Here is a 45090-nt window from a genome sequence, read left to right as displayed (position 1 = left end):
AAATCTTAGACTACCGAACTCCAGAGGAGCTTTTTGAAAAGTACCTCGATGAGATCTATGCAGCTTAAAAATTCAAGGGTTCAAATGGAAAAATAAAATTAGTTCAATTTGTTATTGCAATTTATCATTTTTTAATAAGTTTAATCTTTATTACTTTTTTTGAAGAAATTAAAATTGCCAGATAAGGTATATTTATATACCATTGTAATTAAAATAAGGTGTTATATGATTCGGCAATTTGCAATATTTTCTTAGGAAAGGTGTTGTTAGTAGATAATGCAATTAAAATTATTATATTAATAAAAACAAAAGATTAATTAAAATGTAGATGTAAATATAACACAAGTTTTAGTATGTGAAATATCAGATTTTTATTAGCTATGTATAGTATGTTGGAATTGAATATATTAATTTATATGTTTTATATAATAACTAAAAAACTTATATTAAATATTAAATAATGCAAATTGATTTAGTATTCTATCATTATAAATTTATAGAGGCATCTAGGGAGGATTAAATAATATGGGAGTTAAATATAAAATAAGTAATGAAAAAGAACTATATGAAGAATTATTAAAGTGTTATCCTGATCGAATAATATTTGATTTATCAAAAAGTGATTTGTATGGTGATATTATTAGGTTAATAGGAGAAAAAAATATTAAACCAAAGGAATATTTGAAGCGTTTGGGTTTTTCTGTACAAAGTTGTACTAAAACAAGTAATACAGAAGAAGAACTTATAAATGAATTACTTGTTTATTACCCAAATAAAATAATAACTAAATTTAGTTCTAATCTCAATATATATCGTGATATATACAAATTTTCAAAAAAAGCAAACCTCAAACCAATTGAATATATTGAAAAAATTGGATTTAAATATAAAGAAAGTAATATATATAATGAAGATGAACTTAAACAAGAGTCACAAAAAATGTTTCCTAAAGGAGAATATGAAAGTTTAAAACAAATTAATGATTTAAACAATAATTTATATAAAAGTTTAGATATAATTGCAAAAAATTACAAAATAAATATTATGGAATATTTAGAAAGTATAGGCTTTGAAAGAGTTGGTAAAAAAACAAATAGTTTAAAAGGAACTTTTGATGCTTATACGTTGTCCAATCTTATAAATAATTATGATGCTACAGGAGTAGAGCTTGCAAATTTATTGAACTGTACTAGAGAAAATATATCTAGGCAAGTTAGAACAAAAAAGATAAGTACATTAAATAAGAAGGGATGGGAGTTACCATTTAATCATAATGAAATTAATGAAGTTATTGATTTAATAAATAGTAAAAAATATAAGAAAATAGGCAATAATACTGCTATAGAAATATTTTCAGGCAAAAATTCAAATGATTTTTCTAAAAAAGCTATTTTATATAAAAAAGATAATTATATTAAATGTATGTTTGACATTACATATGAAATTAAAAAAGCCTTAGAACAAAATCTTTTTGATATATTAAATCAAAAAGAATTTGATCAATTAAATTTTTTAAACAAAATGTGGATAGAGCAAGGTAGAGACATAGAAAATAAAAATAAGGTTGTAAAAGTTGATGGAAAATTACGAACTGAATTAAGAAATACTAGCAAAAGTAAAAACATGGATTTAGATCAATATCTAGATTTATTAGATTATCAGTTGGTTGATAAAAGAAAATCAATAACTGATGAATCTATTTTAGAGGTTTTAAAAAAATATATAGTTCATGATAATGTAATTAAAATCAAATCAAAAGATGAAGATTATCAATATTTAAATTCACTTGGAAACAGGAGAAATTGTGGAGGAATTAAGGGACTTGTAAATCATTTTGGGTATGTATATGATAAAGAAAAAGATACATCCGCAATAGTAGAAAGACATATTAAAACAATAAAAGAAAGATATATTGTAAAAGATAATATTATTTATATTAGTTCTTATGACCATTTTTATAATGTATTGAGTTCACTTGCACGTCAACGTCACTTAACACTAGATGAACTTATACAACAATGGGGTTTTGAAAGAATTAATAATAAACAAGATCTACCTGAAGGATATATCCCTTATGATTATAGAAGAGACTTACAAGAACGTTTGGATTTAAAGTGGAATGATGAAAATATAAAATTAATATTAGAACAGTTATCTGAAAATAAGTCAGTTTATTTGGATATTAATTCATATTTTTATTATGTACTATATTTAAAATCAAAAGCTGAGTTAACTGATATAAATAGTATTATAAAATCGCTGGGATTTGAAAGAAGTTATATACCAACTGAATCAAGCAAAGAAAACAATAAAAATGTTGAAGATTTATTAAAAGATAATAAAAGGAAGTTTATTAAAGAAAAAGTTAAAGAATTAGAAAATATAGAAATAGAGTATAAAAATAAAAATGTAAAAAAAGTGATTATTGAGAGAAACAAAAAGCTGGTACAAACTTTAAAAACTTTATATCAAGGTAAGTGCCAAATTTGTGGTGGAGAGGAACCTACTATTCCTGTTATACAATTATCTAATGGAAATATTTATTCGGAAGTTCATCATATCAATGCTTTTAGTAATGCTAAGTATGGACAAGATGATTTAGAAGAAATAGATAGCTATAAGAATACTATCGTTCTTTGCCCATATCATCATGCATATGTTCATTATAGTAATGGAGGATATGATAAGTTAGTTTTTGATGAAAATAATATCCCTTATTTACAAAATAAAGATGGATTAAGAGTTAAAATTAATACTAATTATCATTTGAAAAACTGTGAATGTAAATAAGATTATATTTAGCTAAGAAAACCGCTATCAAAATAATATTTAAAGATGTACAAGCGACTTGTGTATTTGCGATAGGCTTGTCTGCTCCTTGACCTGTTGATAGTTCAATATTTATTCCTTCTTCCTTGAAGAACCCTTCATTTATAGCAACATACATTGGAGCGTAGAAAACAGATCTTGTTACTTCATTTAATCTTACTGTCTTTAGGGAGTCTTCTTTTTTATTACATGCAGTGAAGCCTAAACATAAAACAGCAGACAAGCAGAAAGCCAGAGATGTTTTAATTTTTTTAAATAACATAATTACCTCCTTTAAATGTGAAAAGTCAATTAATATCTTAGTTTATAGTATGAGTAAAATATCTAATTGTTAAATTAATAAATAAAGGATTTTTATATAAAAACTAATTTATAAAAAATCATAATGCAAAAGCAATACTATTAGAATCTTACGGTTAAAAAGAAAAAAATGTAGTGTATAATATAAGGTATACTTTTTTAGGGAGGAGAACTTAAAAATGAAAGAGAATATTGCTGTTATTTTTCCAGGTATAGCATATACATGCCAAGAAAGACTTCTTATAGAATGTGCCAATAAATATAAAACAATTGGCTATGATGTAGTTAATATTAATTTTTCAAGTGTTGAGTTTGATATGAATAAAACACTGCAGTACAATTTTAACCTTACTAAGGATATAATATTGAATCAGATAAAAGATATAGATTTTGATAAGTATGAGGATGTTGTATTCTTATCAAAGAGTATAGGGACTTCATGCGCTGCATGGCTTGAGGATTATTTAAATATTAATGTAAGACAATTTTTTTTAACACCAATTCCATTATGCTTAGAATATCTAAAAAACACAGAAAATGTTATGGCCATGGTAATTGGGACTAAAGATAAGTTTATTGATTTTAAGGAAGTAGAGTCATTCTGCCAAAGAAATAATATAAAGTGTCTTATATTTAAAGATGTGGGACATAGCTTGAAGTATAAGGTTGATGATGGAGAAACAGAAAAGTTAAACGAGAGGGTTGTTGAAACTGTGACAAGAAGATATGAAGTATAGGGAATATATTTATAAATAAGGTAAAACTGATATAATAAAGAAGAAATCTGATAAATATAAGGGGGTATTCAGTGGAATATATGGATTACATAAAAATAGGCCTTGAAGGAGAAGAACCTTTAAAGTTAATACTTAGGGGGAGAGTCGATAAAACTAAAGAAGATAAAGTTGGAGTAGTAGAAGTGGTTTTTGCTACACTTTATAAGAAAAAAACAGAAGAAAAAATAAATAATTTAATCAATAATAATGATGATTCAGAGTCATATTACATGGTGTACAGTGTGCCTTTTGATACTGATTTAACAAAGTTTGCTCATTATCCATCAATAGAAATAGGCAAAGAAGATTTGTTATAAAATGTGTGGTGTTTTGATATTGAAATATCAAAACACTAAAATACTAAAAACGAATATTTGTAATCTTCAGAAGAATAGTATATAAAAAAAGCGCATATTACAGATATGAGCTCTTTTATTTTACCTTTTTACTGCTATTGTTAAATAATATTAGAAATACAGCCAGTAAATTTACAAGACCAATAATTTTATTATCTCTATTTGAAAAGCCATGAGATAATTTCATCATATAAACGATTATAGTACAGGCAGGAATGAGTATTAATATAGATTCGAATTTCTGCCTTTTTAGGCTATAAAGTAAATATGTAAAACTCATTATTGATGTAAAAATAATCACAACTAATATTTTCAAAAGAATCTCTCCTTAATAAAATGCTGATAGAAAAAAGTATTTCTATCAGCACATTTTATTTTGTTGATCTAAATCTTAAAAGATACTTTTTTTTCTACGTCTTCTACGTTTATTAGATCCTATTAACTTTATTATTGTCATTATTAAGAATACTATTACTATAACAGCAATAGCTGCACCTGCATAAAGGCCTAAGTTGGCTTTGATAAGCATTCCTTTTGTAATATCAGCAGTAGCTGCATAAGTTTTTGAGTAAGTTCTTTCTGATACTTTTACTTTTAATGAATCTGAATTCTTAGCAAGATCCCATGCATTTGTGCTTGTGTCTGATAAAGAGAAAGTAGTCTCTTTATTGTTAACGTAGTTTGCATAGTATTCAACATTTTCATTAAGTTTAATTGGAACATCAATAGTCTTAGTAGGTCCAAAGAATTTTAGAGGTTTGTATGTTGCTTTAACAGTTTCAATTATTTGTCCTTTTTCAGCATATACTGATCTCTGTTGAGCAAAACTCCAGTCAATTATTTTATTCATGTCTTTGAATACTTGAGTATCATCTGCACCGTATTCAGATTTTAAAACTACACCAATAATCTTTCTGCCATTTTTTTCATATATAGCAGTAAGACATCTGCCTGCAGGAGTAGTTAAACCAGTTTTTCCTCCTATGCAGCCATCCTTACCTAAGTTCTTGTTTCTATTAGTCATTGGTAATGGAAATTTTCCAGCTAATGTTACTGTAGCATCTTTAGTACCCATTGTTTCTCTTACCCAATCATTATGGAAAGCAGCCTTGCTTAATATTGATAAATCATAAGCTGTAGTATAATGATTGTTATCGTGAAGTCCGTTTGGTGTTACAAAGTGAGTAGACTTTAAGCCTAGTTCTTTAGCTTTTTTATTCATAAGCTCACTAAACTTAGCGCTACTTCCAGCAACGCTGTCAGCCATCATTGTTGCAGCATCATTTGCAGAGAATAATAAAAGTGTTTTCATAACATCATCTGCATTCATAGTTTCGCCAACTTTTATTTTTCCTGGATAGTTTTTGGCTAATGATTCTTCAGGCTGCTTTAAACAATCTTCAGTGTAAGGTATTTCATCATTTTTTTGTTTATGTTCAGCAAATACAAGTCCTGTAATCAGTTTAGTTATTGAAGCAGGATATCTCTTTGTATCAATATCTTTCGCATAGATTATTTCTCCTGTTTCAAAATCAACTGTAATAGCTGACTTTCCAACTATTTCAGGTTGTTTAGCACTTATATCAGTAGTTTTTTTAGGCGCTATAGTTTTAGGATTTGTTGAATTAGCATTAACCATCTTAGCACTAGGTGATAAAACTGTTAAACAACATGCTAAAAGTAGTGAACTAATTATTCTTTTACGTCTCAATTTTTCATCTCTCCCAACAATTTATTTAAGCAATTTTAAGTATATCATCATTATTTGGCATGTACAATATAATCATAGTTTTGTAATAATTTTTTAATCTAATTCACAAAAAAGTGATTTTTATTAATATGGAATATATAAAACAAAGCTGCTGATGAATATTAATTATAATTCAACAGCAGTTATAATATTAATTGTTTTTTAATCTTTCTATCATTATTTCTTTTGCCTTGATTTCAAGAGTATCATCAAGCTTGCTTAATGAAAAATTATCGTACTTTTTTGAAAGGGCTGTATAAAGCAGTCTGTCAGCAAGTTCTGGGTTTTTTGAAAGCAGTGATCCATGGAAGTAAGTACCATATGTGTTTTTATAAATACATCCTTCATAACCGTCTGTACCATTATTGCCATAACCATGTATTACTTTTCCTAAAGGTTTTAAATCATTGATATATGTTCTTCCACCATGATTCTCAAATCCTACGTATGTTTCATTATATTCCTCGTTGTAGATTACTGTATTACCTATAAATCTGTTGTCGCCAGCTTCTGTACTTATATTTAATATATTAAGCCCATCAAGCTTTTCGCCATCAGCTGCTATATAATATTTGCCTAAAAGCTGATATCCACCACAAATAGCAAGAAATACTTTGCCACTTTCAATATAATCTTTAATGTCATCACGTTTTGTTTTGAATATATCAGATGAAACTATTGACTGTTCATAATCCTGTCCACCACCAAAGAATGTGATATCGTATAAGTCTTTATCGAATTTATCATTCAATGATAAATTGTATATATTAACTTTAACTCCTCTTAATTCAGCTCTGTGTTTTAGAATAAGTATATTTCCGATGTCTCCATATACATTCAACAGGTCTGGATATAGATGGCATATGTTCAATTCCATTTAATCACCTCGTTACCATAATTTCTTTATATAGCCATTGCTATACAGATATTTTCTATAATTAATCATTGCTGTATATGTAGCTAAAATATACACACGATCTTCACAGCTTTGTGAGATCTTTTCTGTAAGTTTGCCATAATCTTCTTCAATTATAAAAGAATTTGTATTAAGATTAGCAGTCTTAAGTCTAACAGCCATATCATACATTCTTGTACCACTGATGAATATATCCTTAATCTTTGTATCATGTAATTTTTCAAAGTATACATCCCATATCCATGAAACATCTCGACCGTCAGCATAATTATCATTTAACATGAAACAGCATGAGTATGGAAAATCATTCAATGATAAAAGATCTAATGCCTGGTTATAGCCGGCTGGATTTTTTACAAGAATAATCTTTACGCTTTTACCGTTAATGTTAAGTATTTCCTGTCTTCCAAAGCTTGAATCTTGTTTGTCAAAAGATGCTCTGATTACATCATTATTAATTTTAAGTTCTTTAGCAATACTGTAAGCACATAAAGCATTATAAATGTTATAAATACCTGACTGAGTTATTGTGAATTCAGTATCATTAAATTTGATTTTTGAATAGTCAGCTGTTATTTCATCAAATGAAGATAGATAATACTTTAATTCCTCTCTTTTATAACCACAGTTGGGACAATAAAAGTCACCTAAATGATTATAAGTTATGAAGTTATAATGATAAGGTGCTTTGCAGAATTTACAGAACTTTGCATCAGCATTAGTATCTACAGTGGTATCTTTATTTAATGAATCATAAAAGCCATAGTAAACCTTCTTGTTTGGTACATCAAGCTTTCCAAGAAGTGACTCATCACCGTTTAAAAGAAGAGTAGACTCCGGAACTTTAACTATACCTTCAAGAATTTTATTAAGTGTAGTATAAACTTCTCCATATCTATCGAGCTGATCTCTGAACAGATTAGTTATAGCTATGTATTCTGGAGTAATATATTCTGTAATAAATTTTACATTAGCTTCATCTACTTCAAGTACAGCATATTTTTTGTTACTATTCTTAAATTTATAATTCTGAATAAGACATGATACTATACCTGGAAGCATATTTGCCCCAGTTTCATTAGTGATTGTCTCTAAATTATTTTCTTTTAGTAAATTACTTATCATAGAAGTAGTTGTTGTTTTTCCGTTAGTTCCGGTAATTAAGATTACTGAATAGTTTTTTGAAATATCCTTTAATATTGATTTATCTAGTTTTAATGCTATTTTACCTGGAAAATTACTTCCACCTTTCAATATGTGTTTTGATAAAAATAGAGTTATTTTTCCACAGAGAATAGCGCATATAGATTTAAGTTTTATTTTAGACACCACCTTAAATTAAGTATTATATATATTTTTATACAATAAAAAGCATTAATAATCAAATAATTAATTTATTTCGAAGAAAGTAAATGATTCATCAAGTTTTTTTGTTATATTTTCAGCGTTAGCATTAATTTCATTAAGTATTGACATTTTTTTGATCGGGTCGTTTACATATAGCTTTATTCCTAAAGAAACTGGTTTGTTGTTGTCAAATACAATATCTATAAGAGGTGTATAGGAATTGTTATAGTATGAAGAGTTATAAACAACAAGACATTTATTCTCCATATAAAATGTTGATTTGCCACTTCCTTTTGTAAAAATTAAAGAAGCCTTGCTTGCACATAGTTTGCTTATATATCTTTTATTTATTTCTTCTTCTGAATCAATAATTACTATGACGGCGTAATTTTTTTTACTGTATTGTGATATAGTATCATATAAGTTTTTAATATGTGAAATACTAATATCTTTACCGTCTACATATATGTAAGCTAATTTATTGCTTCCTACAAATGTTTCACATATATTATTTTCATCTGTAATTCTGAATTTATCGATATTTTTAAGCTTTTTAAGAATACTTGAATTTGCCGCTAAAACTGTTGGTGTTATTTCATTTATTATTCTGTCAGCAGAATCATTAGATTCTTTTTTTGAAATCATAGCAAGTTTTATATCATAATCTTTAATTTCAGATTTAAAGTTAGTATCTGTTATATATCTAGTAATAGGGACTAATGATATTTCAGAAGTATCACTATGTTTTCCATTAGAAGAATATGAAGTTGTGACTTTTGTTTTGTTAAAAATAAAAAAGACATTATATAATAATACTCCTAATAAAAATGATAAAATAAAAATAACTATATAATGCTGAAATTTTAATTTGAAATTATTTGAATCCATTAAATCACCTTTTTTAACAAGTTAATTTCAGTATATCATAAACTTTAATTGAAATAAAATTAAGTGTATTATAAATATGACGATAAAAATATAGAAAATTTTATTTTGTAAGGAGTATTAGGATGAAAAAGGGAACTATTATGAAAGTAGTGGCTGTAGTAGCTATAGTAGTTGCAGGCTTTATGATTTATATGAATATGAATAAGAATAAAACTTCACCAGGAATAACGGTTAAGGCATGGGACAATATTTATGAAGGAAATCATATTGACTTTTTTTATGATGATGATAGTGATAATAATAAATTAAAGCTTCTCAATAAGAATTATAATATATCAGAAAAGTTTTCAAATTTAGATAATGATGTACAGGTTGCGCTTAGAACAGCTGACTGGATAAGAAGTTCTCTTGATGTTGACAGCATTACAAAGCATACAGGTACTAATGGCTATGATCTTTTAAATGAAGCACAGAGTGATAAAAAAGCTTCAGGTTATGAAATCGCCATAATCGAAAGAGATATATTAAAGTGTATAGGTATTATTTCACGAACAGGACAACTGAGAATTAAGCCTAAAAAGGGATCTGACATCAGTAGTTATAATGTGGTCGAGTTTTACAGCAAGGATGAAAAAAAGTGGATACTGCTTGATGTGATTAATAGAAGAGTTTTTAAAAATAATGGCAAATACTTATCGGCAATAGAATTTTTAGAAACAAAGAAAACTGAAATTGAGACATATAATAACAAAAATTACAAAGAAATAAACAGAATTAGTGATTTTAAATATTCGTATTCCGTAAATCTTGATAATACTGTAAAGAATAAAAACTCAAATTCAATGCTTACATATTGTAGTAAGAATGATCTTCCTACCCTTAATGATAATGTTTCATATTATCAGCCACAGATATTTACTAAGAATAAGGAGTTATTTGATAACGTACCTTACTATAAATCAGAAGATAAGGATAAGAAGGCATATATAGTTATTATGTTTAGTAACCTTGTTGAAAAGGACAAAACTGAATATCCATCTATAATTGTGGGGGCTTTTAAGGACAGTAGGATGCTTAAGCAGTATTATATTAAAGTTGGTGATGGTAAGATGACAGAAGTTGGCAAGTATCAGTCTGTAACTCTCAAGAAAGGTGTTAATACAATAGAAATTTCTGAAGATGGTGTAAATGTAGCTTCATCAATAAAAATAGAATATAATTAGAAATAATTTAATAAAAGAAATATAATCCAGCATAGTTCAACATATTATAAAATGTATTAAAAATAAGGAGTTGAATATGTTGGATTTTATTTTAATATTTAAAGCGGCAGTTATAGCCATTGTAGAGGCATTAACTGAATTTTTGCCCATTTCTTCAACTGGTCATGAAATATTAGTTGGTAGAATTATAAATTTCTATGATACAAAATATTCTACTATGTACATGATAGTTATCCAGCTGGCAGCGATAATGGCTATTGTTGTATTATACTGGGATACACTATGGAATTACATTAAAGATTTTTTTGTATACTTATTTACTTTTGGGAGGCACGGAAAAAAAGGTTTCAAATTTTGGATAAACCTATTAGTTGGAAGTATACCTGCACTTATTGTAGGCGGACTTTTGCATACTATCATAAAGAAAAAGCTATTTAATATCAATACAGTAACTATAGGATTTATAGTAGGTGGATTTTTGCTTGTAATTATAGAAAATATATACCTTAAAAGAAAAAAGTATGTTAAGACTATAAAGAATATAGAAAGTGTAAGTTACAAACAGGCATTCACAGTTGGAGTTTTTCAATGCCTGTCAATGTGGCCTGGAATGTCAAGGAGCGCATCTACAATAATAGGAGGCTGGCTGGCTAACATGGATACTCCCTTAGCAGCTGAGTTTTCTTTCTTTTTAGCAATTCCCGCAATGTTTGGAGCGAGCTTTGTTGGAATCAAGGATGCTGATTTTCTATCAATGACCAGTAGTGAAACAGCAGCACTTATAATTGGATGCATAATCTGCTTTATATGTGCTTACTATGTTGTTGCAAAATTCATTGACTATTTAAGAAAAAAAACTATGAAAATATTTGCATATTACAGGATATCTATGGGTGTTGTATTGTTGGTACTTGTTTTAAAGAAAATTATATAACATAATCATAAAATCTCTTTTAATTAAATATATTTCAAATAATGAAGTTAGTTATGTGTAAAGGGGGATAATAGAATGAAAAATGATATAAAGAGGATTGCTCTGCTTACAGGTGGTGGAGACTGTCCTGGACTTAATGCTGTAATTAGAGCTATAACAAGAACTGCTATATTGCAGTATGGGTATGAGGTATTTGGATATAAATTCGGATACAGAGGATTATATAATAATGATTTAACACCTTTAACGCTGGAATCAGTGTCTGGTATTCTTCACAGAGGCGGGACTATATTATACAGTTCTAATAAAGATAATCTATTTGATTACACTGTTGAGGAGAATGGCATAAAAGTTAAAAGGGATGTTTCTGATGTGGGAGTAGAAAACTTAAAAAAAGCAGAAATCGATGCGCTCGTTGTTATTGGCGGAGATGGGACACTTACATCTGCAAGAGATTTTGCAAGAAAAGGTGTGAATGTTATAGGTGTACCTAAAACAATTGATAATGATTTAGCATGTACTGATGTGACTTTTGGTTTTAATACTGCAATAGATATTGCAACTGAGGGGCTGGATAGGCTGCATACAACAGCTGAATCACATCATAGAATAATGATTCTTGAAGTAATGGGTAGAACAGCAGGATGGATAGCATTGCAATCAGGAATTGCAGGGTCAGCAGATGTTATACTTATACCTGAAATCCCTTATGATATTAATAAAATCGTTGAAAAAGTAAAAGAAAGAGAAAAGAGAGGAAAATTATTCTCAATAATTGTTGTAGCTGAAGGAGCTAAACCTAAAAATGGTGATGTAGTAGTTCAGAAGATAGTTGAAGATAGCCCTGATCCTATAAGGCTTGGCGGCATAGGAAATAAGCTTGCTGCAGATCTTGAAAAACTTATTCCTACTCATGAAGTTAGAAATACTGTACTTGGTCATTTACAGAGAGGTGGTAATACATGCACATATGATAGAATTTTATCAACTCGATATGGTGTGAAGGCAGTACAGCTTATAGCTGAAGGAAAGTTTGGCAATATGGTAGCACTTAAAGGTAATAAGATAACTTATGCAAGTCTTGAAAATGTAATTGGTAAGATTAAAAATGTTAGTGTTGATGATGAGTTGATAGAAGTTGCAAGGAAAATAGGAACATCATTTGGGGATTAATTCACGTTTATCTCGAAATAACTGAACTAAGTTGATTTAAACAAAATAAAGGAAAATATATTGAATAAGTAATAAGCCATTATGGTAAAGTAAAATACTTTTATCATAATGGCTTGTCTTTTTATTTTGAACAGCTTTTTTCTAAAAAAGATATAAAATCTTCTCTATCAGATAATCTTAAATCTTTTAATTCAAATTTTATTCGAAGGTTATCTTTTGTAAAAATACTAAGTTTATTTTTCTCTTCATAGATGCTTTCGATATTATCAATATTTATAGAAGTGCTTTTTATTATTTCAGTGATAATTATTTTTTTATCTGTAATTCTAACGCAGCATCTATAAATAAAAATGAATCGTATTCCTATTACTGCAGAAATAATTGCCATTACAGTATATATTACTGCCCTTTGAGTAGTGAAGGAGCTTGTGAGAACTACCCACAGGAATAAAACTGAAACTAAAATAAAGCCTATAGATGCAATTAAATCCCCTAACGCACCTTTATATTTGATATTCATATGTATATCCCACCTTGCTTAACTATATAACTTTATTTATTATAGTATCATACTAGCTGATTTTATTAAAGTGCATTTTACTTATTTATAAAAGTAAGTATAATATAATATGATTAATAAAGAATAAGGAGATATCGTATGAGATTAAGAAAAAAAGCGTGGGCAAGACCAGAGCTTGAAAGTTCAAAGTTCTTTTTAACTGATCCTGAAACGAGAAAAGATAAGTGGCATGAAGAGTTCAAAAATGATAATCCGATTTATCTTGAACTTGGATGTGGAAAAGGAAATTTCGTTTCAGTAAAAGGTGCTGAAAATAAAGATATTAATTATGTTGCAATTGACATAAAGGATGAAGTATTAGTACTTGCAAAAAGACAAATAGAAAAAGAGTTTGAAAAAGTAAACAGAAAGCCTGAAGAAAATGTAAGACTGATGGCAAAACAGATTGCTTTTATAGAAGAAGTTTTTGGTAAGGATGAAGTTGATAGAATATATATTAACTTCTGCAATCCATGGCCAAAGAAAAAGCATAATAAGAGAAGACTTACACATACAAACTTCTTAAGCAAGTATAAAACATTCTTAAAGCTAAACGGTGAGATTTGGTTTAAAACTGATGATGATGAACTTTTCAGAGATTCTCAGGAATATCTTACTCAAAAAGGTTTTGATATAAAATACATAACTTATGATCTTCATGAAAGTAATTTTACTGGTAATGTTGAGACTGAACACGAAAGAATGTTTACAGAAATGGGGATAAAAATTAAGTGCTTGATTGCACAGTACAATAGATAATGGAGATGTAATAGATGAAAAAGGTAGCAGTTGTTTTTAATGGCGGTACTATAACTATGAAAATTGATGAAAGACTTCAGGCAGCCGTGCCTAGTCTTTCAAGTGATGAAATAATGTCAAAGGTTACTGGTATAGAAGGATTTGCAGAAATTGAAACATATACTTTTTCAAACATGCCTAGTCCACATATGACACCAGATAAAATGCTTGAATTATCAAAATACATAAAGAAGCTTATTGATAGAGAGGACATAGCAGGAGCTGTTGTTACTCATGGTACCGATACTCTTGAAGAGACAGCTTATTTTCTTGATTTGACACTTAATACAGAAAAGCCTGTTGTAGTTACTGGAGCAATGAGAAATGGTTCTGAACTCGGATATGACGGACCTGCTAATTTATCAGCTTCAATATGTACAGTTATTTCTGATGAATCAAGAAACAGAGGGGTTCTTGTATGCATGAATGGTGAACTTAATAGTGCTGCTGAAGTAACTAAGGCAAATTCTATGGCTTTAAATGCTTTTAGAACACCAAACTTTGGACCTATTGGAATGGTTGATGATAATAAGGTTCTATTCTATAGAGAATCACTAGATAAACAGTATCTAGATATTGATAAAGTAGATTCAAAAGTTACGTTGATAAAGTGTACAGCTGGTATGGATTCAACATTAATTGATTACTGTATTGAAAGAAAGGTAGATGGAATAGTAATCGAAGCATTTGGTAGAGGAAATATACCTCCATATATGGTTGAAAGCGTAAAACGTGCTATAGACAGCAATGTAGCTGTAGTAGTAGTATCAAGATGTTTTGAGGGAAGAGTGTGCGATTCATATGGATACCATGGCGGTGGTAAAGAACTTAGAGATTTAGGAGTTATCTTTGGTGATACACTTCCAGGACAGAAAGCCAGAATCAAGCTTATGGTTGCATTAAGTAAGACTAAAGAGTTAAATAAAGTGAAAGACTTTTTCGAAAATGGATTATACAATATTTAACGTATAAACGATAAAATAAATAAAGTTTTATTCGTATATTGACGAATGAAATCACATACACTATAATAAACGTGTGATTCGTGGTTTCGTTCATTTTGTTATCACGAACATATTTGGAATTATATCAATAAATGTTTATGATTCAGGAGGTAATCATGGAAAAGTTTTTGAACCATTTTTGGGGAAAAGAAGTCGATTTTAAGAAAGAGGCAATAGCAGGTGTTACAACATTTCTAGCTATGGCTTATATTATTGCTGTTAACCCATCAATTCTTAGTGTGACTGGTATGGATGCAGGAGCATTAGTTACAGCTACTTGCTTGACAGCAGGTATTATAACAATATTTATGGGTTTATATGCAAATCTTCCTTTTGCTTTAGCATCAGGTATGGGACTTAATGCTTACTTTGCATTCACTGTATGTGGACAAAAGGGTATCTCATGGCAGATTGCTCTTACAGCAGTATTCGTTGAAGGTATAATCTTCATTTTATTATCATTATTTAAAGTTCGTGAAGCTGTAGTTAAGGCTATTCCATTAAATTTAAAATATGCTGTTACAGTTGGTATCGGATTATTTATCGCATTTATAGGATTTGTTGATGCAGGTGTTGTTGCAAAAGACGAAAGTACACTAGTTACAATTGGTAAGTTTGCAACTCCTACAGTAGCAGTTGCATCTATAGGACTTATTTTAATTGTTATACTAGAAAGAAAAAGAGTTAAGGGAGCAATCCTTTGGGGGATATTAGGAGCTACAGCTGTTGCTTGGTTATATGCTGCATTAGATCCAGCAGGAGCTAAGTTCTTTAACATATCTTTACCTAATGGAATTGTAAAGTTTGAATCAATTGCGCCAATTGCTGGCAAGCTTGATTTCTCATATGCTTTCCATCCACAAAATATAGTTAATTTCTTCGTGGTTGTATTTACATTCTTATTTGTAGATTTCTTTGATACACTAGGAACTTTAGTTGGAGTTTCCGCAAAAGCAGGTATGCTTGATAAAGACGGAAATGTTCCTCATGCAGGAAGAGCACTTCTTGTTGATGCTATAGGTACTACTGCAGGAGCAGCACTTGGAGTATCAACAGTTACTACTTATGTTGAAAGTGCTACTGGTGTTGCTGAAGGTGGTAGAACAGGATTCACAGCAATCATAACTGGGTTGTTATTCTTAGCTGCAATGTTCTTTTCACCATTATTTGTTGCAATACCAAAATGTGCAACAGCTCCAGCGCTAATCTATGTTGGATACTTAATGATGGAATCAATAGTTAAGATAAACTTCTCAGATATTACAGAAGCTGTTCCAGCGTTTTTAACTATAATATTAATGCCATTAACATACTCAATAGGTGATGGACTTACAGTTGGAGTATTGAGTTATGTAATTATTAATTTAATTCTTAACTTATTCACTAAAGAAAAAAAGAAAATTTCATTTGTAATGTTTATTCTTGCAGTAGTGTTTATCTTTAAGCTTATAGTAATACCATTCTTATAAAAATTATCAGATTAATAAGCTGTTATGTAGTAGCTAATAAAGCTATTATATAGCAGCTTTATTTTTTGAATACTTTTCTATTTAAACCTTTACAAAGGAATAAATATATTGTAAGATGGAATCAGTTAAACGATTAACATTTATGGAGGTAATATGGTATGTTGGGTAAAATTGTGAATTATATTATTGAGAAAAATGTGGTAAAGATTAATTTTGAAAATGGTAGCACTTATGTAAAAATAATTAATGATGAGATAATTAATTTTTTTATCCCGAATGTAAGTGAAGAACGTAATTCAAAAGCAATTGATAAATTGAATTATAAGGAAACTAAATTTTCAGTACGTTTTATTGGACAGCTATTAACAATAAGCACAAAATCATTAGTTGTGAAAATTTATGCTGGTTTTAACATTGATATTTATGATAAAGATGGTAATGCATTATGTGAAGATTATAGACTTGAAAGAGATCCTTTTATTCGAAGAAAAGGTGATTATGAACTGGCTGAAAGTGAGGGTCATGATCTTAGTAAAAAAAATAAAGATACTATATATATTGCTAAAAAAATGGAAGATGATATGCATTTTTATGGTCTGGGTGAAAAGACTGGTCATCTAGATAAAAAATATTATCACTATAAGAACTGGAATACAGATAATCCAAATCCTCATGGAGAAACTTTTGAACAGTTATATAAGTCAATCCCTTTTTTTGTTAATTTCAGAAAGGATAAGTCATTTGGTATATTCTTTGATAATACTTTTGAAACAAACTTTGATTTCGGCAAAGAAAATTCTAATTACTATTATTTTTCTGCAGCAGGTGGAAACACTGATTACTATTTCATCTATGGACCATCAGTTAAGAATGTAATAGAGGGATATACTTACCTTACTGGAACAACACCTCTTCCACAGTTATGGACATTAGGTTATCAACAGTGCAGATGGTCATATTCTCCTGAACTAAGAGTATGGGAAGTAGCAGAAGAGTTTAGAAAAAGGGATATACCATGCGATACTATTTATCTGGATATTGACTATATGGATGAATACAGAGTATTTACATGGGATAACAATAAATTTCCTCATCCAGAGAAAACTATACGTGAATTAAAAGAAGAAGGGTTTAAAGTTGTAACTATAATTGATCCTGGTGTAAAGGTGGATAATAATTACAGTATTTATAAAGAAGGGATAGAAAATAACTATTTTGCTAAAGATAAAAATGGACAAGTATATGAAAATGTTGTATGGCCTGGAAAAGCAGTATATCCCAATTTCTTAAGCAGTGATGTTCAGAAATGGTGGAGCAGTAATCAAAAGATTTTAACTGATTCAGGTGTTTCTGGTATTTGGAATGATATGAACGAGCCTGCAAGTTTTAATGGACCTCTTCCTGATGACATAGAGTTTAATGAAGATGATAAAGTAGTATATCATAAGGAAGCTCATAATGTTTATGGACAATTGATGTGCAAAGCCACATATAAAGGAATAAAGGATGCGACAAAGAAAAGACCATTTGTGGTAACAAGAGCATGCTATGCTGGTATACAGAAGTATTCAACTTGCTGGACTGGTGATAACCAGAGTACATGGGAGCATTTAAGGATGGCTGTACCTATGCTTATGAACATGGGAATAAGTGGTGTGGCCTTCTGTGGAACTGATGTAGGTGGTTTCGGTTTTGATTGTTCTAAAGAACTACTTAGCAGATGGGTACAGGTTGGTGCATTTACACCTTTATTCAGAAATCATTCTTCCATGGGTACTAGAGATCAAGAACCTTGGGCATTTGACAAGATGACAGAAGATATTAACAGAAAATATATAAAACTTAGATACAGTCTTTTGCCATATCTTTATGACTGCATGAAGATATGTGAAGACACTGGTATTCCTGTGATGAAGCCGCTGATTTTAAATTATGAGGCTGATAAGGCAACTTATGAAATAAATGATGAGTTCTTATTTGGTGATAATATACTTGTTTCACCAGTTCTTGAGCAAGGTAAAGACAAGAAGATGGTTTATCTCCCAAATGGCGATAAGTGGATTGACTTCTGGGATAACAAAGAATACGATGGAGGTCAGTATATTATAAAGGAGGCTCCTATAGATATTTGTCCAATCTTTGTAAAAGCATCATCAGTAATACCTTCTTATGAAGTTCAGAATTATGTGGGAGAAAAAGTTATTGATACATTAAAACTTAATATATATTTAAGTAATGATGATAATAATTTTGAATATACTCATTATGTTGATGACGGCAAGAGTTTTGCATATAAATATGGAGAGTATAGTAAATATAGAATTGTTGTGAAAGGCAGAGATGAAGTTGTTATTGATGTGAATAAAATAGTTGATGGATATTGTGATAAATATGAATATATTGAAATAATCATAAATAAAGACTGTACTAATATTATATGCGATGGTGAGAATGTAAAATTCAAAAAGGTAAGGGATAAAGTTCATTTTACAGTCGCATTAAAAGCAAATCAAAAAATAGTAATAAAATAAAGATGATAGAGACTGGCGTATAATCAAAATTAATTATACGCCAGTCTCTTTTATGTTTATTTTTCGTTGCAATGGAAATCTATATTATAGTACAATGAAAATTAAATACTTGTAACTAGAAAAATGATATATTATGTAATATTAGCAAATTAATAATTTAGGAGGTAGTTTATGAAAAACATTGCAGCATTTTTTGATATAGACGGAACAATATATAGAGAAGGGCTTATAACAGAGGTATTTAAGAAAATTATAAAATATGAACTTGTTGATGAAGCAAAGTGGTACAAAGATGTTAAGCCTGCTTATGTTAATTGGGATAAAAGACAGGGAGACTATGATACATACCTTCTAAAGATGGTTGACATTTATAAGGAAGCTATTATTGGTATCAATAAGAACCATATAGATTATATAGCCAAAAAGGTTATTGAGCAGAAGGGTGACAGAGTATATACATTTTCGCGTGACAGAATAAAGTATCATCAACAGCAGGGACACAAAGTCATTGCTATTTCAGGCTCTCCAATTGAACTTGTAAGGGAGATGTCAAGAAAATATGATATGGATGATTTTAAAGGCACAATATATGAACTTAATGAAAACAACGAGTACAATGGTGATATAATTCCTATGTGGGATTCTGTAAGCAAAAAAAATGCAATATATGACCTTGTTGAAAAATACGATATAGATCTTGATAAGAGCTTTGCTTATGGTGATACATCAGGGGATTTTACTATGTTTCAGCTTGTGGGAACGCCATATGCTATTAATCCTACAAAAGAATTAGTGAATAAAATACTTGCATATAAGGAAATGTCAGAAAAAATAAACATTGTAGTTGAAAGAAAAGATGTCACTTATAAATTAAAGGCTGACTGCTTAAATATTCTTTAAAACCAAGTTATAAATATATCAAAAGTGTAGAAAATAAGATTAAGCTGAGATGATATACAGCTTAATTTTATTTTATATAGGAGAAGATTTGCTATGAAGAATAAAAATTTAAAAAATATTAAAAAGCAGATGCATAAGAGGGGAAAATCAAATGTTCTTATGGAAATTGGAGAAAATATAGCTGAAATAACAGACAATATAAAAAAAGCTATGAAGAAAAAATAAAATCGAAAAATCGGTGCTTTCTAAGAACACCGATTTTTTTAGTACTATTGACAAAACATTTGCATCAACGGTAATATTGAAAATGTAAACTATTTATATTAGGAGGTTTATTATGGCAGTATTAATTACAGGTGGTGCAGGTTACATAGGTAGCCATACTACAATTGAAGTGCTGAATGCTGGTTACGAGGTCGTTATAGTTGATAATCTTTCAAACAGCAGTGAAATAGTTTTAGACAGGGTGGAAGAGATTACAGGCAAGAAAGTTAAGTTCTATAAGCTTGATCTTTTAGATGAAGAAAATGTTGAAAAAGTATTTAAGGAAAACAAAATAGAGGCAGCTATACATTTTGCAGGATTAAAGGCAGTAGGTGAATCTGTAGAAAAGCCGCTTGAATATTATCATAATAATTTAACAAGTACTTTAGTATTGTTAAAGCTTATGAAGAAATATGATGTAAAGAATTTTGTGTTTAGTTCATCAGCTACTGTATATGGTGATTCAAAAGAAGTTCCATTTAAGGAAAGTTCGCCACTTCAACATGCAACAAATCCTTATGGAAACACAAAAGCTATAATAGAAGATATTTTAAGAGATTTATATAAATCAGATAATACTTGGAATATTGCAATCTTACGTTATTTTAATCCTATTGGAGCACACGAAAGTGGAAAGATTGGAGAAAATCCAAAGGGAATTCCAAATAACTTAATGCCTTATATAACTAAGGTTGCAGTTGGAAAGCTGGAAAAGTTAAGAATATTTGGTGATGATTATGATACGCCAGATGGTACAGGAGTAAGAGATTATATCCATGTTGTTGACTTAGCAAAGGGACATGTTAAGGCTTTAGATAAGTTAAATACTAATAGTGGACTTGTAACTTATAACCTTGGAACAGGCAATGGAGTAAGTGTACTTGATATGGTTAAAGCTTTCTCAAAGGCATGTGGAAAAGAAATACCTTATGAAATAGTAGCAAGAAGACCAGGAGATATAGCAACTTGTTATGCTGATGCTACAAAAGCTAATGAAGAACTTGGCTGGAAGGCCGAAAAAAATCTAGATGACATGTGTGCTGATTCTTGGAACTGGCAGAGCCATAATCCAGATGGATATATAAAATAATTAATAAAAAAGAGCATTTTGCATTTTGCAAAATGCTCTTTTACTAATCAAACTTTTTTAAAATCATTATATCATATGGTTTTACAGGTAGTTCATTATTAATATAAATTTTATTGCCGGAAATAAGGTCTTTAAAATTACCTGCTATTTGTAACTTGAATAAATGCTCTTTTTCTTCGATATTAAGAACAGTTATGATTTTCTCATCTTCATAATTTCTTGAAAATGCAAGCTGATTGTTAGTTAGATACTCTTTATTGTAATCTCCGTAGCATAAAGCTGTTGAATGAGTCCTTATATCTGTAAGCAGTGAGATGAATTTTGTGATGTCACTGCTTCTTTGTTCATCTATATTTATTGATGGCCTTAAGTTATAATCACCATTCTCTTTCTTGCCTTCAAGAGCCCATTCGCCACCATAATATATTGCTGGTATTCCTGGCATTGTTAGTAACAGAGCATATGCATGCTTTATGTGCTCTTTATTCGTTAAAATTGAGGCTATTCTTGTAACATCATGATTTTCTACAAATGAATACAGAGGAATATTCTCATAGAGGCCACCTTTTGCAAATTGTCTGTTTAATGAATATTGGATTTCAAACATATTTTTGCTGTTAAGGCTTGAGTAAATTCCTTTATAACATTCATAATTTGTAACTGAATTAAGCATATCTTTATTAGCAATAGTATTATAGTCACCATGAATCATTTCACCTAAAAGGAAGAAATCCTTTTTCATTTTTCTACAGAATGATGAAAGCCGTTTTAAGAAATCTTTATCTAGTGAGTAAGCTACATCTAATCTTAGACCATCAATATCAAAATATGAAATCCAGTATTCTATACATGAAAAAAGATAATTTACAAGGTCATTGTTTGATAGATTTAGCTTAACCAAGTCATAGTGACCTTCCCATCCTTCATAGTAGAAGCCGTCATTATCATTGCTGTTACCATTAAAGTTTATATAAAACCAGTCTTTATATTTTGAATTCTGTCTGTTCTGTTTAACGTCCTTAAATGCCCAGAAGTCTCTTCCTACATGATTGAATACACCTTCAAGTATAATTTTTATACCAGACTTATGGAATGATGTACATAATTCCTTGAAATCAGCATTTGAACCAAGTCTTTCATCAATTAATTTATAATCAATAGTATCATATCCATGACATGATGATTTAAGAACAGGTCCCATATATAGAGCGTTAATTCCAATTTTATTAAAATGAGGAATCCATTTTTCTATTGTCGATATTCTATTAATACTTTTTTTTATATCACTATTATTTTTTTCACAGCCACATAAGCCTAATGGATAAATGTGATAAAAAACAGAATCATTATACCAACTCATAAATCACACCACCTAAAGCATTTATTATTATAATAGCATTATATTAACAAAAAATGCAAACAAATTAACAAAAAATAGAAAACACGATTGTAATAATACAATATTTGCACCATAGTTCGATACTGTACGAATAATAAAATGAACATAAGAACAAATGTTGACTTTGCATGATGCTGGTGATAATATAAGAACATAGGAAATAAATTTTAACAGTTATAAAAACAGAGTATGATTTGGAGGCAAAATATGATTAGAAGCATTTTTGTAGAAAAAAAACCAGGATATAACATTGAAGCCAAAAGTCTTCTTGAAGATTTGAAAAATAATCTGCAAATCACTTCAATAGAAAATGTTCGTGTACTAAATAAGTATATTTTCGATTTAGATGATGAAAATTTATATAAGAAGTCAATTACTTCTATTTTTTCAGAATCACCAGTTGATTTCGTTTATGAAAACATGCCAAAAGTTGCTGCAGACGAATCAACATTTTGTGTGGAATTTTTACCAGGACAGTATGATCAGAGAGCTGATTCAGCTGCCGAATGTTTTCAAATCTTAAATTCTGGAGACAGAGTTGAAGTCAAATCGTCTAAAGTAATAATCCTTAAAGGTAACCTTTCTGAAAAACAAATTTCCAAAGTTAAAAAATATTATATAAATGATGTTGAAGCAAGGGAAGTTGATTGCCTTTCTTCTGTACTTGAAAACAAATATGATGAACCTCAAGATGTAAAAGTTATAGAACAATTTACTACATATAGTAAAGATGAACTTATTAAGTTTCATGATAAATTAGGTTTAGCTATGAGTATTGAAGATCTTGAACTTATTCAAGAATACTTTAATAAAAATCATAGACAGCCTACAATGACTGAAATAAAAGTTATTGATACTTACTGGTCTGACCACTGCAGACATACAACATTCTCAACAAATATTCAGAAAATAGAAATAGAAAACAGCAAGTTTACTGAACCGATAAAGGTTAGTTTAGATAAATATATTAAGGCCAGAGAATACGTTTATGGCGTTGATACAAAGAGACCAATAACGATGATGGATATAGCTGTTATGGGAATGAAGGAACTTAGAAAAAAAGGACTTTTAGAAGATCTTGATCTTTCAAAAGAAATAAATGCATGTTCTATAAAGGCTAAGATAACAGAAAATGGTGAAACACGTGATTATCTAATTATGTTTAAAAATGAAACACATAATCATCCAACAGAAATTGAACCATTTGGTGGAGCTGCAACATGTCTAGGAGGAGCAATTCGTGATCCTCTTTCAGGAAGAACTTATGTATATCAGGCTATGAGGGTAACAGGATCTGCTGATCCAACTGTTGATATAAGTGAAACTTTAAATGGTAAGCTTCCTCAAAGAAAGATAACTTTAGGAGCTGCTCATGGATATAGTTCATATGGTAATCAAATAGGACTAGCTACTGGACAGGTTTCAGAAATTTATCATCCTAATTATGTGGCTAAGAGAATGGAAGTTGGTGCAGTTGTAGCATCAGCACCAGCAAGTAATGTAGTCAGAGAGGAACCAAAGAATGGAGATGTAGTAATACTTCTTGGTGGAAAAACAGGAAGAGATGGTTGCGGTGGTGCTACTGGCTCTTCAAAAGAACATACTACGGCTTCGCTTGCAACATGTGGAGCCGAAGTTCAGAAGGGTAATGCGCCTACAGAAAGAAAGCTTCAAAGATTATTTAGAAAACCATCAGTAAGTACAATGATTAAAAGATGCAATGATTTTGGTGCAGGTGGTGTATCTGTTGCAATCGGAGAACTTTGTGATGGACTTGATATAAACCTTGATCTTGTTCCTAAAAAGTATGAAGGACTTGATGGAACTGAACTTGCTATATCTGAGTCACAGGAGAGAATGGCTGTTGTAGTAAGTAAGGACAATGAGAAACAGTTTATCAAAGAAGCTGAAAACGAAAATTTATTAGCAACAACAGTAGCTGTAGTTACAGATACTAAGAAGCTTAGATTATTCTGGAGAGGAAAGAATATTGTAGATCTTGATAGGACTTTCTTAGATACAAACGGAGCTGTACAGTATTCAGATGTCTTAATAGAAAAACCAGATGAAAAAGAAATTTATTTTAATAATAAGAAAGTAAATAATGTTAAACAACAGTGGCTTAACATACTTAAAGATTTAAATGTTACATCACAAAAGGGACTTGGAGAAAGATTTGATTCAACTATTGGATCTAGAACTGTATTAATGCCTTATGGTGGAAAATATCAGCTTACACCAGCAGAAGGAATGGCAGCAAAGGTAGCGACTGAGTCTAATATGGCTGAAGAGGCAACAATAATGGCATTTGGCTGCAATCCATATCTTCTATCATGGAGTCCATATCATGGTGCATATTACTCAGTAATTGAATCAATTACTAAGCTTGTAGCATGTGGTGGTAAGTCAGATAAAGCAAGACTTTCTTTCCAGGAATATTTTGAAAAGCTTGGAGATGATAAAAAGAGATGGGGTAAGCCTTTTAGTGCACTTCTTGGAGCATATGAAGCGCAGAGCGAACTTAATGTTGCAGCTATAGGAGGAAAAGATAGTATGTCTGGAACATTTGAAAACATTGATGTACCTCCTACACTTGTTTCTTTTGCAATAGGAGTAGAAAAAGCAGACAATATCATCTCAGCAGAATTTAAAAAATCAGGTTCAAAGATAGTATATGTAAGCTCACCAAGAAAAGAAAACGGCTTGCTAGATATAGAAACTTATAAAGATAATATGATAACTGTTGAAAAAATGATTGAAGATAAGAAAGTTTTATCTGCATACTCTGTGAAATTTGGTGGAATTGCTGCTGGAATTTCTAAGATGTGTTTTGGAAATAAAATAGGAGCAGATTTAAATGAAAGAGTTATGAATTTAGGTTTGTTTGATGAAAATTACGGTTCAATGATAATTGAAGTTGATGATACATTTGATGTAGAAAGCTTAAATAAAGATACATTCACTGTAATTGGTGTGACAACAGAAAATAGTAGCATAACAGTACTTGATAATAAATTTGAGATAGAAGAATTGCTTAATGTATGGGAATCAAAACTTGATTCAGTATTCCCAATAAAGACTGATGATGAGAAGAAGATTATAGAAACTAAGACAATGAGTTTTGATGACAGTAAGAAGTCACTTCTTGTAAAGAAGGCTCAGCCACAGGTATTGATTCCAGTGTTCCCTGGAACAAACTGTGAAGATGACTGTAGAAGAGCATTTGAAAAAGAAGGAGCAATTGTTAAGGAAATCGTAATTAACAATTTAAGCAGCGATAGACTTAATGATACTTTACATGATATAGCTGAATCAATAAAAGAGTCTCAGATTATAATGCTTCCAGGAGGATTTTCTGCAGGTGATGAACCTGATGGTTCTGGTAAGTTTATCGCTAATATTTTCAGAAACCCTGAAATAAGTGAAGCAGTTATGAATTTAATTAAGAATAGAGATGGCTTAATGCTAGGTATATGCAACGGTTTCCAGGCGCTTATCAAACTTGGACTTGTGCCATATGGTGAAATAAGAGAAGTAACAGAAGATATGCCAACTCTTACTTACAATAATATAAACAGACATATGAGTACAATTGTTAATACTAAGATAATCTCAAATAAATCACCTTGGTTTAATAATGTAAATGTTAATGATATTCATAAAGTTGCAATTTCTCATGGTGAAGGAAGATTTGTAGCATCAGAGGAATTAATTAAGAAACTTATTAAGAATGGACAAGTTGCAACTCAATATGTTGATTTTGATGGCAATATAAGAATGGATATGCCTTTTAATCCTAATGGATCAATGTATGGAATAGAAGGTATAACATCACCATGTGGAAGAATACTTGGTAAGATGGGACATTCAGAGAGAATCGGCAAAAACCTTTATAAAAATGTCAATGGTGATTTCGACCAGAAAATATTTAAATCTGGTGTTGAATATTTTAAATAAAACTTATTTATCTATGGAGGAAAATTAAATGAAAGTAGCTATTTTCTTTGGCAGTAAGTCAGATGTAGATACTATGAGAGGAGCGGCAAAGGCCTTAAAAGAATTTAATGTTAAATATAAAGCTTTTGTCTTATCTGCTCACAGAGTACCAGAAAAACTTGATGAAACTATAAAACAAATTGAAAGTGAAGGATATGAGGTAATTATTGCTGGTGCAGGCCTGGCTGCCCACCTTCCAGGAGTTATAGCATCTAAAACTGTAATTCCTGTTATCGGTGTGCCTGTTAGTGCAGCACTAAACGGACTTGATGCATTGTTCTCAATCGTACAGATGCCAAAGTCAATACCTGTAGCTACAGTTGGCATAAACAACAGCTATAATGCAGGTATGCTTGCAGTACAAATGTTGTCATTAAAGTATCCTGATATTAAGGAAAAATTAATTAAATTCAGAGAAGAAATGAAAGTTAAATTTATAAAAGAAAATGGAGAAGGGGTCGAACTATAATGGAAAAATTAGCAATGTTATATGAAGGAAAAGCAAAGAAGATTTATGCAACTGATAAGGAAGACGAAGTAATAATCTACTATAAAGATGATGCAACTGCATTTAACGGAGTTAAAAAGGGAACTATCGAAGATAAGGGAATAATGAACAATGAAATAACTTGTGCATTATATGAACTTTTAGAATCTAAAGGAATTAAAACACATCTTGTAAAGAAACTAAATGAAAGAGAACAGCTTTGCAAGAAGGTTGAAATAGTACCACTTGAAGTTATAGTCAGAAATGTTGCTGCAGGAAGTATGGCTAAGAGACTTGGACTTGAAGAAGGAACTGAACTTAAAACTACAGTTTTTGAAATTTCATACAAGAATGATGATCTTAATGACCCACTTGTTAATGATTATCACGCTGTTGCAATTGGTGCAACTACTTTTGATGAATTAAAGCAGATTTATGGTATGACAGCTAAGATTAATGATGTATTAAAAGAATTCTTTATGAAAGAGAATATCAGACTTATAGATTTTAAGATTGAGTTTGGAAGATATAATGGAGAAATAGTTTTAGCAGATGAAATATCTCCAGATACATGCAGATTATGGGATGCTAAGACTAATGAAAAACTAGATAAAGATAGATTTAGAAGAGATCTTGGAAATGTCAAGGATGCATATGTAGAAATATTAAAGAGAATCAAGAATGAACAATAAGTAAAGGTAGGTTGTATAATGGATCAAACTGTTGATAAGTTAAAAGAAGAATGTGGTGTTTTTGGAGTTTATTCAGATAGTAAGATTGATGTAGCACGATATACTTATTATGGTTTGTATGCGTTGCAGCATAGAGGTCAGGAAAGTGCAGGAATTGCTGTTTCTGATGGCGATAAGATTAATCTTATTAAGGATTTAGGGCTTGTAACTGATGTTTTTAATAAAGAAAAACTTAATATGCTTAAGGGGAATGTGGCAATTGGTCATGTAAGATATTCTACTACTGGTTCAACAGTTGCTGAAAATGCACAGCCGCTGCTGACAACATGTAAGCTTGGTCCTATTGCAATTGCTCATAATGGAAATCTTGTGAATGCTGATGTAATAAGAGAGCTGTTAGAGGATTCTGGATCAGTATTTCATACAAGTATAGATACAGAAGTAATAATTAATCTTATAGCAAAGGCTGCAAAAGAAGGTATAGATACTGCAATATTTAAAGCAGTTCAAGCTGTAAGGGGTTCTTTTGCAATGGTTATATCAACAAAGGACAAGCTTATCGGTGTAAGAGATCCATATGGAATAAGACCTTTATGTCTTGGAAAGATTGAAGGGGGATATTTATTAGCATCTGAGAGCTGTGCGTTTGATGCTGTAGGTGCTGAGTTTATAAGAGATGTAAATCCTGGAGAAATTATTACTATTTCAAAAGATGGTATAAACAGCTTTGAGTATTCAGAGTGTACTGGAGGTACGACATGTGCTTTTGAATATATCTATTTTGCAAGACCAGATTCTATCATGGATGGCATTAATGTTCACCAGAGTAGGTTAAGAGCAGGTGAACAGTTATTTAAGGAAGCTCCAGTTGATGCTGATGTAGTTATTGGTGTGCCTGATTCAGGAATACCAGCAGCTATTGGTTATTCTAGGGCTTCTGGTATTCATTATGACACTGGTTTTGTTAAAAACAGATATGTTGGAAGAACATTTATAACACCTAACCAGGAAATGAGGGAAAGAGCTGTCTCAGTAAAGCTTAATCCTTTAAAGTGCAATATAGAAGGAAAGAGAGTTATCCTTATTGATGATTCCATAGTAAGAGGTACTACTTCAAAGTATCTTGTAGAATCACTTAGACGAGCTGGTGCTAAAGAAGTACACTTTAGAGTTGCTTCTCCAGCTGTAAAGTTTCCTTGCTATTTTGGAATTGATACACCATATAGAAAAGAACTTATTGGTGCTAACTATACATTAGAACAGATTAAAGATATTATTGGATGCGATTCTATTGCTTATTTAAGTATAGATGGACTAAATAAAGCCCTTGTGGAAGGAAGACAATTTTGTGTGGGCTGCTTAAGTGGTAAATATCCAGTAAGTACTCCAATAGAAACTTCAAAAGAACATTTGGAAAGGTAGGATTAAGACATGATAACTTATAAAGACGCTGGTGTGAATATAGAAGAGGGATATAAAAGTGTAAGCTTGATAAAAGAATATGCTGCAAAAACTTTAAGCAAACACGTTCTTAATGGACTTGGAAGTTTTGCTGGAATGATTGAGATTCCAGAAGGATACAAAAAACCTGTACTTGTATCAGGAACTGATGGAGTTGGAACTAAGTTAAAGATAGCGTTTGATACAAATAAATATGATACTGTTGGAATTGACTGTGTAGCTATGTGTGTAAATGATATATTATGCCATGGCGCAAAGCCTTTGTTCTTCCTGGATTATATAGCATGTGGAGAATTAGTTGCAGAAGTATCTTCTGACTTAGTTAAAGGAGTATCTGATGGCTGTATATTAAGCGACTGTTCACTTATAGGTGGAGAAACAGCAGAAATGCCAGGCTTTTATAAAAAAGGTGAATATGATATAGCTGGTTTTGCAGTTGGTATAGTTGATAAAGACAAAATAATAAATGGCAGCAGAATAGAAGATGGAGATATTTTAATAGGTGTTGAATCATCTGGAGTACATTCAAATGGATATTCATTAGTTAGAAAACTTGTAACAGATCTAAATGAAGATTTTAATGGTGATAAGATAGGAAATGTACTTTTAACTCCAACTAGAATTTATGTAAAACCAGTTTTGGAGCTTCTTGATAAAGTAGATGTAAAAGGTATGGCTCATATAACTGGTGGTGGATTTATTGAAAATGTACCTAGAATGTTCAGCGATAAGAGTAAGAGAGCTGTAATTAATAAGAATTCATATGAAGTGCCTGAAATTTTTAAATATTTAATGAGTAAGGGTGTGTCTGAAGATCATATGTACAATACTTTTAATATGGGTATTGGATTTGTTATATGTATCGACAAAAAGGATAAACAAGCTGTCTTTGAAACTATGGAAAAATATAATTTCAAGTGTCATGAGATTGGTTATGTGGACAGCTATGAAGGTGAAGATGTATGTTTAAGATAGCAGTACTTGTATCAGGTGGTGGAAGTAATCTTGGTTCAATTATAGAACATATCAAAAGCGGATATATTAAGAATACATCAATTGAATATGTTATAAGTGATACACCTGATGTTTATGCACTTACTAGGGCTAAGGAAAATAATATAAAAAATATTGTACTTGATAAGAAGATTTATAAAAACAACATATCAGATGAAATTCTTAAGATTATTCAAGGAAAAGTTGATTTAATTGTACTTGCAGGATTTTTTTCAATCCTCCAAGGAGAAATAATTAAAGAGTTTAAGAACAGAATAATCAATATTCATCCATCATTAATACCATCATTCTGTGGTAAAGGTGCGTATGGTATTCATGTACATGAAAAAACTTTAGAGTATGGTGTTAAGGTGTCAGGATGTACTGTTCATTTTGTTGATGAAGGAACTGATACTGGGGCTATTATTATTCAGAAAACAGTAAATGTAAATGCGGAGGACACACCAAGAGAACTTCAGCTTAGAATTATGGAAAAAGAACATGAAGCGCTTCCAGAAGCAGTTAAGCTGATAAGTGAAGGAAGAGTAAAAGTTGAAGGCAGAAAAGTATTTATAAAGTAAGATAAAATTTATTTTAAGGAGTATTTTATGATTAAGAGAGCTTTAATAAGTGTTTTTTATAAAGATGGAATTCTTGAAATGGCAAAGTTTTTAAGAGATAGAAATGTTGAAATAATTTCAACAGGTGGAACATATAGATATCTAAAAGAAAACAATATTGATGTTATTGATATTGAAGAAGTTACTAAATTCCCTGAGATCCTTGATGGAAGAGTTAAAACTTTAAATCCATATATTCATGGTGGAATTTTAGCAATCAGAGATAATGAAGAACATATGAAGACTATAAATGAAAAAGGAATCAAGCCTATAGATATAGTCATCGTTAATCTTTATCCTTTCTTTGAAAAGGTAAAAGAAGACATCAGTTTTCAGGAAAAAGTTGAATTTATTGATATTGGCGGACCTACTATGCTTAGAGCTTCTGCGAAGAATTTCCAGGATGTTGTAGTTATCAGCGATAAGAGTGATTATGAAGAAGTTATGAAGCAGATTGCTGAAAATGGTGACGTATCATATGAATTTAGAAAAGAACTTGCTGGCAAAGTATTTAAATTAATGAGTTCATATGATGGCGCTATTGCAGATTTCTTATTAGATTAGGAATATATAGCATAAAAAATCCTAGAACTTAAAGATGGAGGAATTTTAAATGGATATATTACTTATAGGCTCTGGTGGCAGGGAACATGCTATTGCAAGAAAGTTGAGCAGAAGTGAAAAGGTGGACAAAATATACGTTGCACCTGGTAATGGTGGTACTGAAAAAGAGAATAAGTGTGAGAATATAGCTTATACTGATAACAATAAGTTGCTTGAGTTTGCAAAAGAAAATAATATTGATTTGACTATAGTAGGCCCTGAGGTACCTCTTATTGAAGGAATAGTTGATCTTTTTAAAGAAAATAATCTTAAGATTTTTGGGCCTAGTCAAAAAGCAGCTATGCTTGAAGGAAGTAAAGTTTACTCTAAAGAATTTATGAAAAAATATGGAGTTAAGACTGCTCAATATGAATCATTTGATAATGTGGATGATGCATTAAACTATGTAAAGAATGCAAATTATCCTCTTGTCGTAAAGGCAGACGGTCTTGCAGCAGGAAAAGGCGTTATCATTTGTAATGAATTAAGCGAAGCGATTGATGCTGTAAATTCATGCATGACTGAAGATATATTTAACGGTGCAGGAAAGAAGATAGTTGTTGAAGAATTTCTTGAAGGAGTTGAAGCTTCAATCCTGTCAATTACAGACGGAAAAACTATCGTACCATTTATTTCAGCTAAAGATCATAAACAGATTTATGATGGTGGTAAGGGTCCTAATACTGGCGGTATGGGAGCAATAGCACCAAATCCATATGTTACTGATGGAGTTATGGAAGATTTTAAGATAAATATAATGGACAAAACTCTGGAGGGTATAAAACAGGAAAAATTAGATTATAAAGGTATAATATTTTTCGGATTGATGATAACAGATCATGGCACATATCTTCTTGAGTACAATGTGAGAATGGGCGATCCTGAAACTCAATCTGTACTTGAACTTATGAATTCAGATTTTGTTGATGTTATAAATGCATGTCTTGAAGAAAAACTTGCAGATGAAAAGATAAAGTGGAAAGATGGAGCCTGCGTTAATGTTGTGGCGGCTTCTAGTGGATATCCTTATTCATATGAAAAAGGCTTTACTATAACAATAGATGATTCAGTAAAGAATGACGTCATCATAGCTGGTGCCGCTAGAAAAAATGACGAGTTAGTTACAACAGGCGGTAGAGTACTTTCAGTTGTTGCGTTAGGCAAAAATTATGAAGAGGCACAAAAAAATGCTTACAATAAACTTAAAGGCATAAAATTTGAGAGTATGGTTTACAGGCACGATATTGGGAAAATAAAATAATAAATTTATAAGAGATAGCTAAGAAATATGCTATATGATTCTTGGCTATCTCTTATTTTATAGATTGTATTATTTTTATAATAATTATAGAATTACAATTTAAATTTATTAATGATAAATTATTTAATCCATATTTAACATTTGTTAATTAAAAGAGGTAAAATGATAAAATATAGGTAAATATAGAAAGTTAACAGCATTAATAAATGTGATAAAATAAATAAAAGCAATAAGATATAGAAACTGGGGGATGTCATGAAATTAATATTATTAAGCAAAAAAACAGATAAACTAAATAAAATGTTAGACCAAAAAATACGTAGCGATTTCTTGAAAAAAAAATCTAAAGCAGTATACCTTTCCTTGGGTAACAAAGTAAACGATAAAGATTATGATTTGACATCAAATTTTCTAAAGAAATATGGTATTCAGATTTTGAATTTGGTGGATATCAACAATCCTAATCTTATGAAGGTAAAAAAAAGCATACTAGAACATAGTGTAGTTTACATTCCATCTGTTAACCCTATAGAGGCAATAAATAATCTTAAGAAATTTAATTTGAAAAATACATTAAACGAGTTCTTTGATAATGGTGGGAAAGTTATCGTAGAAGGAATGTCTTGCGTGTTGTTCTCAGGTGGTATGGAAATATTCGATGAACTTATATTAAAGTCAGATATGGAAGTTAACAAAGGCCTTGGAATTATAGGTTTTAACTGTATTCCAAATTGGAATGAATATAAAGCGCAGCTATGCAACATCGTAGATTTCTCAAGAAAATACGAAGGAGTATATTACGGTGTGAATGATGGTAATGGAATAGAAATAAACGATGATGATGTCATATTTTATGGCGATATAATCAAAATTGAAGATGGATCATTTGATGTATTCAAAGGATTATAAATAAAGGTAATATATGATATACTTAGAAAGGTTAAAACATTATGTTTTAGCCTTTTATTTATATGTGAATTATGGAGGTAATGATTTTATGAATCCACTAGCAGATAAGATAAGGCCTCGTAACTTAGAAGAGGTTGTTGGTCAGCAGCATCTTATTGGACCAAACAGGATATTAAATAGAATTCTAAAAAGCGGCTGCATAACAAATATGATATTTTATGGACCTCCTGGTGTTGGAAAAACAACTATTGCTAGGATTATTGCTGAAAAATCAAATAAGAGGTTATATAAGCTTAATGCAACTACTGCCTCACTTAAAGATATAGAAGATATTACAAAGGATCTTAATACTTTGATGACATCAGATGGAGTAATACTTTATCTTGATGAAATTCAGAATTTTAATAAAAGACAGCAGCAAAGCTTGCTTCAATATATGGAGGATGGGAGCATCACATTAATTGCTTCAACTACAGAAAATCCATATCACTATATTTATAAGGCAATATTAAGTAGATCAACTATTTTTGAATTTAAGCCTGTAACTAATGAAGATATTAAGGCGGCATTAAAAAGAGGCACAGCAATCTGCGAAAAAGAATTTAAAGATATAAAGATTAATATAGATAATGATGCTTATGCATATCTGTCAGGATGTTCTAACGGCGACGTCAGGAAAGCAATAAACGCTCTTGAAATAGCAATTAAGTCAACAATGCCTGATGAAAATGCTGTACTACATATTGATTTGGAAACAGCTAAGGAATGTTCGCAGAGCAAAGTAATAAATTATGATTCTGATGGAGACAGTCATTATGATATTATCAGTGCCTTTCAGAAATCAATCAGAGGAAGTGACTGCGATGCAGCAATACATTATTTGGCTAGGCTTATAAAAGCAGATGACCTGCAGATAATATGCAGAAGGCTGCTTGTAATAGCATGCGAAGATATAGGTATGGCATATCCTCAAGCAATATCAATTGTCAAGAACTGTGTTGATTCAGCTATGCAACTGGGGTTCCCTGAAGCAAGATTTCCTCTTTCTGAAGCTGTGCTTGTACTAGCTACTGCTCCAAAATCTAATTCAGCCACTACTGCTATAGATATGGCTCTGTCAGACCTAGAAACTAAGAATATAGGGGATATACCTTTACATCTTAAGGATGCTCACTACAGCGGAGCTAAAAAAATGGGAAGAGGTGTAGAGTATAAATTTCCACATGCATATAAAAATCATTATGTGGCTCAACAGTATTTACCTGACAATCTTCTTGGTAGAAAGTACTATGTGAGCGGTGATAATAAAAATGAGCGGATTATTGCCGAATATTGGAATAAGATAAAGAATAACTAGGTATATATTTATAGGATTTATACTTGACAAATTTACTCGGAATATAGTTGACAATTTAACTCGGATTTGATAATATAAGTTTGTAATAAATAGAGTGCCTAGGATATGAGGTGAAAAATATGAAATTATCCACAAAAGGAAAGTATGGAGTTAAGGCCATGGTAGAACTAGCTATAAACTATGGTGGAGATCCCATTTCAATAAAGATTATTGGGAAAAGACAAGATATATCAGAATACTACCTTGAACAGCTTTTTAGTTCTCTTAGAAAAGCAAAGCTTATTAAGAGTATTAGAGGTGCACAGGGAGGATATGTTTTATCTAGAGACCCTAAATATATAACTGTAGCAGAAATTATGGATGTGCTTGAAGGACCAATTGAAATAGCAGACTGTATCGATGGAATTTCATGTGATAATATTGACTGCTGCGCAACTCGACTTTTATGGAAAAGAATAAAAGAGAGTATTGATACTGTATTGTTATCAACTACTTTAGAAGATATCGTTAATGATTATAAAGATATGCAGGCCAAGAGACAAGGATTATATTTAATATAGGAGAGTGGAAATACTATGAATAATGATAAATTAGTATATATGGATTATTCAGCTACTACATATGTTAAGCCTGAAGTACTTGAAGAAATGATTCCTTACTTTACTGAAAAGTTTGGTAATCCATCTTCATTTTATGGAATATCAAGAACTACTAAGATGGCAGTAGATGAAGGAAGACATAAAGTAGCAAAAGTTTTAAATTGTGATGATTCAGAAGTCTACTTTACTAGCGGTGGGTCAGAAGCGGATAACTGGGCTATTAAAGGTGTTGCATTTGCGAATCAGAAAAAAGGAAATCATATAATAACTACAAAGATAGAACATCATGCTATTTTACATACATGTCAGTATTTGGAGAAACATGGATTTGAAGTGACATACCTTGATGTTGATAAAGAAGGATTTGTAAACCTTGATGAACTAAAAGCTGCAATAAGACCTACTACTATTTTAGTGTCTGTAATGTTTGCAAATAACGAAATTGGTACAATTGAACCAATAGCAGAAATAGGTCAAATATGTAAAGAACATAAGATAATATTTCATACAGATGCTGTTCAGGCAGTGGGAAATGTCCCTATAGATGTTAAAGCATTAAATATAGACCTTCTTTCACTTGCTGGACATAAAATATACGGACCTAAAGGAATTGGCGTGCTATACATAAGAAAAGGTGTAAGAATAGATAATCTTATACATGGTGGAGGCCAGGAAAGAGCGAGAAGGGCTGGTACTGAAAATATCGCTGGAATTGTTGGCCTTGGTAAAGCAATGGAACTTGCAGCAGAAAACCTTGAAAAACATGCTGCTAAAATGACAAAGTTAAGAGACAGATTAATTGATGGATTATTAAAAATACCATATTCTAGACTTAATGGACCGAGAGGTGACAAGAGGCTTCCTGGTAATGTTAATGTATGTTTTGAATATATTGAAGGTGAGTCTATACTGTTAATGCTTGATTTTGAACATATCTGTGCATCAAGCGGAAGTGCATGTACATCTGGTTCGTTAGATCCTTCACATGTTTTGCTAGCAATAGGTCTGCCACACGAAATCGCACACGGATCACTTAGATTAACTTTAGGAGCAGGCTCAACAGAAGAAGATGTTGATCATGTTTTAGAAGTTGTGCCAGGTATTGTACAAAGATTAAGAGATATGTCACCATTATGGGAAGATGCAATAAAGGAAGGAGAAGTTAAATTATGATTTACAGTGAAAAAGTAATGGATCATTTTAAAAATCCTAGAAATGTTGGAGAAATAGAAAATGCTGATGGTATTGGTGAAGTTGGTAATGCTAAATGTGGAGATATAATGAGAATATATCTTAAAGTTGAAGACAACATTATAAAGGATGTTAAGTTTAAAACTTATGGATGTGGTTCTGCAATCGCATCATCAAGCATGGCAACAGAACTAATTAAGGGTAAGACATTAGATGAAGCATGGACATTAACTAATAAAGCTGTAGCTGAAGCTTTAGACGGTCTTCCACCAATAAAAATGCACTGTTCAGTTTTAGCTGAAGATGCAATTCACAAAGCAATTAATGACTATAGAGTAAAACAAGGCTTAGAACCATACGATATGGAAGATCATTCAGAACATATTCATGAGGAAGTTCATGGAGAATAAAAAAGTAGTTATAGGTATGAGCGGCGGAGTTGACAGTTCCGTCGCTGCCTATTTATTGAAAAAGCAGGGATATGACGTTATTGGCGTAACTATGCAAATATGGCAGGCAGATAAAGAATACGAAGAAAAAGAAGGTGGATGTTGTTCGCTTTCTGCTGTTGAAGATGCTAGACGTGTTGCTAATAAGATAGGTATTCCATTCTATGTCCTTAATTTTAGGGATAGTTTTAAAAAAAATGTTATTGATTATTTTGTGAATGAATATATAGATGGAAAAACTCCAAATCCATGCATTATGTGCAATAAAAAGCTGAAGTTCGGTCTTCTTCTAGATAAAGCACGTGCTATAGGTGCTGAATATGTAGCCACTGGGCATTATGCGAAAATAATCCAAGAAAATGGCATATATCAGCTTATTAAATCTGATGATGATAGAAAAGATCAGACTTATGCATTATATAATTTTACTCAAGACCAGCTTGCACATACATTAATGCCATGCGGTGAGTATACAAAGGATAAAATCCGTGAAATAGCTAAGGAAATAGGTCTTGCAGTACATAATAAAAAAGATAGTGAAGAAATTTGCTTTATATCTGATAACAATCATGGGTTATATATAGCAAATGCAAAACCTGATAAGGTAAAGCAGGGTAACTTCGTTGATAAAAATGGTAATATACTAGGCAAACACAAAGGTATAGTGTATTATACAATTGGTCAGAGAAAAGGACTTGGATTAGCGCTTGGTAGACCAGTTTTTGTTACTGATATACGACCTGAGACTAATGAAGTTGTTATAGGCTCAGAAGAAGATATTTTTAAGAATGAATTAATAGCTAAAGATGTAAACTTCATTTCAATAGACAAATTAGAAAAACCAATGGCAGTACAGGCTAAAATAAGATATTCAGCAAAGCCGGCTGAAGCTATCATTTATCCACTTGAAAATGACAAAGTTAAAGTTGTGTTTAATGACAAGCAGCGTGCAATTACTATGGGACAGTCAGTAGTATTCTACGATGGTCTTAAAGTAGTTGGTGGTGGAGTAATAGAAAGCATTATATAATAAAAAACTTCTAAGAAACTTTAATCAGTTTTTTAGAAGTTTTTTTATGGAAAAAACAATTGTTAAAAACTTGACAAAGTGTCCAGAAGTTGCTAATATTTAAGCAATGACATATTCATGAATATATTGAAAAGGTTGTATTATTTTAAGGATAATGCAGCTTTTTTGACGATAGTACGTACTAAGGTTAATTTAATACAAAATTTAAGGACAAGACAATAAAATAATTATAATTTATAGTTGGTTTAAGGAGATTTTATCGATGTTGAAGAAGAAATATAAAAAGAAATTTATTGAAAAAACAGTCGCTTTGCTTGTACCTATTTTGTTTTTGTTTTCAGGTTGTAGTAGTACTTCACAGAATACAGCTAGTAAAAGTAATAATAAAGTAATTATTTATGGAATTCAGACAGAACCTAACAGCTTAAATCCATATAAAGCATCAACTGCTGATGGTAGAAAGATTTTATTTAATGTATTTGAAGGGCTAGTCAAGGTGGACAAGGATGGTAGTTTCAAGAATGCAGTTTCAGAAAGTCATACTGTATCTGATGATGGAACTACATATTCTTTCAATATAAGGAAAAACGTGAAATTTCATGACGGAAAAAAGGTAACTGCAGAGGATGTTAAATATTCACTTGATACAGCAATATCAAATAAAGTTAAGGGCTTTGATATAGTCAAAAATGTAAACGTAAAAGATGAGAATGTTGTAGAAATAAATTTAAAAAGAGCAGATGCTAATTTTATTGCTTATCTGACTACAGCAATAGTTCCAAAGGATTATAATAATCAGGCTAAAAAGCCTATTGGAACAGGTCCTTATAAGTTCAAGTCATTTACACCACAGGAATCACTTGTACTTGAAAAAAATAATGATTACTGGCAGAGTGATGGAGCTAAACTTCAGAAGGTTACGTTTAAGCTTGAATCAGATACTAATGCATTATTATTAGACTTGCAGTCTGGAAGTGTAGATGCTGCAAGTGTTGATAATTCAACAGTATCACAGCTTGATAAATCGCAGTTTAATATTTATGAAGAACATTCAAATGCTGTACAGCAACTTAACTTAAATAATAAATTTAAGCCTTTTGATAATGTTAAAGTACGTCAGGCTATAAGCTATGCAGTAGATAAAAATGAAATAATAAAGACTGTAAATTCCGGTAAGGGAACTGCGGTAGGAACTCCTATAATACCAGGTCTTAAGAAATACTATGATGACAGTCTTGCTTACAAATATAAGAAGGATGTAAATAAAGCAAAATCTCTTTTGAAAGAAGCAGGATACAAGAATGGTTTTTCATTTACAATAACTGTACCTTCAAATTATAAGGTGCATGTCGATACTGCACAGGTCGTTGTTAGTCAGCTTAAAAATATAGGTATCAAAGCAGCTATAAAACAGGTTGATTGGCCTACATGGCTTAGCGATGTATATACAAATAAAAATTATGAAGCTACAATTGTGTCATTTGATAGTTCAGTATTAGCACCTAATGGATTCTTAGGAAGATATGTAACAGGAGCATCAAATAACTTCTTGAATTACAGTAATGAAAAATTTGATTCAGTTTATCAAAAGGCTACAATAGATCTCGATGAAAAAAATAGAGTCAAATTATATAAGGATGCTCAGAAAATTTTAGCTGAAGATGCAGCTAGTGTATATATTCAAGATATTTCCAATATAACAGTAATGAAAAAACAATATAGCGGTTTTACATCATATCCAATGTACGTTTTTGATGCTGCTGCTATTAAATAATCTTAGGTAATATATGTGTATCAGAGTATTAGAAAGGTAGATTTTTCGCATGAAATATTTAATTAGAAAAATACTTACTCTTATTACAACACTCTTTGTGGTTTCACTTCTTTGTTTTGGTGCTTTTAGTGTTGTTCCGGGTGATCCGGCATCTTTGATTCTTGGAACGGAAGCTTCTCCTGAAAGAATTGCAGTATTAAGAGAACAACTTGGATTAAATAAACCACTTTTTTCTCAGTATAAGGATTGGGTAGTAAATCTATTCTCTGGAAATTGTGGACAATCCATAAAATATAATATGCCTGTTAAAAACATTATAAGGGGTAGGCTACCTGTGACATTAATATTGTCACTAATGGTAATTATCATAATTATTCTAGTAGCAATCCCAATTGGAGTATATGTAGCAAAGAAAAAAGATTCACTGGCAGGAAAATTTGTTAATGCAATAACTATGATAAACCTTTCAGTGCCTAACTTTTTTCTTGGTATTATGTTTATTTGGTTTTTTGGTATGCTTCTAAAGTTTTTTACTCCAGGTGGATATATTAGTTATGCTGACAATTTTCTTAATTTTTTAAAGTTTATGCTTTTTCCAGCAATAGCTATTGCTATTCCTCATATTGCCACTGTGGTGAAGTTTTTGAAATCATCTATTTTGAACGAAATGAAAAAAGAATACGTGAGAACTGCATACAGCAAAGGAAATACAAAAAATAGTGTATTATATTCACATGTATTAAAAAATTCTTTAATTTCAGTAGTAACAGTGCTTGGTATGATAATAGCAGAAATATTTTCTGGAAGTATAATCATGGAACAAGTATATGGAATTCCTGGAATAGGAAGGCTGCTTATTTCTTCAATAACAGCGCGAGATTTTCCAGTTGTAGAAACACTGGTTATTTATATTGCGTTTGTAGTTGTAATAATAAATACTATTGTGGATATTGTTCTTCAATTTATTAATCCACAAGTCAGTATTAAATAGAGGTATAGATTATGAAAAAAGAGTCTAATTTTCAACTGAAATTTGGGAAGGTTATAATAGCTGTAATTTTATTGATAATAATTATAAGTGTTTTTTATGTTCCATATGATATTAATCTTATTAATGGAGATGAAAAATTACTTTCTCCAAGTATTCGTCATATACTGGGAACTGATAATTTAGGAAGGGATGTATTTAGCAGAGTTATTGCAGGAACAAGATTTACTTTTATAGTATCAGTTTTAACTGTCTTATTTAGCAGTGTTATAGGTACTGTACTCGGTATGTTTTCAGGTTATTCTCATTACATAGTAGATGAAATAATAATGAGAATAATTGATGCAATCAGTTCATTCCCTGGTATTTTGCTTGCACTTGTACTTGTGTCTGTAATGAATAAACAAAAGTATACAATAATATTAGCACTCAGCGTTATATTTATACCTAGTTTTACAAGAATATCACGAAATGAGACATTAAAATGCAGAAATGAAGAATATATAAGAAGTGCGCAGGTTTTCGGGGCATCAAAATTAAGAATATTATTTGTTCATATGTTGCCCAATATTATGACATCACTGATGCCCTCTATAGTTATTGGATTATCTAAATCTATACTTGCTGAATCGAGTATGAGTTATCTGGGGCTTGGTATACAGCCTCCATATCCAAGCTGGGGAAGGATGCTGTTTGAGTCGCAGCCATATTTATTTAATGCTCCCTGGTGCGCATTATCACCAGGACTGATGATTATGATAACTGTTATTGGTTTTAATTATATTGGAGACGGATTATCTCAAAAATATGTATATAATATGGAGTAAAAAATGAGTGAGAATTTATTGTGTGTTCAAAATCTGACTTTAAGTATTGAAAATGATGAGAACAGCTATAATGTTGTTAATGATGTCAGTTTTAAAATAAATAAAGGCGAAATAGTCGGGCTGGTTGGTGAATCGGGATGTGGTAAAAGTACTACTGCATTGGCTGTTGCTGATCTTCTACCTGAGCATGTGAAAATAGTTAATGGCAGTATTAGATTTAAAGATAAAAATATTCTAAGTCTTTCTGATGATGATGCAAGAAAAATTAAAGGAAAAGAAATTTCAATGATTTTTCAGCAGCCACTTACTGCATTAAATCCAACTGTTAAAATTGGAAGGCAGATATCAGAAACGCTGAAACTTCATTGTGATAAAAATAAAAAAGAAATTAAAGAAATAACAATTTCGTTGATGAGAAAAGTAGGACTGAAATCACCGGAAAAAGTATACAACCTTTATCCCTTTGAATTATCTGGAGGTATGAGACAGAGAGTAATGATTGCAATGGCTGTTATCTGCCATCCAAATCTAATTATTGCAGATGAGCCTACTACAGCACTTGATTTGTCTATACAAAAACAGGTGATTAAAATGCTTAAAGATTTCAGAAATGAATACAATATGTCTATATTGTTTATATCTCATGATTTATCAATAATTAAGAATATATGTGACAGGATAATGGTAATGTATTGTGGTGAAATTGTTGAATGTGGTAGAAGTGATGAAATATTTAATAACCCTATGCATGAGTATACAAAAGCATTGATAAGTTGTATACCTACTTTTGAAAATAGAGGAAAGCATTTGTGCGGTTTAAAGGGAAATGTTCCACATAGATATGATAATACTACTAAATGTGTTTTTGCATCAAGATGCCAGTGCGCAGGCGATATTTGTAAGAGTAACTCACCCAATATAATAAGTGTAAGCGAAAGCCACTATTACAGATGTTTGAAAAAAGGTGGAGATTCTAAAAATGAGTAAATCAAATTTGCTTTTAAGTGTTAGAAATGTTTCAAATTTTTATAAAGAAAGAAGTAAGGGCATTTTTTCTAAAGGTGGAAAAACTAGGGTTTTAGATGATGTTTCATTTGAAGTTTGTAAAGGTGAGGTATTTGGCATTGTTGGTGAAAGTGGATGCGGTAAGTCAACGCTTTCAAAAGCTATACTGAATCTAATAAACTTTACCGGAGAAATAACTATTGATGGTATATCAGTTAGAGATAAGAAGAAGGATATACGAAAAGATATTCAGATAATTTTTCAAGACCCTAAAAGTGCTCTTAATCCAATGAAGAGAATCGGATGGATAATGGAAGAACCATTGAGGGTTCATAAAATAGGAAATGATAATTCAAGAAAAAAAGAAGTGATTGATATGCTTAATCTTGTAGGGCTTGATGAATCATTTTATAATAGGTATCCACATGAACTTAGTGGAGGGCAGCAACAGAGGATATGCATAGGTGCTGCTTTGATGCTTAAACCAAAATTGCTTATTGCTGATGAAGCTATATCTGCTCTTGATGTATCTATAGCAGCCCAGATTATAAATCTGCTTAATGATTTAAATAAGAAGAAAGGAATATCTATTCTTTTTATTTCGCATGATTTAAATGTTGTTACTTATTTTTGTGATAAAATTGCAGTAATGAATAATGGCAGAATTGTAGAAATAAATGATGCAGAAAACATATATAAGAATCCATCACAGCCTTATACAAAAGAATTATTTAGTTTAATGATATAAAAAAAGCGTTATTAAGAACAGTGAAGTTTTTAATAACGTTTTTTCTTTACGTATGTTTTCCCAATATTGGGATAAACTATTAAAAAATAGTGTGGATGTGAAACGTATGTACAGAACTCGAGATTTTATAGACAAAGAAGTATTTCTCATTGGTGGAAAGAAACTTGGTGTTGTAAGTGGAATACTGGTAGATTTAAAGGATAAAAAGGTTAAAAGTTTAATGATAAATCATTTTGGAATATTTAAAAAAAAGTATGTAGCTTATAATGATATTATTTCTATAGGCAGTAAAATAATTGCAGGCAGGATATCAAGTCCGTATGGTATAAATCTAGATAGAATTCTTATGAAAAATGTTTATGATAAGAATGGTATTTTAAGAGGTAATGTCTCTGATGTTCTTATAGGTGAACAGACAATGGAGTTAGAAGGAATTATCTGTTATAGTGGATTGAAAAATAAAATTAAAAGCGGCAATATTCTTATTCCATTCAGCGAGATTATATTGGGAGATGAATATATACTTGATAAGGGGAATGGCCATATAACTTTTAACAGTGTTATTCATAAGGCAGAGGAGGTTATGCTTAATGAAAATTCAAAATAAGAGGCTAAAATCTTTTTTGTGTATAGTAATAGCTGTTTTATCATTTATTACAGTTATATTTTTATTATTTAAGTTTAGAAGTATTTTTAATATTATTATAATTTCTTTTATATGTGCTTATTTTGTAAAGCCATTATATAGAAAAATGACGAGTTTTAAAAAAATTAATAAAAGGATAGCTGCTATTATAATTATTTTGATAATTTCAGTTTTCTTTATACTTACAATATATTTTACAATAAATACGTTGTATAAAGAGTGGAGCAATATAGGCAGCGTTTTAGACGATGCAGATAAGATGCTAGATATGATTAAAATGAAGTTAGGCATAAATAATGAATTTATAGATACAGCCATTAATAATCTTCAGGAGCAGATTAATTATAGTGTTTCTAGAATAGTTAGAGTGGATTTTGAAAAATATATTGAAATTGGTGAAAATATTCTTGGAATAGCTATTATACCACTGCTTATGTATTATTTTCTTATTGATGGAAATAACATATTTGCAAGAATTTTAAATTTATTTAGACCTGAATACAGACAGCTTATTAATAAAATATCTTTCAATATAGATTGTATTTTAGAAAAATATATTTTTAGTCAGTTTATGCTTAGCATGATAGTATCTATTTTAACTTTTTTAGTGCTTTTTATTATAGGGGTTCCTCTTCCTATGCTTCTTGGTGCTTTAAATGGGCTCTTTAACCTGGTGCCTTATTTTGGACCCGTAATAGGAGCTATTCCAGCAATTGTTGTTGCATTGATTAAATCAAAAAGTGCAGCATTATGGACTGCTATATGTATATTTATAATCCAACAGATAGAAGGTAATATATTATCACCACTAATTACAGCTTACAGTGTGAAAATTCATCCGATTACTGTTATTATTCTTTTGCTTATTGGAGAAAAGATTGGCGGTATTGCAGGAATGATACTGGCTGTTCCTCTTGGTGTAGTGGTAAAACAGATTTTAGATGATAT

The 45090-nt window shown here is 30.6% G+C and carries 40 protein-coding genes and 2 pseudogenes (1 of these 42 only partly in view); 34 read left to right on the top strand and 8 right to left on the bottom strand.

The genetic code is table 11. The features are described 5' to 3' along the window. Positions 1–525: 525 nt before the first annotated feature. A complete protein-coding gene (locus tag FYJ33_RS02255; RefSeq protein WP_154530135.1) occupies positions 526–2790 on the top strand; it encodes an HNH endonuclease in 2265 nt (754 codons plus the stop codon). On the opposite strand, the pseudogene FYJ33_RS02250 reads toward FYJ33_RS02255, so the two are convergent. Next, positions 2774–3091: pseudogene (locus FYJ33_RS02250) on the bottom strand (ABC transporter substrate-binding protein); the annotation flags it as partial. The gene FYJ33_RS02255 and the pseudogene FYJ33_RS02250 sit on opposite strands and share 17 nt — an antisense overlap. A 217-nt stretch (positions 3092–3308) precedes the next feature. Here FYJ33_RS02250 and FYJ33_RS02245 point away from each other — a divergent pair. Continuing rightward, positions 3309–3866 carry a hypothetical protein gene (locus tag FYJ33_RS02245; RefSeq protein ID WP_154530133.1) on the top strand — a complete coding sequence of 186 codons (558 nt, stop codon included), beginning with the start codon at positions 3309–3311 and terminating at the stop codon, positions 3864–3866. A gap of 80 nt (positions 3867–3946) precedes the next feature. Further along, positions 3947–4222, top strand: coding sequence for a hypothetical protein (locus FYJ33_RS02240; protein WP_154530157.1), 276 nt, complete (start codon positions 3947–3949; stop codon positions 4220–4222). 115 nt (positions 4223–4337) lie between these two features. On the opposite strand, the gene FYJ33_RS02235 is transcribed toward FYJ33_RS02240, so the two are convergent. The 5 genes from FYJ33_RS02235 to FYJ33_RS02215 form a co-directional block, all read right to left on the bottom strand. Then, positions 4338–4577 (bottom strand): hypothetical protein, encoded by a 240-nt coding sequence (locus FYJ33_RS02235; protein ID WP_154530132.1) that lies wholly within the window; start codon positions 4575–4577, stop codon positions 4338–4340. 75 nt (positions 4578–4652) lie between these two features. Then, positions 4653–5972 (bottom strand): D-alanyl-D-alanine carboxypeptidase family protein, encoded by a 1320-nt coding sequence (locus FYJ33_RS02230; protein ID WP_154530131.1) that lies wholly within the window; start codon positions 5970–5972, stop codon positions 4653–4655. Positions 5973–6162: 190 nt separating this feature from the next. Next, positions 6163–6888, bottom strand: a complete 726-nt coding sequence (locus FYJ33_RS02225) for a type 1 glutamine amidotransferase (RefSeq protein ID WP_154530130.1) — start codon at positions 6886–6888, stop codon at positions 6163–6165. 12 nt (positions 6889–6900) lie between these two features. After that, on the bottom strand, positions 6901–8256 hold the full coding sequence (locus tag FYJ33_RS02220; protein ID WP_277643436.1) for a Mur ligase family protein: 1356 nt from the start codon (positions 8254–8256) through the stop codon (positions 6901–6903). A 60-nt stretch (positions 8257–8316) separates the two neighbouring features. Beyond that, positions 8317–9162, bottom strand: coding sequence for a hypothetical protein (locus FYJ33_RS02215; RefSeq protein ID WP_154530128.1), 846 nt, complete (start codon positions 9160–9162; stop codon positions 8317–8319). 122 nt (positions 9163–9284) lie between these two features. Between FYJ33_RS02215 and FYJ33_RS02210 the strand changes: the two genes are divergently transcribed. From FYJ33_RS02210 to FYJ33_RS02200, 3 genes are all read left to right on the top strand, one after another. Then, complete coding sequence (locus FYJ33_RS02210) at positions 9285–10385, top strand: hypothetical protein (protein WP_154530127.1); 1101 nt, start codon at positions 9285–9287, stop codon at positions 10383–10385. 76 nt (positions 10386–10461) lie between these two features. Continuing rightward, positions 10462–11319 carry an undecaprenyl-diphosphate phosphatase gene (locus FYJ33_RS02205; protein ID WP_154530126.1) on the top strand — a complete coding sequence of 286 codons (858 nt, stop codon included), beginning with the start codon at positions 10462–10464 and terminating at the stop codon, positions 11317–11319. 75 nt (positions 11320–11394) lie between these two features. Continuing rightward, positions 11395–12492, top strand: coding sequence for a 6-phosphofructokinase (locus FYJ33_RS02200; protein WP_154530125.1), 1098 nt, complete (start codon positions 11395–11397; stop codon positions 12490–12492). 121 nt (positions 12493–12613) lie between these two features. Here FYJ33_RS02200 and FYJ33_RS02195 read toward each other — a convergent pair whose 3' ends face one another. Then, positions 12614–13012, bottom strand: coding sequence for a hypothetical protein (locus FYJ33_RS02195; protein WP_154530124.1), 399 nt, complete (start codon positions 13010–13012; stop codon positions 12614–12616). A gap of 138 nt (positions 13013–13150) precedes the next feature. Between FYJ33_RS02195 and trmB the strand changes: the two genes are divergently transcribed. From trmB to galE, 7 genes are all read left to right on the top strand, one after another. Further along, complete coding sequence (gene trmB, locus FYJ33_RS02190) at positions 13151–13810, top strand: tRNA (guanosine(46)-N7)-methyltransferase TrmB (protein WP_154530123.1); 660 nt, start codon at positions 13151–13153, stop codon at positions 13808–13810. A 14-nt stretch (positions 13811–13824) separates the two neighbouring features. Beyond that, the gene (locus tag FYJ33_RS02185) at positions 13825–14814 is read left to right on the top strand and encodes an asparaginase (protein ID WP_154530122.1); all 990 of its coding nucleotides are present in this window, start codon (positions 13825–13827) and stop codon (positions 14812–14814) included. 137 nt (positions 14815–14951) lie between these two features. After that, complete coding sequence (locus FYJ33_RS02180; protein WP_407928861.1) at positions 14952–16322, top strand: NCS2 family permease; 1371 nt, start codon at positions 14952–14954, stop codon at positions 16320–16322. Between the two features lie 158 nt (positions 16323–16480). Next, positions 16481–18853, top strand: coding sequence for a glycoside hydrolase family 31 protein (locus FYJ33_RS02175; RefSeq protein WP_154530120.1), 2373 nt, complete (start codon positions 16481–16483; stop codon positions 18851–18853). Between the two features lie 171 nt (positions 18854–19024). Then, a complete protein-coding gene (locus FYJ33_RS02170; RefSeq protein ID WP_154530119.1) occupies positions 19025–19753 on the top strand; it encodes an HAD-IB family hydrolase in 729 nt (242 codons plus the stop codon). 93 nt (positions 19754–19846) lie between these two features. Beyond that, the gene (locus tag FYJ33_RS16590; RefSeq protein ID WP_268891433.1) at positions 19847–19978 is read left to right on the top strand and encodes a hypothetical protein; all 132 of its coding nucleotides are present in this window, start codon (positions 19847–19849) and stop codon (positions 19976–19978) included. 112 nt (positions 19979–20090) lie between these two features. Continuing rightward, positions 20091–21107, top strand: coding sequence for a UDP-glucose 4-epimerase GalE (galE, locus tag FYJ33_RS02165; RefSeq protein WP_154530118.1), 1017 nt, complete (start codon positions 20091–20093; stop codon positions 21105–21107). A 43-nt stretch (positions 21108–21150) separates the two neighbouring features. Here the strand turns inward: galE and FYJ33_RS02160 are convergent, their stop codons facing one another. Beyond that, the gene (locus FYJ33_RS02160; RefSeq protein ID WP_154530117.1) at positions 21151–22467 is read right to left on the bottom strand and encodes an alpha-amylase family glycosyl hydrolase; all 1317 of its coding nucleotides are present in this window, start codon (positions 22465–22467) and stop codon (positions 21151–21153) included. Between the two features lie 246 nt (positions 22468–22713). Here FYJ33_RS02160 and FYJ33_RS02155 point away from each other — a divergent pair, with 246 nt between their 5' ends. The 21 genes and pseudogenes from FYJ33_RS02155 to FYJ33_RS02055 all read left to right on the top strand — a co-directional run. Then, entirely contained in the window at positions 22714–26463 is a 3750-nt protein-coding gene (locus FYJ33_RS02155; RefSeq protein ID WP_235900741.1) for a phosphoribosylformylglycinamidine synthase, read from the top strand. Between the two features lie 28 nt (positions 26464–26491). After that, positions 26492–26971 (top strand): 5-(carboxyamino)imidazole ribonucleotide mutase, encoded by a 480-nt coding sequence (gene purE / locus FYJ33_RS02150; protein ID WP_154530115.1) that lies wholly within the window; start codon positions 26492–26494, stop codon positions 26969–26971. Beyond that, the gene (gene purC, locus FYJ33_RS02145) at positions 26971–27681 is read left to right on the top strand and encodes a phosphoribosylaminoimidazolesuccinocarboxamide synthase (protein ID WP_154530114.1); all 711 of its coding nucleotides are present in this window, start codon (positions 26971–26973) and stop codon (positions 27679–27681) included. The genes purE and purC overlap by 1 nt, the downstream gene beginning before the upstream one ends. An 18-nt stretch (positions 27682–27699) precedes the next feature. Further along, positions 27700–29103: an amidophosphoribosyltransferase gene (gene purF / locus FYJ33_RS02140; RefSeq protein ID WP_154530113.1), complete on the top strand. Its 1404-nt coding sequence runs from the start codon at positions 27700–27702 to the stop codon at positions 29101–29103. 9 nt (positions 29104–29112) lie between these two features. Beyond that, the gene (gene purM, locus FYJ33_RS02135) at positions 29113–30117 is read left to right on the top strand and encodes a phosphoribosylformylglycinamidine cyclo-ligase (RefSeq protein WP_154530112.1); all 1005 of its coding nucleotides are present in this window, start codon (positions 29113–29115) and stop codon (positions 30115–30117) included. Next, entirely contained in the window at positions 30105–30716 is a 612-nt protein-coding gene (gene purN, locus FYJ33_RS02130; RefSeq protein ID WP_154530111.1) for a phosphoribosylglycinamide formyltransferase, read from the top strand. The genes purM and purN overlap by 13 nt, the downstream gene beginning before the upstream one ends. 27 nt (positions 30717–30743) lie before the next feature. Then, a pseudogene (locus FYJ33_RS02125) lies at positions 30744–31313 on the top strand (bifunctional phosphoribosylaminoimidazolecarboxamide formyltransferase/IMP cyclohydrolase); the annotation flags it as partial. A gap of 55 nt (positions 31314–31368) precedes the next feature. Beyond that, the gene (gene purD / locus FYJ33_RS02120) at positions 31369–32619 is read left to right on the top strand and encodes a phosphoribosylamine--glycine ligase (protein ID WP_154530109.1); all 1251 of its coding nucleotides are present in this window, start codon (positions 31369–31371) and stop codon (positions 32617–32619) included. Between the two features lie 255 nt (positions 32620–32874). Continuing rightward, the gene (locus FYJ33_RS02115) at positions 32875–33528 is read left to right on the top strand and encodes a Type 1 glutamine amidotransferase-like domain-containing protein (RefSeq protein ID WP_154530108.1); all 654 of its coding nucleotides are present in this window, start codon (positions 32875–32877) and stop codon (positions 33526–33528) included. Between the two features lie 88 nt (positions 33529–33616). After that, positions 33617–34885, top strand: a complete 1269-nt coding sequence (locus FYJ33_RS02110; protein WP_154530107.1) for a replication-associated recombination protein A — start codon at positions 33617–33619, stop codon at positions 34883–34885. Between the two features lie 119 nt (positions 34886–35004). Further along, a complete protein-coding gene (locus FYJ33_RS02105) occupies positions 35005–35445 on the top strand; it encodes an RrF2 family transcriptional regulator (RefSeq protein ID WP_154530106.1) in 441 nt (146 codons plus the stop codon). A gap of 15 nt (positions 35446–35460) precedes the next feature. Further along, positions 35461–36657 carry a cysteine desulfurase NifS gene (gene nifS, locus FYJ33_RS02100; protein WP_154530105.1) on the top strand — a complete coding sequence of 399 codons (1197 nt, stop codon included), beginning with the start codon at positions 35461–35463 and terminating at the stop codon, positions 36655–36657. After that, positions 36654–37085, top strand: coding sequence for a Fe-S cluster assembly scaffold protein NifU (nifU, locus tag FYJ33_RS02095; protein WP_154530104.1), 432 nt, complete (start codon positions 36654–36656; stop codon positions 37083–37085). Before nifS ends, nifU begins: the two co-directional genes overlap by 4 nt. Continuing rightward, complete coding sequence (gene mnmA / locus FYJ33_RS02090) at positions 37075–38154, top strand: tRNA 2-thiouridine(34) synthase MnmA (protein ID WP_154530103.1); 1080 nt, start codon at positions 37075–37077, stop codon at positions 38152–38154. The genes nifU and mnmA overlap by 11 nt, the downstream gene beginning before the upstream one ends. A 262-nt stretch (positions 38155–38416) precedes the next feature. Continuing rightward, on the top strand, positions 38417–39928 hold the full coding sequence (locus FYJ33_RS02085) for an ABC transporter substrate-binding protein (RefSeq protein ID WP_154530102.1): 1512 nt from the start codon (positions 38417–38419) through the stop codon (positions 39926–39928). A 49-nt stretch (positions 39929–39977) separates the two neighbouring features. Then, the gene (locus FYJ33_RS02080) at positions 39978–40919 is read left to right on the top strand and encodes an ABC transporter permease (RefSeq protein ID WP_154530101.1); all 942 of its coding nucleotides are present in this window, start codon (positions 39978–39980) and stop codon (positions 40917–40919) included. A gap of 11 nt (positions 40920–40930) precedes the next feature. Beyond that, positions 40931–41743, top strand: coding sequence for an ABC transporter permease (locus FYJ33_RS02075; protein ID WP_154530100.1), 813 nt, complete (start codon positions 40931–40933; stop codon positions 41741–41743). A gap of 3 nt (positions 41744–41746) precedes the next feature. Then, positions 41747–42730: an ABC transporter ATP-binding protein gene (locus FYJ33_RS02070; protein ID WP_154530099.1), complete on the top strand. Its 984-nt coding sequence runs from the start codon at positions 41747–41749 to the stop codon at positions 42728–42730. Next, entirely contained in the window at positions 42723–43496 is a 774-nt protein-coding gene (locus FYJ33_RS02065) for an ABC transporter ATP-binding protein (RefSeq protein ID WP_154530098.1), read from the top strand. Before FYJ33_RS02070 ends, FYJ33_RS02065 begins: the two co-directional genes overlap by 8 nt. Positions 43497–43602: 106 nt before the next feature. Further along, entirely contained in the window at positions 43603–44103 is a 501-nt protein-coding gene (locus FYJ33_RS02060; protein WP_206046588.1) for a PRC-barrel domain-containing protein, read from the top strand. Continuing rightward, positions 44087–45090, top strand: partial view of an AI-2E family transporter gene (locus FYJ33_RS02055; protein WP_154530096.1) — the 5' portion only. The gene runs 19 nt beyond the window's last position; only the first 1004 of its 1023 coding nucleotides appear in the window; it begins with the start codon at positions 44087–44089; its stop codon lies off the right edge, out of view. The genes FYJ33_RS02060 and FYJ33_RS02055 overlap by 17 nt, the downstream gene beginning before the upstream one ends.

The organism is Inconstantimicrobium porci (assembly GCF_009696465.1).
In the GTDB taxonomy this organism is placed as follows: domain Bacteria; phylum Bacillota; class Clostridia; order Clostridiales; family Clostridiaceae; genus Inconstantimicrobium; species Inconstantimicrobium porci.
The sequence above is the reverse complement of the archived record's forward strand: the minus strand, read 5'-3'. Positions and strand labels throughout refer to the sequence as shown.

Excerpts from the sequence above, each read along its gene's own strand:
- FYJ33_RS02175 (WP_154530120.1), top strand. The coding sequence starts at position 16,481 with ATGTTGGGTAAAATTGTGAATTATATTATTGAGAAAAATGTGGTAAAG.
- FYJ33_RS02225 (WP_154530130.1), bottom strand. The coding sequence starts at position 6,888 with ATGGAATTGAACATATGCCATCTATATCCAGACCTGTTGAATGTATAT.
- mnmA (WP_154530103.1), top strand. The coding sequence starts at position 37,075 with ATGGAGAATAAAAAAGTAGTTATAGGTATGAGCGGCGGAGTTGACAGT.
- FYJ33_RS02205 (WP_154530126.1), top strand. The coding sequence starts at position 10,462 with ATGTTGGATTTTATTTTAATATTTAAAGCGGCAGTTATAGCCATTGTA.
- FYJ33_RS02060 (WP_206046588.1), top strand. The coding sequence starts at position 43,603 with ATGTACAGAACTCGAGATTTTATAGACAAAGAAGTATTTCTCATTGGT.
- nifS (WP_154530105.1), top strand. The coding sequence starts at position 35,461 with ATGAATAATGATAAATTAGTATATATGGATTATTCAGCTACTACATAT.
- galE (WP_154530118.1), top strand. The coding sequence starts at position 20,091 with ATGGCAGTATTAATTACAGGTGGTGCAGGTTACATAGGTAGCCATACT.
- FYJ33_RS02110 (WP_154530107.1), top strand. The coding sequence starts at position 33,617 with ATGAATCCACTAGCAGATAAGATAAGGCCTCGTAACTTAGAAGAGGTT.
- FYJ33_RS02240 (WP_154530157.1), top strand. The coding sequence starts at position 3,947 with ATGGATTACATAAAAATAGGCCTTGAAGGAGAAGAACCTTTAAAGTTA.
- FYJ33_RS02115 (WP_154530108.1), top strand. The coding sequence starts at position 32,875 with ATGAAATTAATATTATTAAGCAAAAAAACAGATAAACTAAATAAAATG.
- FYJ33_RS02170 (WP_154530119.1), top strand. The coding sequence starts at position 19,025 with ATGAAAAACATTGCAGCATTTTTTGATATAGACGGAACAATATATAGA.
- FYJ33_RS02200 (WP_154530125.1), top strand. The coding sequence starts at position 11,395 with ATGAAAAATGATATAAAGAGGATTGCTCTGCTTACAGGTGGTGGAGAC.
- FYJ33_RS02065 (WP_154530098.1), top strand. The coding sequence starts at position 42,723 with ATGAGTAAATCAAATTTGCTTTTAAGTGTTAGAAATGTTTCAAATTTT.
- FYJ33_RS02085 (WP_154530102.1), top strand. The coding sequence starts at position 38,417 with ATGTTGAAGAAGAAATATAAAAAGAAATTTATTGAAAAAACAGTCGCT.
- FYJ33_RS02245 (WP_154530133.1), top strand. The coding sequence starts at position 3,309 with ATGAAAGAGAATATTGCTGTTATTTTTCCAGGTATAGCATATACATGC.
- FYJ33_RS02160 (WP_154530117.1), bottom strand. The coding sequence starts at position 22,467 with ATGAGTTGGTATAATGATTCTGTTTTTTATCACATTTATCCATTAGGC.
- FYJ33_RS02075 (WP_154530100.1), top strand. The coding sequence starts at position 40,931 with ATGAAAAAAGAGTCTAATTTTCAACTGAAATTTGGGAAGGTTATAATA.
- purC (WP_154530114.1), top strand. The coding sequence starts at position 26,971 with ATGGAAAAATTAGCAATGTTATATGAAGGAAAAGCAAAGAAGATTTAT.
- FYJ33_RS02105 (WP_154530106.1), top strand. The coding sequence starts at position 35,005 with ATGAAATTATCCACAAAAGGAAAGTATGGAGTTAAGGCCATGGTAGAA.
- purE (WP_154530115.1), top strand. The coding sequence starts at position 26,492 with ATGAAAGTAGCTATTTTCTTTGGCAGTAAGTCAGATGTAGATACTATG.
- purF (WP_154530113.1), top strand. The coding sequence starts at position 27,700 with ATGGATCAAACTGTTGATAAGTTAAAAGAAGAATGTGGTGTTTTTGGA.
- FYJ33_RS02155 (WP_235900741.1), top strand. The coding sequence starts at position 22,714 with ATGATTAGAAGCATTTTTGTAGAAAAAAAACCAGGATATAACATTGAA.
- purM (WP_154530112.1), top strand. The coding sequence starts at position 29,113 with ATGATAACTTATAAAGACGCTGGTGTGAATATAGAAGAGGGATATAAA.
- purD (WP_154530109.1), top strand. The coding sequence starts at position 31,369 with ATGGATATATTACTTATAGGCTCTGGTGGCAGGGAACATGCTATTGCA.
- FYJ33_RS02215 (WP_154530128.1), bottom strand. The coding sequence starts at position 9,162 with ATGGATTCAAATAATTTCAAATTAAAATTTCAGCATTATATAGTTATT.
- nifU (WP_154530104.1), top strand. The coding sequence starts at position 36,654 with ATGATTTACAGTGAAAAAGTAATGGATCATTTTAAAAATCCTAGAAAT.
- FYJ33_RS02255 (WP_154530135.1), top strand. The coding sequence starts at position 526 with ATGGGAGTTAAATATAAAATAAGTAATGAAAAAGAACTATATGAAGAA.
- FYJ33_RS16590 (WP_268891433.1), top strand. The coding sequence starts at position 19,847 with ATGAAGAATAAAAATTTAAAAAATATTAAAAAGCAGATGCATAAGAGG.
- FYJ33_RS02080 (WP_154530101.1), top strand. The coding sequence starts at position 39,978 with ATGAAATATTTAATTAGAAAAATACTTACTCTTATTACAACACTCTTT.
- purN (WP_154530111.1), top strand. The coding sequence starts at position 30,105 with ATGTTTAAGATAGCAGTACTTGTATCAGGTGGTGGAAGTAATCTTGGT.
- trmB (WP_154530123.1), top strand. The coding sequence starts at position 13,151 with ATGAGATTAAGAAAAAAAGCGTGGGCAAGACCAGAGCTTGAAAGTTCA.
- FYJ33_RS02180 (WP_407928861.1), top strand. The coding sequence starts at position 14,952 with ATGATTCAGGAGGTAATCATGGAAAAGTTTTTGAACCATTTTTGGGGA.
- FYJ33_RS02070 (WP_154530099.1), top strand. The coding sequence starts at position 41,747 with ATGAGTGAGAATTTATTGTGTGTTCAAAATCTGACTTTAAGTATTGAA.
- FYJ33_RS02210 (WP_154530127.1), top strand. The coding sequence starts at position 9,285 with ATGAAAAAGGGAACTATTATGAAAGTAGTGGCTGTAGTAGCTATAGTA.
- FYJ33_RS02185 (WP_154530122.1), top strand. The coding sequence starts at position 13,825 with ATGAAAAAGGTAGCAGTTGTTTTTAATGGCGGTACTATAACTATGAAA.
- FYJ33_RS02195 (WP_154530124.1), bottom strand. The coding sequence starts at position 13,012 with ATGAATATCAAATATAAAGGTGCGTTAGGGGATTTAATTGCATCTATA.